This is a genomic window from Companilactobacillus nodensis DSM 19682 = JCM 14932 = NBRC 107160 (assembly GCF_000615905.1).
Taxonomy (GTDB): Bacteria; Bacillota; Bacilli; order Lactobacillales; family Lactobacillaceae; genus Companilactobacillus; species Companilactobacillus nodensis.
Genome location: NZ_BAMN01000001.1, coordinates 230,686 through 288,356, shown reverse-complemented (window position 1 = coordinate 288,356; position 57,671 = coordinate 230,686). Strand labels below are relative to the sequence as shown.

At 37.8% G+C, this 57,671-nt stretch carries 46 protein-coding genes and 5 pseudogenes (2 of these 51 only partly in view); 4 read left to right on the top strand and 47 right to left on the bottom strand.

Translation table 11 applies throughout. The features are described 5' to 3' along the window. Positions 1-954 carry the 5' portion of a hypothetical protein gene (locus tag JCM14932_RS01315; RefSeq protein WP_155832050.1) on the bottom strand. It extends 159 nt beyond the left edge of the window, so 954 of the gene's 1,113 nt are visible here — the first part of the coding sequence; its start codon is at positions 952-954; the stop codon falls past the left edge of the window. Between the two features lie 415 nt (positions 955-1,369). Here JCM14932_RS01315 and JCM14932_RS01310 point away from each other — a divergent pair, with 415 nt between their 5' ends. From JCM14932_RS01310 to JCM14932_RS14145, 3 genes and pseudogenes are all read left to right on the top strand, one after another. Continuing rightward, complete coding sequence (locus tag JCM14932_RS01310; protein WP_034542314.1) at positions 1,370-2,752, top strand: DHA2 family efflux MFS transporter permease subunit; 1,383 nt, start codon at positions 1,370-1,372, stop codon at positions 2,750-2,752. A 478-nt stretch (positions 2,753-3,230) separates the two neighbouring features. Continuing rightward, the gene (locus JCM14932_RS01305; protein WP_025023263.1) at positions 3,231-4,946 is read left to right on the top strand and encodes a putative glycosyltransferase family protein; all 1,716 of its coding nucleotides are present in this window, start codon (positions 3,231-3,233) and stop codon (positions 4,944-4,946) included. A 164-nt stretch (positions 4,947-5,110) separates the two neighbouring features. Continuing rightward, positions 5,111-6,224: pseudogene (locus JCM14932_RS14145) on the top strand (ABC transporter permease). Between the two features lie 180 nt (positions 6,225-6,404). Here JCM14932_RS14145 and whiA read toward each other — a convergent pair. From whiA to JCM14932_RS01145, 32 genes and pseudogenes are all read right to left on the bottom strand, one after another. Beyond that, on the bottom strand, positions 6,405-7,337 hold the full coding sequence (whiA, locus tag JCM14932_RS01295) for a DNA-binding protein WhiA (RefSeq protein ID WP_025023262.1): 933 nt from the start codon (positions 7,335-7,337) through the stop codon (positions 6,405-6,407). Beyond that, entirely contained in the window at positions 7,337-8,371 is a 1,035-nt protein-coding gene (mgfK, locus tag JCM14932_RS01290; RefSeq protein WP_025023261.1) for a gluconeogenesis morphogenetic factor MgfK, read from the bottom strand. The genes whiA and mgfK overlap by 1 nt, the downstream gene beginning before the upstream one ends. After that, positions 8,358-9,272 (bottom strand): RNase adapter RapZ, encoded by a 915-nt coding sequence (gene rapZ, locus JCM14932_RS01285; protein WP_025023260.1) that lies wholly within the window; start codon positions 9,270-9,272, stop codon positions 8,358-8,360. The genes mgfK and rapZ overlap by 14 nt, the downstream gene beginning before the upstream one ends. Before the next feature lie 96 nt (positions 9,273-9,368). After that, a pseudogene (uvrA, locus tag JCM14932_RS14140) lies at positions 9,369-12,255 on the bottom strand (excinuclease ABC subunit UvrA). A gap of 2 nt (positions 12,256-12,257) precedes the next feature. Continuing rightward, the gene (gene uvrB, locus JCM14932_RS01275; protein ID WP_025023259.1) at positions 12,258-14,267 is read right to left on the bottom strand and encodes an excinuclease ABC subunit UvrB; all 2,010 of its coding nucleotides are present in this window, start codon (positions 14,265-14,267) and stop codon (positions 12,258-12,260) included. Between the two features lie 117 nt (positions 14,268-14,384). Continuing rightward, positions 14,385-15,629 (bottom strand): MFS transporter, encoded by a 1,245-nt coding sequence (locus JCM14932_RS01270; protein ID WP_025023258.1) that lies wholly within the window; start codon positions 15,627-15,629, stop codon positions 14,385-14,387. Beyond that, positions 15,626-16,915, bottom strand: a complete 1,290-nt coding sequence (locus tag JCM14932_RS01265; protein ID WP_025023257.1) for an alkaline phosphatase family protein — start codon at positions 16,913-16,915, stop codon at positions 15,626-15,628. The genes JCM14932_RS01270 and JCM14932_RS01265 overlap by 4 nt, the downstream gene beginning before the upstream one ends. 97 nt (positions 16,916-17,012) lie before the next feature. After that, entirely contained in the window at positions 17,013-19,664 is a 2,652-nt protein-coding gene (locus JCM14932_RS16450; RefSeq protein WP_025023256.1) for a SpaA isopeptide-forming pilin-related protein, read from the bottom strand. Between the two features lie 111 nt (positions 19,665-19,775). Further along, on the bottom strand, positions 19,776-21,494 hold the full coding sequence (locus JCM14932_RS01255; RefSeq protein ID WP_025023255.1) for a phospho-sugar mutase: 1,719 nt from the start codon (positions 21,492-21,494) through the stop codon (positions 19,776-19,778). Positions 21,495-21,614: 120 nt separating this feature from the next. After that, positions 21,615-21,866, bottom strand: coding sequence for a helix-turn-helix domain-containing protein (locus JCM14932_RS01250; RefSeq protein ID WP_051528045.1), 252 nt, complete (start codon positions 21,864-21,866; stop codon positions 21,615-21,617). 142 nt (positions 21,867-22,008) lie between these two features. Further along, positions 22,009-22,944 carry a thioredoxin-disulfide reductase gene (trxB, locus tag JCM14932_RS01245; RefSeq protein WP_025023253.1) on the bottom strand — a complete coding sequence of 312 codons (936 nt, stop codon included), beginning with the start codon at positions 22,942-22,944 and terminating at the stop codon, positions 22,009-22,011. A gap of 98 nt (positions 22,945-23,042) precedes the next feature. Beyond that, complete coding sequence (gene lgt, locus JCM14932_RS01240; RefSeq protein WP_025023252.1) at positions 23,043-23,858, bottom strand: prolipoprotein diacylglyceryl transferase; 816 nt, start codon at positions 23,856-23,858, stop codon at positions 23,043-23,045. Further along, entirely contained in the window at positions 23,855-24,805 is a 951-nt protein-coding gene (gene hprK / locus JCM14932_RS01235; protein ID WP_025023251.1) for an HPr(Ser) kinase/phosphatase, read from the bottom strand. Before hprK ends, lgt begins: the two co-directional genes overlap by 4 nt. A 123-nt stretch (positions 24,806-24,928) precedes the next feature. Next, positions 24,929-25,294 carry a phage holin family protein gene (locus JCM14932_RS01230; RefSeq protein ID WP_025023250.1) on the bottom strand — a complete coding sequence of 122 codons (366 nt, stop codon included), beginning with the start codon at positions 25,292-25,294 and terminating at the stop codon, positions 24,929-24,931. Next, positions 25,291-25,548 (bottom strand): PspC domain-containing protein, encoded by a 258-nt coding sequence (locus JCM14932_RS01225; protein ID WP_235700490.1) that lies wholly within the window; start codon positions 25,546-25,548, stop codon positions 25,291-25,293. The genes JCM14932_RS01230 and JCM14932_RS01225 overlap by 4 nt, the downstream gene beginning before the upstream one ends. Before the next feature lie 100 nt (positions 25,549-25,648). Further along, complete coding sequence (gene phoU / locus JCM14932_RS01220) at positions 25,649-26,326, bottom strand: phosphate signaling complex protein PhoU (RefSeq protein WP_025023248.1); 678 nt, start codon at positions 26,324-26,326, stop codon at positions 25,649-25,651. Positions 26,327-26,337: 11 nt separating this feature from the next. After that, positions 26,338-27,096 carry a phosphate ABC transporter ATP-binding protein PstB gene (gene pstB, locus JCM14932_RS01215; RefSeq protein ID WP_025023247.1) on the bottom strand — a complete coding sequence of 253 codons (759 nt, stop codon included), beginning with the start codon at positions 27,094-27,096 and terminating at the stop codon, positions 26,338-26,340. Positions 27,097-27,108: 12 nt separating this feature from the next. Beyond that, a pseudogene (gene pstB, locus JCM14932_RS14135) lies at positions 27,109-27,913 on the bottom strand (phosphate ABC transporter ATP-binding protein PstB). A 4-nt stretch (positions 27,914-27,917) separates the two neighbouring features. Beyond that, positions 27,918-28,804: pseudogene (gene pstA / locus JCM14932_RS14130) on the bottom strand (phosphate ABC transporter permease PstA). After that, entirely contained in the window at positions 28,804-29,724 is a 921-nt protein-coding gene (pstC, locus tag JCM14932_RS01200; RefSeq protein WP_034542312.1) for a phosphate ABC transporter permease subunit PstC, read from the bottom strand. Before pstC ends, pstA begins: the two are co-directional and overlap by 1 nt. A 1-nt stretch (position 29,725) precedes the next feature. Then, on the bottom strand, positions 29,726-30,601 hold the full coding sequence (locus JCM14932_RS01195) for a phosphate ABC transporter substrate-binding protein PstS family protein (RefSeq protein WP_025023245.1): 876 nt from the start codon (positions 30,599-30,601) through the stop codon (positions 29,726-29,728). A 144-nt stretch (positions 30,602-30,745) separates the two neighbouring features. After that, on the bottom strand, positions 30,746-31,720 hold the full coding sequence (locus JCM14932_RS01190) for a glycoside hydrolase family 73 protein (RefSeq protein WP_025023244.1): 975 nt from the start codon (positions 31,718-31,720) through the stop codon (positions 30,746-30,748). A gap of 236 nt (positions 31,721-31,956) precedes the next feature. Next, positions 31,957-32,982: a glycoside hydrolase family 73 protein gene (locus tag JCM14932_RS17535; RefSeq protein ID WP_025023243.1), complete on the bottom strand. Its 1,026-nt coding sequence runs from the start codon at positions 32,980-32,982 to the stop codon at positions 31,957-31,959. A 132-nt stretch (positions 32,983-33,114) separates the two neighbouring features. After that, positions 33,115-34,041: a peptidoglycan recognition protein family protein gene (locus JCM14932_RS01180; protein WP_025023242.1), complete on the bottom strand. Its 927-nt coding sequence runs from the start codon at positions 34,039-34,041 to the stop codon at positions 33,115-33,117. A 135-nt stretch (positions 34,042-34,176) separates the two neighbouring features. Beyond that, complete coding sequence (gene pnpS, locus JCM14932_RS14120) at positions 34,177-35,586, bottom strand: two-component system histidine kinase PnpS (protein ID WP_235700487.1); 1,410 nt, start codon at positions 35,584-35,586, stop codon at positions 34,177-34,179. A gap of 17 nt (positions 35,587-35,603) precedes the next feature. Continuing rightward, positions 35,604-35,825 carry a hypothetical protein gene (locus JCM14932_RS16860; RefSeq protein ID WP_034542310.1) on the bottom strand — a complete coding sequence of 74 codons (222 nt, stop codon included), beginning with the start codon at positions 35,823-35,825 and terminating at the stop codon, positions 35,604-35,606. A 2-nt stretch (positions 35,826-35,827) separates the two neighbouring features. Then, complete coding sequence (locus tag JCM14932_RS01170) at positions 35,828-36,490, bottom strand: response regulator transcription factor (protein ID WP_025023241.1); 663 nt, start codon at positions 36,488-36,490, stop codon at positions 35,828-35,830. Position 36,491: 1 nt separating this feature from the next. Continuing rightward, a protein-coding gene (gene prfB, locus JCM14932_RS01165; protein ID WP_155832049.1) for a peptide chain release factor 2 occupies positions 36,492-37,608 on the bottom strand; the annotation gives its coding sequence in 2 pieces (ribosomal slippage) (positions 36,492-37,556 and positions 37,558-37,608; 1,116 coding nt in all). Positions 37,609-37,651: 43 nt separating this feature from the next. Beyond that, positions 37,652-40,012: a preprotein translocase subunit SecA gene (gene secA / locus JCM14932_RS01160; RefSeq protein WP_025023239.1), complete on the bottom strand. Its 2,361-nt coding sequence runs from the start codon at positions 40,010-40,012 to the stop codon at positions 37,652-37,654. 190 nt (positions 40,013-40,202) lie between these two features. Further along, positions 40,203-40,751, bottom strand: coding sequence for a ribosome hibernation-promoting factor, HPF/YfiA family (hpf, locus tag JCM14932_RS01155; RefSeq protein ID WP_025023238.1), 549 nt, complete (start codon positions 40,749-40,751; stop codon positions 40,203-40,205). A 93-nt stretch (positions 40,752-40,844) separates the two neighbouring features. Further along, entirely contained in the window at positions 40,845-41,525 is a 681-nt protein-coding gene (locus JCM14932_RS01150; RefSeq protein ID WP_025023237.1) for a ComF family protein, read from the bottom strand. After that, a complete protein-coding gene (locus JCM14932_RS01145; protein ID WP_162149782.1) occupies positions 41,522-42,688 on the bottom strand; it encodes a DEAD/DEAH box helicase family protein in 1,167 nt (388 codons plus the stop codon). The genes JCM14932_RS01150 and JCM14932_RS01145 overlap by 4 nt, the downstream gene beginning before the upstream one ends. Before the next feature lie 169 nt (positions 42,689-42,857). On the opposite strand from JCM14932_RS01145, the gene JCM14932_RS01140 reads away from it, so the two are divergent. Further along, positions 42,858-43,487, top strand: coding sequence for a YigZ family protein (locus tag JCM14932_RS01140; RefSeq protein ID WP_025023235.1), 630 nt, complete (start codon positions 42,858-42,860; stop codon positions 43,485-43,487). Between the two features lie 44 nt (positions 43,488-43,531). Here the strand turns inward: JCM14932_RS01140 and JCM14932_RS01135 are convergent, their stop codons facing one another. From JCM14932_RS01135 to JCM14932_RS01075, 14 genes and pseudogenes are all read right to left on the bottom strand, one after another. Then, positions 43,532-44,617, bottom strand: coding sequence for a glycosyltransferase family 4 protein (locus JCM14932_RS01135; RefSeq protein ID WP_025023234.1), 1,086 nt, complete (start codon positions 44,615-44,617; stop codon positions 43,532-43,534). A gap of 253 nt (positions 44,618-44,870) precedes the next feature. Further along, complete coding sequence (gene rny, locus JCM14932_RS01130; protein WP_025023233.1) at positions 44,871-46,436, bottom strand: ribonuclease Y; 1,566 nt, start codon at positions 46,434-46,436, stop codon at positions 44,871-44,873. 127 nt (positions 46,437-46,563) lie between these two features. Continuing rightward, on the bottom strand, positions 46,564-47,694 hold the full coding sequence (gene recA / locus JCM14932_RS01125; protein ID WP_025023232.1) for a recombinase RecA: 1,131 nt from the start codon (positions 47,692-47,694) through the stop codon (positions 46,564-46,566). Between the two features lie 95 nt (positions 47,695-47,789). Further along, positions 47,790-48,344, bottom strand: coding sequence for a nicotinamide-nucleotide amidohydrolase family protein (locus JCM14932_RS01120; protein ID WP_025023231.1), 555 nt, complete (start codon positions 48,342-48,344; stop codon positions 47,790-47,792). Between the two features lie 23 nt (positions 48,345-48,367). After that, on the bottom strand, positions 48,368-48,952 hold the full coding sequence (pgsA, locus tag JCM14932_RS01115; RefSeq protein WP_025023230.1) for a CDP-diacylglycerol--glycerol-3-phosphate 3-phosphatidyltransferase: 585 nt from the start codon (positions 48,950-48,952) through the stop codon (positions 48,368-48,370). 120 nt (positions 48,953-49,072) lie between these two features. Further along, complete coding sequence (locus JCM14932_RS01110) at positions 49,073-49,927, bottom strand: helix-turn-helix domain-containing protein (protein WP_025023229.1); 855 nt, start codon at positions 49,925-49,927, stop codon at positions 49,073-49,075. 65 nt (positions 49,928-49,992) lie between these two features. Beyond that, positions 49,993-50,712, bottom strand: coding sequence for an elongation factor P 5-aminopentanone reductase (ymfI, locus tag JCM14932_RS01105; protein ID WP_025023228.1), 720 nt, complete (start codon positions 50,710-50,712; stop codon positions 49,993-49,995). A gap of 10 nt (positions 50,713-50,722) precedes the next feature. Beyond that, positions 50,723-51,949 (bottom strand): EF-P 5-aminopentanol modification-associated protein YfmH, encoded by a 1,227-nt coding sequence (yfmH, locus tag JCM14932_RS01100; RefSeq protein ID WP_025023227.1) that lies wholly within the window; start codon positions 51,947-51,949, stop codon positions 50,723-50,725. Positions 51,950-51,958: 9 nt separating this feature from the next. Further along, complete coding sequence (locus JCM14932_RS16855) at positions 51,959-52,441, bottom strand: insulinase family protein (RefSeq protein ID WP_034542303.1); 483 nt, start codon at positions 52,439-52,441, stop codon at positions 51,959-51,961. Further along, on the bottom strand, positions 52,438-53,235 hold the full coding sequence (locus tag JCM14932_RS16850; RefSeq protein ID WP_034542301.1) for a peptidase M16 family protein: 798 nt from the start codon (positions 53,233-53,235) through the stop codon (positions 52,438-52,440). Before JCM14932_RS16850 ends, JCM14932_RS16855 begins: the two co-directional genes overlap by 4 nt. Continuing rightward, positions 53,232-55,669, bottom strand: a pseudogene (locus JCM14932_RS14100) (DNA translocase FtsK). Before JCM14932_RS14100 ends, JCM14932_RS16850 begins: the two are co-directional and overlap by 4 nt. Before the next feature lie 111 nt (positions 55,670-55,780). Continuing rightward, entirely contained in the window at positions 55,781-56,227 is a 447-nt protein-coding gene (locus tag JCM14932_RS01085; RefSeq protein ID WP_025023226.1) for a DUF1149 family protein, read from the bottom strand. 74 nt (positions 56,228-56,301) lie between these two features. Continuing rightward, the gene (trmL, locus tag JCM14932_RS01080; protein ID WP_025023225.1) at positions 56,302-56,811 is read right to left on the bottom strand and encodes a tRNA (uridine(34)/cytosine(34)/5-carboxymethylaminomethyluridine(34)-2'-O)-methyltransferase TrmL; all 510 of its coding nucleotides are present in this window, start codon (positions 56,809-56,811) and stop codon (positions 56,302-56,304) included. Positions 56,812-57,003: 192 nt separating this feature from the next. Further along, positions 57,004-57,671 carry the 3' portion of an AI-2E family transporter gene (locus JCM14932_RS01075; protein ID WP_025023224.1) on the bottom strand. 541 nt of this gene lie beyond the right edge of the window, so only the last 668 of its 1,209 coding nucleotides appear in the window; its start codon lies beyond the right edge, outside the window — the gene reads right to left on this strand; it ends in the stop codon at positions 57,004-57,006.

Genomic DNA, 57,671 nt, shown 5'->3' with positions numbered 1-57,671 from the left:
ACTATCTTTTTGAGTAGCTTGTTTTGAATACCATTCAACTGAAATATTGTTATCATCCCAGTAACCATAGAAGTCATCGGTATTACCCTGCAATTTAAAGGTGGCTGTTCCACCGACTTTTGCAGTTTGATTATTCAAACCACCACCAACAGTTACCTGCGAACGGCCAACAACCGTTTTAACATTACTTTCAGTTGAACCAGTATATGTCGCTATAACTGAGGCTTTTCCAACTGAACCTTTTGAGTTGGCAGTTATTTTACCAGTATTCTTGTCGATTGTTATTAGATCTGGATTATCAGTTGACCATTTGATCGTACCAGTTGCGTTAGTTGGATTAACTGTTGCGTGTGCGTAAGTTACATTCATCAATTCATCACTAATGTTGTAGATATAATCACTATCAGTTGACACATTCACAGAATCAGCATCGATGCTTTCAGTCAATGCATTGACTTGTGTGACGTTTGAATAAATGTGCGTCTTAGTCAACCAACCAGTTAAATAATTCCAATACTGTGTATCTAATTGATACCAAGTTGTTCCTTCTTCGGTGGCATTAATTGGCATATTCTTTCTGTGACCATTTTGCCATTCAGGTACCTCAGTCCAAGTCTTACCATCGTCTGATTTGTACCATCTGTAATGCGGTGCATCGAAAACTCCACCGATAACTGACCAAACTGAACGTGCGGCATCTGTATAAATTGTCTTGGTAGCATCGTTAACTTGAATGTTGTAGACAGGATCTGGTTGCAGATCGTAACCATTAGAATTCCAAATATTCAAAAACTTAGATGGTGCTGGCGTTGGGTCATTCAAGTAATATTGCAATTCAGTTCCTAAAGGTGCAGCATTCACCTCAATATTATTTTGAACAACAAATGTACCCAATGCTAAAGTAGAAAATAGCGTGACTAAACCTAGTTTTGCTGCTTTTCCCCTATTCATCATTTAACCTCCAAATATAATATTATTTTTCACAAATAAGTATACAATTTATCATATTATTGAATAAACCGTATTTTATAATAAAACTTTACAATATATGATATTTTATATACTATGTTATTTAGTTTATGAATACATAAAAAAGATAATACCCATTTCTATTGAAAGTGAGTATTATCTTTTTTTAGTTACTTTTTATTTGTTTTTTTGCTTATAAAATTAAAGATAAGTCATTATATTCTAATTTTAGCGATATAAATATATCATGATATCATATGTATTATATCATTTTACTATAATTATAATAATTGCATGATATATATAAATTCATGATATTTAATTATCATCAATAAGCCTACCGGATGTCCATAGACGAAAACTTCAAATAAGTCTATTCTAATCTTTGGAGGTTAAATATATGGACAGTACAATTAATAACGCACTAAAACGTAAATTATTCATCATCACGCTGTTATCAGGAACGTTCACCATGTCGATCAGTCAGTCATCCCTATCAACTGCCTATCCGACATTAATGAAGTTCTTCGGTGTTACAGCTCCAACCATTCAATGGCTAACAACTGGCTTCATGTTGATCATGAGTATCATGATGCCGATCAGTCCTTGGCTCTTAAATAATATTTCATTCAAAAAAATATTCTTAGGAGTTGTTGGGATATTCGCAATCGGGACACTAATCATCATCTTGGCACAAAACTTTGCTATGGCAATGCTTGGTAGAGCCTTGGAAGCAATCGGTGTCGGAATTCTCTTCCCATCATTTCAATCGGTTCTTATGACTATCACTCCTGAAGAAGGTCGTGGAACCACGATGGGCTTCGCTGGTTTAGTCATGGGTTCCGCCCTAGCATCTGGACCTATTATTTCAGGTATCGTATTGAACTTCTTACAATGGCAAGGATTATTCGTTATCTTCTTATTGATAATGATTGTGATCTTCATCACTGGTTTAATCTATATCAAGGACGTTATGCCGCGTCACAAAGTAAAACTCGACAGCTTGTCGATCGTCTACTTACTTGGAATCATCGGCTTATTATATGTAGTCAATCAAGCTGGTAGTCAACACAAACTATCAACCAACCTGATAATTTTGCTAGTAGTCAGCTTGATTCTCTCCGCCTTATTTATTCACCGTCAGTTGACTAAAGATGAACCACTACTAGACTTAAAAGTCATGAAGAACTTCAACTTTGACTTATCGGTCTTACTAACTGGATTCTCATATATTTCATTGATCGTTGTTACAATTATTTATCCACTGTATTATCAAAATATCTTGCATACTTCAGTATTGGTATCAGGATTAGCACTAGTTCCACCTGCTATTCTATTAAGCATCTTGAATCCATTAACTGGTAAACTAGCTGACAAGATAGGTTTCAAGAAAACACTGATCTCTGGTATGTCGATGATCGTTATCGGCTGGGTCCTCTTATTCTTCTTAAATATGAAGCTCGGTATCTGGCCAATGATCTTGATTGCTATGTTAATTGAAGGAGGTAATGCCTTCGTCATGATGCCAGCAACTACACTAGGTGGTAATTCATTACCTGAGAGTTTGATCCCCCATGGTACTGCTATTATCACAACCGTACGTCAGTTATTAGGATCGCTTGGAGTTTCACTGGCAACTTTGATTCTAGTAACTGCTAACCAAAACCACGGATTATCAGCTAACCTGGGATTGATCGGTTATCACTATGTCTTTGGTTTCTTCTGTGCAATGGCAATCATTGGTTTTGTCTTCGCTTTGCTTATTAAGAATCAGAAGGATTAACGCCTACGATAAAAAATGATTGAGCTTGCTGTGGGACCGATGTAAGCCTGAGAAGCGGTCTTAAATCTCGATTTTGAACTTCACATAGTTCGTGAATTTTAAAAGTCGCCCTGTGCTGTTAGCTCAATCAATTTTTATCTCCGGCTGATATTTATTTCGTTACACAATATAAAACTAACTTAAAATAGAACCTGAAAACCTAGTCGGAGATTGCAAGATATTATACTGCAGTGAGGGTAGCGTTAGGACGGTGGCCTTCCCGTTCTTACACTACGGACGAGCTTGGAGATTTGCGAAGCAAAGCTTCAAGTCGAAGTTACAGACCGCCTTACGGCTGGAACTGGTCCCCACGGCAGATATAATATCTTGCAATCGGAGACAAACAACCAAAGCCACACAAAAAACTGCAACCCCCAGGTCGCAGTTTTTTGTATTAGAAGTATAATTAATTTCTGGATTATTAATTATGGGGGACTTTATGAATACTCAAAATCGTATTAACAAGAAGACCATCTCAGTAATTTTGCTATTTTTTATCACACTATTTGGTTGGATGATTTGGCAATTTCACTTCAACTATATGATCTCAGGAAGTGATACTTTCTTCCATACTCAACGTGTCTATGAAATCAGACAGGCATTCTTAAATGGAAACTTGCCTGGTTGGTTGAACTTCGATACTTTCTTCTCAGCCGGACAGGCTGTTAATGGAATGTACCCTGACTTCACACTCTGGCCATTTATCTTCGTGACCGACATGTTGTCACCGATCCATCAGATAATTGCTGTCAAAGTTTTAATTGCAGCATTAACATTTATCGTAACCTTTTTGTCACTGAACAAACGATACAATAGTTTCAACTCAAGTATGGCTGCACTTATCTTCACATATTCTGGTGCAGTCCTACGTGACATAACGACGGAATTTCAACCAGGAACAGCAATTGTTCTGGCATTCATTTTTCCTATTCTGTTCACCTTCAAAGATATTATTGAAGACAACAAATTGAATTACACTTTGGCGATCAAATTAGGTTTGCTGATGACAATCGTTATTAACTCCCACTTACTTAGTGCCATCGCTCTATCAATGATTGCCGGAGTATTCTTGATTGTTAAATCAATCAAAGACAAGAATATCAAACCTTGGATCAACTTGATCATTGCTGGAATCATCACAGTTATTCTCTGCATTCCCATCATCTATCGCATAATAACTATTTCTAAAACTGGCTTGCTGGCACCATTTGGTAAGGGTAATATCATTGCCGATCCAATCACGATGCTGTTTACCAATTCAAAATGGAATGCACGTGTCGCCTTTTCAACATTATCAATGATTATTCTGCTGATTGTGTTTGTTGGATTCGATAAGAAAAAAATCAAAAAACTTATGCCCTACATTTTGATTGAAGCACTACTGCTTGTTCTAAGTACTGACATGACACCCTGGGCGATCTTCAACCATGTTCCCGTTATCAACAACTTTCAAGAATCAAGTTGGCGCTTTGCGCTTTTCCTTAGTGTTATTCCCATAATACTATTGTTAGAGAACTTTAAAGAACACGTTAGCCAGTATATTTTGATACTACTCTCTGTGTTGTCACTCTCGGCAGCCACTCAAGTAACTACCAATTATATTTATAATCACGGCAAAGGCCTGGCAACTGTTACAGCTACCTACGATAAGTCAGTTGGATTAAATGAAGATGTTAAATTAACCTCAAGTGGTATCAACAGTGAAACCATTCAACGGACTTTGATTCCTGACTATGCACCGCAGCAAACTGCAATAGAGCCTAATAGCAATGGGCAGGCATTATCATTCGATATTCAAAATAAGTTAAAGAAACATTGGGCAACACAAGGCAATCATGAAATACCTTTAACAAAGACTGCCGCAACTAACAACAGTGTCAGTTACCGTGGAGAACACCTTGAATCAGGAAATTTGGAGTTACCAATATTTGGTTACTCGTCACTGAATTACAATGTCACGGTAAATGGCAAGAATGTTAAATGGACAACTGACAATAAAGGATTCTTAACTATCAACAACGACCATAACTTGAAGACAGCTAATATCTCTATCATCAGTACTTATCCCCATTTATATCCATATATGATTTGGGTATCATTTGTTTTAGTCATCGCTCTAATTGGATATCTGGGTTATCAAAAATTTCACATTTAAATCACTAAATCAAATTCTCCTTTTGAGGATTTGATTTTTTTGTACACGAAAGATTGACAAAAAATCTGATGATGATATTATTACTTTTAAAAGGTGAGTAACTAATCACTTGACGTAATATTTAAATCAGAAGTTAGATTTTTAAAATTGGAAGGTACATACTAATGCGCTCAATTGCAATTATGAAAAGGGTTATCAAAGAACTTCTAAGAGACAAACGGACATTGGCCCTAATGTTCATCGCACCAGTAATTATCCTACTATTATTGAGTTTCATTTTTAACTCCAACGCTTCAACAAATGTTGACGTTGCGACAGTTGGCTTACCCACTTCACTAAACAGTAATCTCAGTAATACTAAGCACGTCGATGTACACAAATACAGTACAAAAAAAGCTGCTAAGAAGGCTCTAAAGGATGAATTGGTCGATGCTATCATCCAAAAGAAAGGCAGCAATTATGATTTAACTTATGCCAATACTGATTCAACAAAAACAGCCGCTGTTAAGCAAATTTTCGGTGCTTCACTGACAAAGACTAATGTCAGCAACCTGAAAAACCAATTGATCACAACTAGTACAACCCTGGCAAAACTTACTGGTCAAACTCCACCAAGTATCTCTTCAAAAACTTCTACTCCTAAAATACATAATCATTATGTCTATGGTGACAAGGACACAGGTTTCTTCGATAAGATTCTGCCAGTTCTAATGGGATTCTTCGTTTTCTTCTTCGTCTTCTTGATCTCAGGTATGGCACTTCTCAAGGAACGTACCAGTGGAACGCTCGACAGACTACTCGCAACACCCGTCAAACGCTCAGAAATCGTTTATGGTTACATGCTCAGTTACGGTATCTTGGCAATCGTCCAAACAATCATTATCGTTGTAGTAACTGTTTGGTTATTAGGAATTGAGGTCAAAGGTAATATCATCTCAGTCATCTTCATCAATCTAATACTGGCTTTGGTTGCCTTAGCATTTGGTATCCTACTATCGACCTTTGCTAAGTCAGAATTTCAAATGATGCAATTCATTCCAATCGTGGTTATTCCCCAAGTCTTCTTCTCAGGAATCATCCCCTTAGACTCAATGGCACATTGTCAGTGATATCTCCTACATTATCCCTATCAAGTATTCTGGCGATGCTGTCTCAGATATCATCATGCATGGAACGGGAATCTTTTCATTATGGCCTCAAATCTTCGTTCTACTAGGGATACTGATCGTACTGACATTCTTAAATATCGTTGGTTTGAAACGTTATCGTAAAGTTTAAAATAAAAAAATGAGATCTCATATGAGGTCTCATTTTTTGGGTTCTACTTTACTATCTGAAACGCGTTTACAAAGGACAACACCCTCCGCTCACTACGCCTAATAGTTTTACTACTCCGTAGTAAAATCAATTAGACTAGGTGATGCTCAGGTGTTACCGTCCTTTGACACGCTCTCTTCTCTAAACTGCTTCTTCAGCCATTTGATTCAACTTACGTAATCGATGGTTGATACCAGACTTAGAGATAGCACCGCTCGGCACCATATCTCCTAATTCCTTCAAAGAAACTTCAGGATTCTCTAATCTCAATACAGCAATCTCACGTAATTTTACAGGTAATGAATCTAAGCCGATCGTACTTTGCAGATGCTTGATATTCTCAACTTGGCGTTCTGCCGCTGCGACAGTCTTATTGATATTAGCGTTCTCGCAGTTGACCAGACGGTTAACTGAATTACGCATGTCACGGACGATACGAATATCTTCAAACTTCAACATAGCATTGGTTGCTCCAACAACTTGCAAGAAGTCCGCAATTTTCTCAGCTTCCTTCAAATACACAATATAACCGTTACGACGTTGCGTAACCCTAGCATTCAAATTAAAATGGTTCATCATCTGTGCAATACCAGCGTTGTGAGATTCATAGAGTGAATAAATCTCCAAGTGATATCTTGACGTCTCAGGGTTATTAACGCTACCAGTGGCCAAGAATGCTCCACGAAGATATGAACGCATACGTTGATCTTCATCGAGGATATCCTCTGGCACATCAGTATTGATCGATAATCCAGTATCATCTAAGATACCAAGATCCTTTAGGACTTTTTCAGTATCATATTTTAAACGAACAAGATATTGATTGTTCTTTTTTAACTTCATTTTTTTACGGACCAATAGTTCTGATTCCATCCCGTAACGCAACTTAATGAGTGAAAAAATCCTACGAGCAATCGCAGGATTCTCCGTTTGCGCTGTCAAAACAAAATGATGGTTCTGCAAACTCAATGAACCATTCATTCTCAGCAAGGCTGATAATTCAACACGTGCATGTTCGGGATGAACTTCTAAACTAGTGAGTTCCTTCTTTACTTCACTTGCATAAGAAGCCACTAGTGTCTCACCTCATTTTTTCTATTTCCAGATTGAAATGCCAAATTCAAAACTTCACGACCAATTTTTTTGCCATCGTGGAAAGCTCCATTATCGTGCAATGATAAGAAGTCATCTTGAATAACGCGGCATCCCATATCTCTCAATGCTTTAAAATCTGGTTTTACTTGACTGATATATTCGTCATACTTCTTGTGATCCATATATCCTTCAGGAATATTACGAGTATTGACAAGTACTGTGTCGATATAATTGCCACCCAAATGTTCATTCAAAACATTGACGTGATCAGCATCGGTGAAACCTTCTGTTTCACCGATCTGCGTCATGATATTACAAATATAAACAACTTCAGCCGGTGTTTGACGAACTGCTTCGCCAAGGTCACTGATCATCAAGTTAGGTAGGATACTTGTAAATAAACTACCTGGTCCAAGGACTACGACATCAGCCTGCATAATCGATGCGACGACTGGTAATAGTGACTTGGGTGTCTCGTCAGGATTGTCTGAATTAGTCACCCAGACACGCTTAACGTGCTTACCTGAATGAGTTATCTCATGCTCACCTGACAAAGTAGTTCCATCAGTGAATTCTGCGTTCAGTGTCAACTTCGTATTGCTGGCAGGATATACTCGACCATCAACACGCATCATCTTAGATAGTTCTTGAACGGCATCAAAGATATTAGGTGACATTTCTGACAAAGCAGCAATGATCAAATTTCCGATCGCATGACCAGAGAAGAAGTCATCGTCACTGTTGAAACGATATTGGAAAACATCCAAATCAACTTTTGGTAAGTCAGATAACGATGCTAAGACGTTACGAATGTCCCCAGGTGGTACGACGTTGATGTAATCTCTCAATACACCAGACGAACCGCCATCATCGGCAACGGTCACGATAGCTGTGATATCAGCATCCTTGTTTCTCAAACTATTCAATACAACTGGTAATCCAGTTCCCCCACCTATAACAACAACCTTTGGACGGCGTCCCTTTACAACACGAACTATCCTATTTGTTGGCATGTTCAATTACCTTCTTTTGAGATTTTTCCATATCACGATGTGTAATATCGACGTAGTAGTTATCATTAAGGTCCATTCCTAGACGTTGGGCAATTGCGACCGAACGGTGTTGACCACCAGTACAACCAATAGCAATCGTCAGGCTGGTTTTGCCTTCCTTCTCATAACCAGGAATTATACTTTTTAATAAATCAGCTAATTTATTATAAAAACTTTCTGTTACTGGATCATCCATGACATAATCATAGACCGGCTTATCCATACCAGTCTTAGTCTTCAGACTCTCCACATAAAACGGATTCTTCAAGAATCTAACATCCATTACGATGTCAGCATCAATTGGCAAACCATATTTGAAGCCAAATGACATAACTTCAATGTGAAATGTCGGTGTACCTGTGCTCTCTTGAAAATTATCAAATATTTCTTCACGAAGTTGTCTTGGTGTTAAATCAGTTGTGTCGATTTCAACTTGAGCACGACTTCTTATTTCTGAAAGCAATTCACGTTCTTTGTGAATACCATCAAGCAGACGCCCTTCCATGGCTAAAGGATGACTGCGACGAGTCTCTTTATAACGTGATACTAATTCTTCATCAGAAGCGTTCAAGAAGAGAATTCTCATATCAACTTTTTGTTGCTTCTCTTGTTCATCTTCGTCCATTTGCGAAATCATTGAGAATATTTCATCGTAGAACGCACGTGAACGAATATCCACAACAAGTGCAACTTTTTTAATAGTTCCAGATTCATGAACTAATTCCCAGAACTTAGGAAGAAGATTTGGTGGCATATTATCAATACAGAAATAACCCAAATCTTCGAAAGACTGCATTGCTACAGTCTTCCCGGCACCACTCATACCGGTTACTATTACCAAACTTTGCATGTCTTTTGACATAGTGCACCTCGCATTCAGATATTAGCATACCACAACATGCCTGGTGTGTCATTTTTAGGCATTAAAAAACTCGACTATTATTAGCCGAGTTATATATTACTTCTTAGATTTTTTAGTAGTTTTCTTTTCAGCTTTTTCTTCAGCATCAACGGTCCGCTTAGTATCACGTTCCAATATTGGCTTCAGATATTGGCCAGTATAACTTTCTTTTACTTCACAAATTTCTTCAGGTGTTCCCGTAGCGACAACTTGACCGCCACCTTCTCCACCTTCAGGACCAAGGTCGATCACCCAGTCAGATGACTTGATAACATCCAGATTGTGTTCGATAACCAACACTGTATTACCTTCATCAACTAAGCGTTGAAGCACGGCTAACAAGCGTTTGATATCATCGGTGTGCAATCCAGTTGTCGGTTCATCCAAGATATAGAAATTATGACCAGCTGACTTCTTGTACAACTCTGAAGCAAGCTTCATACGTTGAGCTTCACCACCAGATAATTGTGTAGCTGATTGTCCCATTGAAACATAGCCAAGACCAACATCAACGATTGTCTGAAGTTTTCGTCTGATCTTTGGAATATTACTGAAGAATTCAAGCGCATCTTCAACCTTCATATCCAAGACTTCAGCGATATTCTTACCTTTGTAAGTAACTTCAAGTGTCTCTGAGTTATAGCGTGTACCATGACAAACTTCACAAGGTACATAAACATCAGGCAAGAAGTTCATTTCAATCTTGATAATTCCATCACCATGCAGTTCTCACAGCGTCCACCCTTGACGTTGAATGAGAATCTGCCCTTTTTATATCCACGAAGTTTGGCTTCATTAGTTTGAGCAAACAAGTCACGAATATCATCGAAGACACCCGTATATGTGGCAGGATTACTTCTTGGTGTACGTCCAATTGGACTCTGGTCAATGGCAATCATCTTTTCAAGTTTGTCATAACCAGTTATCTTCTTGTACTTACCAGGCTTGTGCGAGTTACGATTCATCTTCTGTGCCAAAGCACGTTTAAGAATTGTATTAACTAGAGTCGACTTACCAGAGCCTGATACACCAGTAACTGAAATGAACTTACCAAGTGGGAACTTAACATTGATCTTCTTCAAGTTGTTCTCTTCAGCACCGAATACTTCAACAAAATCACCACTACCAGCTTTGCGCTCAAGTGGAACTTTGATGAACTTCTTACCTGACAAATATTGACCAGTCAGTGACTTGGCACTACGCATTACTTGCTTAGGAGTTCCGGCAGCCACAATCTGACCACCCTTTTCACCAGCACCAGGACCAACATCGATCAAATATCAGCAGCAAGCATCGTATCCTCATCATGCTCGACAACAATCAAAGTATTACCAAGATCACGCATCTTCTTAAGTGAACTGATCAAACGATTATTATCACGTTGATGCAATCCAATTGAAGGTTCATCAAGAATATACATAACACCTGACAAGTTAGAACCAATTTGTGTAGCCAAACGAATACGTTGAGCTTCACCACCAGATAGTGTTCCGGCCGAACGTGACAAAGTTAAATAATCCAATCCAACGTTGATCAAAAATGATAGACGGTCTTTAACTTCCTTCAAAATTGGCTTAGCAATTACGGTATTTTGTTCTCCCAAAGTAATTCCAGTGAAAAATGGAAGTTCCTTTTTAATTGAAAGATTTGATACTTCGGCAATATCTTGGCCACCGACTTTGACAGCCAAAGCCTGACGATTCAATCTCTTACCATGACAAACAGGACATGTAAGTTCAGTCATGTACTTACGCATAACTTCACGTGTGAAGTCACTGTTTGTTTCATGATATCGACGATTGATATTAGGAATCACACCTTCAAAAGGCACATCAACATCACGTACATTACCAAAATCATTCTCATAGTGGAAATGGAAATTTTTGCCATCTGAACCATTGAGAACAATGTTCTTATCACTATCGGATAACTTCTCGAATGGTGTATTCATATCAATCTTAAATTCTTTACATGCTTGTTCAAGCATTTGTGGATAATATTGTGAACTAATTGGATTCCAAGGAAGAATTGCTCCCTCAGCCAAAGTCTTGGATTGGTCAGGAACAACCAAGTCAATATCAACTTCAAGTTTGATTCCCAAACCATCACAATTAGCACAAGCTCCAAACGGTGCATTAAATGAGAATAGACGTGGTTCAAGTTCACCCACGGTAAATCCACACAATGGACAAGCGTTCTTTTCTGAGAAGACCATTTTGTCTTTGCCAATGACATCAATATTCATATAGCCATCTGAAAGACGCAATGCGGCTTCAACAGAATCAAATAGACGTGACTTGATATGATCATTGATAACAATTCTATCGACAACAACATCAATATCATGTTTCTTATTCTTGTCTAACTCTATATCTTCACTGATATCGTGCATCTCACCGTCAACCAGAATTCTGACATAGCCTTGTTTTTGAATCTGAGCTAGAGCTTTTTTATGTTGACCTTTTTTAGCACGAATAACTGGTGAAAGAACTTGCAATTTGGTTTTTTCACCTAGCTTCAATACAGCATCAACCATTTGTTGTGCCGATTGACTAGTGATCACTGTGCCATCATTAGGACAAATTGGCGTACCGACACGAGCCCACAACAGACGCAAGTAATCATTGATTTCAGTAACAGTACCAACGGTCGAACGAGGATTCTTTGAGGTCGTCTTCTGATCGATCGAAATAGCTGGACTTAATCCATCAATTGAATCAACATCAGGCTTATCCATCTGTCCTAAGAATTGACGTGCATACGAAGACAAACTCTCAACATAGCGACGTTGTCCTTCAGCATACAAAGTATCAAATGCCAGTGAACTCTTACCAGAACCTGACAATCCTGTCATTACTACTAACTTATCACGGGGAATCGTGACATCCACATTCTTTAAATTGTGGGCACGTGCTCCATGAATTACGATTTTATCATTTAACATAGTTACTTCATTTCCGCCTTCAAATCTAGAATTGTATCACGTAAATTGGCAGCAGCCTCAAAGTCTAGTTTCTTAGCGGCGGCCTCCATTTGTTCTTGTAAGTTACCAAGTAACTCGTTTTGTTCTTTCTTCGACATATCTTCGAACTTGAGATCATCATCGATTTTTTCAGATTCGGAAGCAGTGTTGTCGACCTTCTGGAACATTGAAATAGCATCACGAATCGGCTTAACGATGGTCTTAGGTGTAATGCCATGTTCTTCATTGAACTTCTCCTGTAACTCACGACGATGCTTTGTTTTAGAGATAGCACCTTCCATTGATTCGGTTACAGAATCAGCGTACATGATAACTTTACCATGTTCATTACGAGATGCACGTCCAATAATCTGAATCAGTGAACGTTCAGCACGTAAGAATCCTTCCTTGTCGGCATCCAAAATAGCGATCAATGAAACTTCAGGCACATCAATCCCTTCACGAAGTAAGTTGATACCAATCAAAACATCGAACTTGCCTAATCGTAAATCACGAATGATCTTAGTACGTTCCAATGTCTTGATATCACTGTGCAAGTACCTAACTTTGATTCCCAAATCTTTGAAGTAATCGGTTAAATCCTCTGCCATCTTCTTAGTCAAGGTCGTGACAAAGACACGCTCATGTTTCTCAACACGATCATTGATCTCACCAACCAGATCATCTATCTGACCCATAATTGGACGTACTTCGATTTTAGGATCAAGCAACCCTGTCGGACGAATAATCTGCGTTGCTAAGTGATCAGTGCGATCCAATTCATATGGACCGGGAGTAGCAGACACGTACAGAATACGATTGACGTGTTTCTCGAATTCTTCTAGCTTCAAGGGACGGTTATCCAATGCACTAGGCAGACGGAATCCATAATTAACCAGCATTTGCTTTCTGGCACGATCACCATTATACATACCACGAACTTGCGGCATAGTAACGTGAGACTCATCAACCATAATATTGAAGTCCTTAGGGAAGAAGTCCAAAAGTGTGAATGGTGGCTCACCTTCGGCACGACCTTCCATGTGACGTGAATAGTTCTCGATACCAGACGTATAGCCCATCTCACGCATCATTTCAATATCATATTCAGTACGTTGTTTGATACGTTGAGCCTCTAAGAGCTTACCCTCTTTGGTAAATGTCGCAACTTGTGTGTCCATTTCTTTTTGGATACGATCAAGCGCATCTTCCATCTTCGAATCACTGATCATAAAGTGAGTTGCTGGGAAAATACCGATATGATCCATTTGACCTTTGATCTCACCAGTCAACGCATCCATTTCGATAATTCGATCGATCTCATCACCAAAAAATTCCACACGAATAGCGTTATCGTCACGTGAAGCTGGAAAAATATCCACAACATCCCCACGCACACGAAAACGTCCACGTTGGAAATCAATATCATTACGTTCAAATTGATTATCAACTAACTTCTCAAGTAAGGCATCACGACCTAATTCTTGACCAACACGTAACGAAATAATACTGTCGGCGTATTCCTTAGGATCACCCAAACCAAAGATACAAGAAACTGACGCCACAACGATAACGTCATTACGTTCCAATAATGAACTAGTTGCTGAGTGACGTAACTTATCGATCTCATCATTGATACTTGAATCCTTCTCAATATAAGTATCACTTGATGGCACATACGCTTCAGGTTGATAGTAATCATAATAACTGACAAAGTATTCAACCGCATTATTAGGAAAGAACTCTTTGAATTCACCATATAACTGACCAGCCAAAGTCTTATTATGTGAAAGAATCAAAGTTGGCTTATTCAAATTCTTAATAACATTTGCCATTGTAAAAGTCTTACCAGTACCAGTTGCTCCCTCAAGTATGACTTCCTTATCGCCAGCCTTGAAATCATTAGTGATCTTATCGATTGCTTGTTGCTGATCCCCCGCTGGTGAATATTTCGAAACCAAATCAAACTTATTATCGTCTACTCTATCTATCAAAAATTCATCCTCCATAAAGCTAAAAAATACACCTAACTCTGTGAATTAGATGTAATTTGCGTTAGGCACAAATATGTGTCTTTATATTAACATATCGAACATACTTTCGCTATGTTTTTACTCATTAGAAGATAGTTTTGGTAAGTATGCAAATATAACCAAACCTATCAAGAAAAGGGTACTCAATGATGCAGCACCGATAGTTGATTTACCAGTCATCTGCGTAACTACACCGACTAATACTGGGCCCATTACAGCTGAGAACTTACCGAGAATATTGTAGAACCCGAAGAACTCACTTCCTGAATTCTTCGGTATCAAACGTCCAAAGTACGAACGGCTCAAAGCTTGAATACCACCCTGACTAGTTCCGACCAAAACCGCCAAGATCCAAAAGTCGATTGTGGAATTTAATTTCAAAGCATACAAACAAATTCCCAAATACAAAATAATACCGATAAAAATTCCGGTTCTGGTTGAAGTCTTGTTAGCTAACCAACCATACAAAATTGAAAACGGAAAGGCCACTAGTTGAACGACTAATAAGACGATCATCAATGTTGTTGTGGTTATCCCCATATCCATGCCGATCGATGTCGCCATCGTAAAGATAGTATCAACACCATCAATATAGAAGAAATAAGCTACCAAAAACCAAGCAACTTTTTTATATTTCTTAATATGTTTCAAAGTTTCCCAAACACGTTTAAAACTAGAAATGATTGGGTGTGCATCAGCTTTGACTGAATACACCTGTTTAACATTTTTGATTAATGGAATATAAAAAATTATCCACCAAATTGCGGCCAAAATAAAACTCCATCTGGCTACTCCAAAACTTGATAGCATTCCAAAGCCACTGGTCAATTGCAATACCAAGAACAGAATAAATGCTAGTACTCCACCCAGATACCCGAAACCATATCCATATGAAGACACCTTATCCATTTCCTTGTTATCAGCCACATCGGTCAAAAAACTATCATAAAAAAGATTCCCACCAGAGTATCCAATTATCGACAGGATATAAACTCCTAAGAGCCACGCCCATTGACTTGTTGGTACCACACTGAGTCCAAATGTCATCAAGACACCGACCAGCGCAAAAATATTTAGCATCCGCTTCTTGTAACCGGGATAATCTGCTAAAGCACCAAGTACTGGCGCCAAAATGGAGACTAGTAACGTTCCAAAACTATTGGCATATCCCCAATAAGCGGTCGAATTAGCGGCGCTAACACCACTATCTTGAGCCACCGCCTTGAAATAAACCGGAAGAACGGCTGTTGTCACGATTATCCCATAACCAGAGTTGGCCCAATCATAGAAGATCCAACTCCACTGCTGTTTATTAAATCTCATTTGATAACTCCTTTAATACATTTACCAGCGAGATCATCTTTGAACTCAAGACCTAATAAACGTGCAAATGTCGGTGCTTCATCGACCAAATCGGCATGTTCAACGGTTTGTCCTACGTTAACCGCGGGACCATTGAAGACGATAGTTGTTTGATAATCAGGCTTATCAGGATCATAACCATGAACACCATGATAACGATCAGGTTGTCCTAATGTATCTGGATCAACTTTTTCCACAACTTCAGGACGACTGCTTTCATCGGTGAAATAATAACCTTCCTTGGCTTCAACCATAAAGGTACAAGCTGGATCAACACCACGCTCAATGGCACGATAACGTGGATAAACTGTCTCAACTCCTTCAATACTGTTGATAAGTTCTGCTAATTCATCTTTGTCATCAAAATTCTGTGTATAAATATAAGTCGAACCGTCACAAGTCTTAGCCATGACACGCCAATCCTTCTCATAAGTCTGATCAGGCTTAGGTGTTAGCCAACCCTTTTGGGCAAACAATGTATTCAAGTGAATCATTGTGTCCACGTTGATCTGATAGTGATCACCAAGAATGACAAAGTTGGTATCATAAAATGTTCCAGCCTTCTTAGTTGCTTCAATAACTTGTTCAACGTGCGCATCTAGTCGATGCAAAGCCTGCATTGCCTCATCTGAACGGACCCCATAACGATGGCGCATACTATCCATGTCAACTAAGTGCAATAGTGTCAAATTAGGTTTCTTATTCTCGATCGTATCGACTGCACACGCCGTAATGAAATCATCCAATTGTGGCTGCTTGATACCATTACGCAGCTTGCCATACTTGTGATTCATCTCTAATAAGAATAACGGTGAACTTGCTTTGAGCGAAACCAAAACTTGATTAGTCCAGATTCGATTAGGAAAAATCTCAGCCAAGTTGTAATTGATCTTGCTTCCGGCTGTGACAGGCCACAAGAAGGCTGCCGTCTTCATCCCTTTTTCACGTGCTAAATCATATAGCGTAGTTGATTTGACGTCCTTCTGATACCAATACCAATCCGGTGAACGTCGTTCGGGTTGAATCTTAGTATTATTGACGATGCCATGGACATTGGGATATTGTCCCGTGATTATCGTTGTGTGTGATGGATAAGTCAGTGTTGGATAAATACCAGTGACTGACTTGACCCAGGTACCGCCATTGACCAATTTATTTAATGTTGGTAACTCTTGTTGATGTTCGCGAATGTCTCTAAATCCTAGTGAATCTAAGGAAATTACGACCATGTGTTGATTTGTTGACAAATTAATCCCCTCGCTCTCATATTCGATATTATAACGCAAGTAAGTGATTGCTTACCAATGTAAATAAAAAATAGACGAATTGCTTCGTCTATTTTGATTACTTCTTAATTTCAATATATTCGTATGCCATACCTGACATAGCAAGTACTAAAACAAAGATTCCTAAGTATAATTCAAGATTACTTCCGGCAACCCCTGTTTGTGGTAATTTGCCTGAATCATTAGTTTGATCAGATGTATCACTTTCCTTTGAAGGAACCGAAGTATCAGTTCCAACACCTGTTCCAGGAACAGCAGGGATCAATGGTTGATCTGGATTAAACGAATTACTTGGGGTACCAAGTGTACTTGGATTATCTGGATTTGCCGGTTGTTCTGGATTCCAAGGTTCTGCTGGAACTCCTGGATTTCCAGGAATAATTGGTGTCTCTGGATTCTCTGGCTCCGTTGGCGTTTCTGGATTTGTTGGAGTAGTTGGTTTATTCGATGTGCCTGGATTCTCTGGGTTCGATGGATTTACGGGTTTTGTTGGTGCTTTAGTATCTGTCATTGAAACCTTAGCAGTTTCACCTGCAACAATTGGAAACTCAACAGATTTCGTATTCAACTCGTATCCTTCAGGTGCCTTTGTTTCGACAAAACTATATTTACCCGGTTTTAATCCAGCAACATTCAATTGCCCATTTACGTCTGTAATATAGTTGCCGGTTACTTCATTACCCTTGCTGTCTAATAGCTTGAACTCTGCACCTTGTAACACTTTATTAGTGGAAGCATCACTTTTGGTCAAAGTTACACTACCAGTTGAATCTGTTGGTGTGGTTGTCCCACCACCACTGCCAGATGTTATTTTATAATCAATCATTTTAACTGTTCGAGTAGGAGTATCTTTATCGATTGTAAAGGTAATCGGTGTTGCATCTTTCTTATAATTATCCGGTGCTTTAGTTTCAACAAACTGATAATCTCCAAACTTAAGATTATTAATTGTGATTTGTCCATTAGAATCAGTTACTTTTGGATCACCGACTTTAGTTCCATCTTCTTTTTCAAGTTGGAAAGTTGCTCCGGAAAGTAATGCCTTAGTATCTGAATCTGTTTTGGTCAAGGTTACACTACCTGATGTTATCTCTTGATCGGACATTGAAACATTTGCATCAGTACTACTATCACTTATTTTGAAAGATACTGGCTTAATACTCTTCTCATAACCCGCAGGAGCACTGGTTTCAACAAACTGATAGTTGCCATATTCTAGGTTATCTATTTTGATTTGCCCATTAGCGTCAGTCGATTGTGGGTCACCAATAGTATTCATATATCCGTTGTCACCTATTTTTTCCAATTGGAACGATGCACCAGAAAGTGGTGTTTTAGTATCTGGTCCCGTTTTAGTTAAAGTCACCCTACCTAGATCCGCCCGCTTTGTATCTTCCATACCAATACTTTGAGGTTCAGATTGATTCTTTTCAACGGTAAAAGTCCGTTCTGTATTGTTTAAACTGTACCCACTAGGAGCAGTAATCTCTTTCAAAGAATAATTTCCCGGCTTTAGATATTTTAATGAAATTTGACCATTTTCATTAGTTGTTAAATGGTTATTTAAAATATTTCCATTTTCATCTAATAATTCAAAAACTGCCCCAGATAGAACTTTATTATTATCTTCAGAATCAACCTTTGTTAAGGTTACAGTTCCATTATTGCCAGTTACTATAAAGCTACCACCGTGTAACACAGGGGAATTAGCCTGAACATCTCCAACCGCATATGACATTACCTTACCTTGAGAATTTACAACATTATCATTATGACTAACAGAGTAATTGTACCAAACATAGTCCCCGTCGGCCAAAAGACTATCTTGATTAGTAAACTCTGTTCTGTATAAAAGTGATATTTTTTTACTAATTGTTGAATCAAATGTCATTTTGAATTCTGTATCGTCATCATTATATTCAATTTTATATGGAACCTGTTCTTTGCCATCATCTGATGTAACACTCATACTATTTTCAATAAACTTTTGATTGTCAGCAACATGATCCGTTAGCGTTTCATTGGTAACAGTATAATTATGTACATTTAAACCAATATTCCAATACAATTCATGTGGAACCTTGTTAGCATCGGTTGCAGCTTCATTAATCCAACCATGTTTAGATGAAAAAATTCCATCGTCACTATCGTCTCCTGTGCCTGTCCCAGAACCTGAGCCAGAACCTGAATCCCCTCCTGATCCGGAACTACTACCAGAATTATCTACACCGGTTGCATCAAAAGTTAAAAGGCCACTTATTCCAGTATTATACTTAGATATATTATCATTAAAGGTTATTGTACCTTCATGTGAATTATATGGAATGACAGCTTCACCTACCGTAAGTCCAGTAGTAGTACCATCATACATCTTAGCAGGAATAACATACGGATTACCTTCCCCACTATTAAACTGTGCATTAACATTCTGTGGTATTGTAAAATTAATGGTGTCCCCAGGTTTTACCACTGTCCCATCAGGAATACTCCAATCATATTTAACTTTTAAAGATAAATAATTTGAAAGGTTTTGCTTATTTGTTACATCATTCGTACCATCCCATATTTGAGCTTTATCAGCCGGCAATGTCTGAAGTACATCTGCATAACTAATAGTACTAGTAGCAAAAAAGTTTGCCACCAAAGACAAACCAAAAACAAATAGCAATAAAATTGCTGATAATTTCTTATGTTTTGTAATCCGATCCATAATAATTCCCCCTGATAATCATAACTATAATTATATCGCATTATATACATAAAAAATAAAAAGTAGGATTCATCTTAATGATGATTCCTACTTTTTTAATTTTTCTTAATATTATTCCCAGCTCTCGATAACTTTGGCGAAACCGTCTAATTTGGCAGCAGCGTGGTCATCGCTATCGCTAGTGATTCCAATATAGAATTTCATCTTTGGTTCGGTACCTGATGGACGAATTGCCACCCATGTGCCATCTTCCAAGATAAACTTCAATGCATCAGCTGTTGGTAAGCCTGTTTCTTTAGTACTTTCAGCAGTCTTATCTGTTTGATTCAAGTAATCAAGTGATTCAACGACCTTCACATCGTTGATCTCTTTTATACCTTCTTCACGGAATTGTTTCATGATAGCTTTCATTCTATCTTTGCCAGAGATTCCCTCGAATGTCTTCGAAATAGTCTTCTCACGATAATATCCGTATTCAGCATATAAGTCTTCCAAGGCATCATAGATAGTCTTACCCTTGAACTCGTAGTAAGCAGCAGCTTCAGCTAACAAAATAGTTGATTGCATAGCATCCTTATCACGAACAAATGGTTTAACCAAATATCCATAACTCTCTTCGAATCCGAATAAGAATTCATGGCTACCAGTATCTTCAAAGTTTTGAATCTTTTCAGCAATATACTTGAATCCAGTTAGGACATCGTACATTTTAACGCCATATTTATTAGCAATGGCCGTAGCTAATTCTGATGAAACAATTGATTTAACAACCGCACCATTAGCTGGCAATGTTCCGAGTTCTTTCTTAGCATTCAACAAATAGTTAAGCAGAACAGATGCAATTTGATTACCTGTCATCAACTTGTATGAACCATCTGGTTGACGAACGGCAGCACCTAATCTGTCAGCATCTGGATCAGTTGCAATCAAGATATTAGCACCGATCTTCTTACCCTTTTCGATTGCCAAATCAAATGTTTGAGCAAATTCAGGATTAGGGAATGGTGTTGTTTCGAATTCAGGGTCAAGGATGGCTTGTTCAGTTACCATTGAGAAGTTTTCGAAACCAAGTTTTTGGAAGATTCTTGGAGCAATCATCTTACCTGTACCATGAAGTGGTGTGTAGACGAAGTTCATCTTATTACCAACATTCTTGATTAGATCATGATTTACAACAACTGTATCTAGCTTATCCAAGTAGTTCAGATCAATATCTTCACCAATCAATGTCAATAACTTGTCAGCACGTAATTCTTGAACTGATTTTGTCTTGATTGCAAACAAGTCACTAGCTTTGCGTGCAAAACTAGTAATGTTATCTGATTCAGCAGGTGGCATTTGTCCACCATCGGGACCATAAATTTTGAATCCATTATATTGCTTAGGATTATGACTTGCGGTAATCATAATTCCGGCATATGTAGGAATACTTCTAACTGCAAAAGATAGTTCTGGAGTTGGACGCAAACTATCAAAGACATAACTGTGAATCCCATGAGCTCCAAGAACCTTAGCTGATTCATAAGCAAAGTCTTGTGAGTGATAACGCGAATCATAACTGATTGCAACACCTCGTGACTTCTTATCATCATCAAGTGTATCCATGAATGAGGCCAATCCTTCAGCAGCCTGACGAACAGTATAAATGTTCATACGGTTGATTCCAGGTCCGATCAATCCACGCATTCCTGCTGTACCAAATTCCATTGGCGCATAGAATGCTTCTTCACATGCATCAGAATCTTTTTGTAATTCAACTAATTGAGACTTTAATTCAGGATCTAGTTCCTTATAATCTAGCCATTTTTGTACTGTTTCTTGCCAAGACATTAAACTGTCCTCCTACTAATTTGTAAGTACTTACACATTTTTATTATAACAATAAAAGTTAAACAGAACTTAAAATCCACACAAAAATAACCCGCTACTGTGATAACGAGTTACTTTTTTTTAAATTGCTTCACAACTTATTATGCAGTTGACTGTTGTTCCATAGTAATCTGCTAATCTTATTAAGGTTTCGATATCAGGTACTCGAATCCCAGTTTCGTAATGAGAGAGTGTTGTCACATCAATATGTAAAACTTCGGCAACTTGTTTTTGAGTTACTCCATATTTTTGACGGAGTAATTTTAAATTAGTGTGAATATTCAATTCAGAATCTTGATATACCTGATTACTCTCGTTTATAAATTCGCGCATATAAAACACTCCAATCCTTATCTTTAATTCATAACATATTATATGTTTAAACATGTTAAAAGTGAAGTCAATTTAAGCAAAAATATTTTAATAATTCTGGGTATAAAAAAAGAGTGGAACATGTCCACTCTAATTAACACTATTAAGCTGTAACTTTGTCACCTAATGTTTGGATATAGTTGAATGCTTCTTGCCCAGCAATTCCACCTTCTCCAACGGCTGTAGCGATTTGGCGTAAGTCTTTCTTACGTACATCCCCAATAGCATAAACACCAGGTACTTTTGTCTCCATGTGAGTAGTTGTATCGATCCAACCATTTTCGTCAAGAATACCTAAGCTCTTGAATGGTTCTGTCATTGGTTCAATACCAACATAGATGAAGGCTCCACTGGCAGGAACAACATGTTCGTCACCAGTTTTCTTATCGATATAACGAACGCCGCCAACTTTACCATCTTTTTCAACGATTTCTTTGACATCAGCGTTCCATACAAACTTGATCTTATCATTCTTAAAAGCACGATCTTGAAGAATCTTCTGTGCGCGTAATTGATCACGACGGTGAATAATTGTAACTGAGCTAGCTAATTGAGTTAAGTAAACTCCCTCTTCAACAGCTGAATCTCCACCACCAACAACAGCAACATCCTTGCCTTTGAAGAAAGCACCATCACATACGGCACAGTATGAAACTCCGCGACCTGAGAGTTCTTCCTCACCAGGTACACCGATCTTCTTATATTGTGAGCCAGTGGCAATGATTACGACTTTTGCTTCATAATCACCGTCATCAGTATGAACGATCTTAGTCGTTCCTTTATCCTCTACTGATTCAACAGCACCATAACCGAAGTCTGCACCAAAACGAGTTGAAGAATTATACATCTTCTCACTCAAGTCTGGTCCCAAGATAGAATCAAATCCAGGATAGTTTTCGATTTCAGCAGTGTTGTTCATTTGACCACCATAAATCCCGCGGTCAAGGATCATTACTGACAAATTAGCTCTTGATGCGTATAGAGCGGCAGTTAAACCACCAGGTCCAGCACCAATGACTACTACGTCATATGTTTTCATTAATAGTACCTCCTCTTGCGTAATTCCGCAGATAAGCAAACATACGTACTTATCTGTATCAACTTTTAAAATCTTACCATTTTAAAAATAAATATCCATTATTTTGCCTCAACATACCATGGCAACTTAAAAACATTTCGTCTTCGATAGATGAGAATACTTATCGCAGCAACGAATAAAACGACTGACAAGACCTGTGAAACTCGAATGCCAGGCATAATATAAAGGCTATCAGTTCTCATTCCTTCAACAAAGAATCTAACTGCCGGATACCAAATCAAGTATGAAAGGAAAACCTCACCCTGTTTTAACAATTGTTTACGATGACGAATAGCCAGAATAATTATCAAACCGATCAAATTGAAAAATGATTCGTACAAAAATGTTGGTTGACGATAAGCCCCATTAATATACATCTGTTCGATAACAAAATGTGGTAAGTGTATTGATTGCAAAAAACTTAAGCTAGTTTTGGCACCGAAGGCCTCTTGATTCATAAAATTGCCCCAACGACCGACAATCTGACCAAGCAACACTGATGGTGCAGCGATGTCTAACATTAACCAGACTGAAATTCCACGCTTCTTGCACAATACATAGAGCACAATAGCAGCGGCAATAAGTCCACCATAGATGGCAATTCCACCGTGCCAAATCTTGATGATCTCACCTGGATTGGCCAGATAGAATGGTAATTCAAAAACTACATAATACAAACGTGCACCGACAAGTCCGATGGGAACGCCCCACAAGACTAGATCCAAGATATTATCAGGATCGATACCACGCTTCTTGGCTTCAGACATTGCCATTATAACTCCGACCAAAGCACCCATGGCAATGATTATTCCATACCAATGAATCTCTAATCCACCTAGATTAAAGGCGATGGGATTTAATGCTAATAAACTCATTTGTTACCCTCTTCATTTTGAGTATTTTCCTTAATAAGTGAACCAAGGTTTTCTTCGAACTTCTTAGTTGCATCGTAACCCATATTCTTGGCACGGAAGTTCATGGCTGCGACTTCAATAATAATAGAAATATTACGACCAACTTTAACGGGAACCGTTATTTGTGGAACTTGAACATCAAAGATCGGACGATTATCTTCCATCGAACCGAGACGATCATAGTTCTTATCTGGTGACCAATCTTCTAGATTAATGATAAGTGAAATCTTACTTTCTGAACGTACGGCACCAGCACCGAATAAGTTCATAACATCGATGATCCCGATACCACGTATTTCAAGTAAATGATTCAAGATCTTAGGTGCTTCACCAACGATAGTCTTTTCATCTTGTTGATACACGTCAACACGATCGTCCGCAATCAAACGGTGACCTCTCTTAACTAGTTCCAAAGCAGTTTCACTCTTACCAATACCAGAATGACCAGTTAACAGAATTCCGATACCGTAGACATCAACAAGTACACCGTGGATCGATTCTCTGGGTGCTAATCGTTGATCAAGATATTCCGTGACCATACTTGAAAGTCTAGTTGTTGGTAATTCTGAACCAATAACTGGTACTTTGTGTTCTTTAGCAGCACGCAATAATTCCGCACTAGGCTTGATATCACGTGATATCAACAATGCTGGTGTATCTTCACGACATATCTCCAACATGACCTTATAACGATTATTAGCCGTCATAGAATGTGAATAAGCCGACTCAGTTTGTCCAAATAATTGCACACGTTCACTTGGATAATAATCAAAATACCCAGTCAATTCGATACCAGGACGTGAAATATCGCTGGTAGTCACTCGCTTAGTGTCCAAAAGTTCTTTGCCACCATAAACCTTCAGATCATTTTCTTTAACTAATTCAGATACCGTAACAAAACTTGTCATATAGCAACCCTCACTAATTTTTATTCTTAACTTTAATTCTATCATTTTAAGGTTGATAAAAGAATTGAGCTGAATCAAGAAAACAAAAAAGGCACGTCTTTTTTAGACATGCCAAAGTAACTGTTAAACTCTCTTATTAAAATTATCTGACGCATAGTTACTGATAATCGAATTACAAATCGCCAAAATGATAGCCACAACAATGGCTGCACCGAAACTACTGAAGTAGAAAGTCGATGGTCCCATCAATGTTGATGTTATCTCCAAAGTAATAGCACTGATCACAAATGAAAATAATCCAAAGGTAATAAACGTGATCGGTAAGGAAATAATATGCAAGATCGGCTTGACCGTCCAATTCAAGATTATTAAAACAAAACTGGCTAGCACGGCAGTTCCTAGACTATTTACATAGAACATCCCTGGTAACAATTTTGCGATTGCTAAAAATAGTACAGTGTAAATCGCCATTTTGATTAAAAGTCTCATTTGTTTTTATCACTCCGCCCCTTCGTATTATTTATCTTACGAATTCTATTGTTGATTCGACTATATGGATTATATGATTTATCAAAATCAGTTCGTTGGATATTGCGCTTCTCAGGCATTAGATAAACAGCGATTATATACGCTGGAATTGTTAAAAAGTATGTGAATGGAGTAAGAAAAATCAACCCCAATCTTATCCAAGTTGAGTCAACTCTAAAGTATTCACCTAACCCGCCGCAAACTCCGGCAAGCATTCTATTGGTACTAGATCTCGTTAAACTTTTTTTCAAGAAATCTCACCTCAACTTTGTCTCAAAAATATACAACATAGTCGTGGGAATTTCAACTAACTGTCTAATCCTCGTCCGCCATATGCTTACGATTCAATTCTATAACGTGACCACTGTTTAAGTAAACCACCCATTCACAGATATTAGTAGCATAGTCACCAACACGTTCAAGATAACTGGCAACTAACATATATGAAGAACCGCTCAAAACATTGTCGGCTGTCTTTTGCATATCCTTGATACACAATTCATTGATCATCTTACTCTTACCATCGATCTCGATGTCGCGTTTAGCAACTTCTTCAGCCATTGCGCCATCTTTCTTAAGGTAAGCTTCCAATGAATCCTCAACGATACTTGTACTCATATCGCCCATTTCACTAATTAGTTTTTCAATTTCAGGAATACGTGTTTTTCCTTTAACTCTGATTGTCTCTTGAGCGATACTAACCGCATGATCGCCCATACGTTCAAGGTCAGAACTGGCCTTCAACACTGTCACGATCATACGTAAGTCTGATGTAACTGGTTGCTGCAATGCAATCATTTCAAACGAATCTTTTTCCAGATCCATTTCACGTCTATTAATATAGACATCCTTTTCAATAACTTCTTTAGCTAGTGCTTTATCGTGATTGATATAAGCTTTAACTGATTTCATGATAGCCTCGCTGGCCATCATTCCCATTTCTGAGAATCGTAAGTGCAAATCATTAAGTTGCTCTTCAAAAGTACTACGCATATCTTTGCCCCCTATCCGAATTTTCCTGAGATATAATCTTCAGTTTGTTTTTCCTTTGGATTTAAGAAAATATTTTTAGTTTTATCAGCTTCGATCAATTCTCCATTCAAGAAGAACGCTGTACGATCAGAGATTCTCGAAGCTTGTTGCATATTATGTGTAACGGTAATGATAGTATAATCCTCACGCAAGTTGAGCATTGTATCTTCAACCTTAGCCGATGAAATTGGATCAAGCGCTGAAGTTGGTTCGTCTAGAAGAATTATATCTGGCTTAACAGCCAAAACTCTGGCAATACATACTCTTTGTTGTTGTCCACCAGATAATGACAAAGCACTTTGATGCAACTTGTCTTTAACATCATCCCAAACAGCAGCGTTCTGTAAGCTTGTCTCTACTGCCTCATCCAAAACGGCCTTGTCCTTAACCCCTGCTAAACGTAATCCGTAAATCACATTATCGTATACAGAGAATGGAAAAGGATTAGGTTGTTGGAACACCATTCCAACTTGCTTTCTTAATTCTACCGTATCGATGTTAGGTGCGTAAATATTTTTTCCATCTAGTGAAATAGTTCCAGTGATCGTTACATTAGGTATTAAATCATTCATTCGGTTTAAGCAACGTAGATAGGTTGATTTACCGCATCCTGAAGGTCCGATCAAAGCAGTTATCTCATTCTTATTGAAGTCTAGATTGATTCCCTTCAACGCTTCTTTTTTACCGTAAAACAAATGTACATCCGAAGATGTTAAAATTTTTTCTGCCAAAAGTGGAGCCTCCTACCCAAAATGTCCTGAAACATAATCTTCAGTCGTCTTAATTTTTGGACGAGTGAAGATTTTTCTAGTTTCGTTAAATTCCACCACGTGTCCCATATGGAAGAACGCTGTGTAATCACTAATTCTAGCGGCTTGTTGCATATTGTGTGTAACAATGATGATCGTAAATTGGTCTTTAAGATTGAGCATCGTTTCTTCAATATTTGAAGTCGAAATCGGATCCAGAGCACTAGCAGGTTCATCCATCAATAGTATGTCTGGCTTCATGGCAATTGCTCGGGCAATACATAAACGTTGTTGCTGACCACCTGACAATGCCATCGCGCTCTTTTTGAGATCATCTTTTACTTGGTCCCAAAGTGAAGCCTGCTTCAAAGTTGTTTCAACGATTTCATCCAATTTCTTCTTATCATGTAAACCGTGACGCTTAAGAGCAAAAGTTATATTGTCATAAATTGATTTTGCAAAAGGATTGGGACGTTGGAATACCATCAATGTGCTTTCTTGTTTCATAAATATCTACATCATCCTTGTTAATATCAAGACCACGATACATGATCTGACCCTTAACAGTTGCTCCAGGTACATTATCGTTCATTCGATTCAATGACCGCAAGAAAGTTGATTTACCAGAACCAGAAGCACCGATCAAGGATGTGATCTTATATCGTTCAAACTGCAGGCTAGCTTTGTGCATAGCTTCTTTTTCACCATAGAACACCTGCAAGTCTTTGGTAGACATGGCAATTTCATGGTCTTTTTCATCTAAATGATGGATAAATTGTTCTTCATTTTGTATGTCCATAAAATTACTCTCCTGTCATTTTCTTATAAACTAAGTTACCAATATATCTTGATAGTAAGTTGAATAGTAGAACGGCGATGATCAAACAGCTGAGGCACCCGCTGATACTCGCACGGCATCAGGGATAAGGCCTTCAGAGTTGACCTTCCAAATGTGTACTGCCAATGTTTCAGCAGGACGCATCAAATTCAACGGACTAGTGATACTGAAAATATTAAAATTAGTGAAATCTAGTGGTGGGGCACTCTGACCAGCTGTATAAATCAAGGCAGCAGCTTCACCGAAAACTCTACCAGCACCAATGATCATTCCGGTAATAATACCAGGCAGACCATCAGGGATAATAACATGAATAACTGTTTCCCATTTTGACAATCCCAATGCTAATCCAGCTTCACGCTGTGACTGTGAGACTGATCTTAAAGAATCTTCAACATTACGAGTCAAAATTGGTAAATTGAACACCGTTAATGTCAAAGCACCTGACAAAATAGAAAATCCAAACTTAAAACTGATAACAAAGATCAAGAATCCGAATAAACCAACAACGATCGAAGGTAACGAACTCAAAACCTCAATTGAAACTCTGATGACTTCAACCAATTTGTTTTTGCCAGCATACTCTGATAAATAAATACCAGCAGAAATCGAAATTGGAATCGAGATCAACATCGAAAGTATCAATAAGAAGAAGGAATTAAATAATTGAATTCCGACACCACTACCAGCTTGAAATGCTTTTGAACCTGAGGTCAAAAAGTGCCAATTAACATAACGCAAACCACTACCGAGAATGTAAAGTAATAGTCCAGCTAAAATCAAGACGATAATGCCTGACATTGCATAGATAACACCAGTAGCAATTTTGTCTTTTACTTTTTCATTGAACATTACATCTTACCTCTCTTTGCGATTATTCTAATTACGAAGTTAAATAGCAATGACATAAGAAGCAATAGTAATGCTAGAGACCACAAGGCATTATTAGGCGTTGAACCCATAATTGTATTACCCATATTCATTGTCAAGACACTAGTCAATGTTGATGATGGTGACACTAAGTTATTTGGTAATAGCATCGCATTACCGATAACCATTTGAACAGCTAACGCTTCACCAAAAGCACGTGACATACCAAAAACAACGGCTGTCAAAATGCCTGGCGTAGCTGCACGTAAAATAACCTTGTGAATTGTCTGCCAGCGAGTTGCTCCCAAAGCAAGTGAAGCTTCACGATAATATCTTGGAACTGCTCGCAAAGCATCGACAGACATTGAAGTGATTGTTGGCAAGATCATAACGAAAAGCACAAAGGAACCGGCTAAAATACCAAATCCACTACCTCCGGCAATTTTTCGTACAAATGGCACAACGATCGTTAAACCGATAAACCCATAAACAACTGAAGGAATACCAACTAGCAATTCAATTACCGGTTGTAAAACCTTACGACCCCATTTAGGTGAAATCTCTGTCATGAATAAAGCAGCGGCGATGGCAAACGGTGTACCGATCAAAGCCGCAATTAAGGTAACTGCAAATGATCCGATGATCATTGGTGCAGCACCAACGATTGGATGCCCTGCACTATCTAACTTACTTGGTGCCCAAACTGAATGTGTCAAAAAGTTAATGGGATTAACTCCGTCTTTTACGAAGATGATCAACCCACGGGAAGCAACGAATCCAATAATCGTTACAACTAAAAGCACGATAATTGCCGTAAAACTGAATGAAATTATTTTTCCTCGTGTCTCACGCTTAGCTGAAACAGATTTTTTAGTCAAACTCTCTCTAATTGGATCTTTCATATTACTTTGCCCCCTTTGAAACAGGTGTCACATTACCCTTGTAGTCTTTTTGATACTGCATATTTTTAATCGGAACATATTGTAACTTCTTAACAACTTGGTTTTGAATCTTATCAGTCATCATGTAATTCAAAAACTCTTTAGTCATATCAGTAGCTTGCCCTTTAGTATACAAATGCTCATATGACCAAATTTTCCAAGTGTTATTTTCAATATTTTTAATTGTTGGTTTAACATTGTTAACTTGTAAAGTTTTAACAGTGTCATTTAAGTAAGGCATTGCCAAATAACTAATGGCACCGTCGGTATTGTAGACAATTTGACGTACCATACCACTTGAATCTTGCTCTTGAGAACTGGCAAATTGTGAATCACCCATAACATCATCCTCAAAGGCTGATCTAGTACCACTTCCGTCGGCACGATTAATAATCGTGATCTTCAAATCCTGACCACCTACTTGTTTCCAATTAGTTACTTGACCAGAAAAGATTTGTCGTAATTGTTTGATCGTCAAAGAATCTACCTTCACGCTTTTGTTAACGATTGGTACCATCCCTACAGCCGCAATACGATGATCGACCAATTTACTAGCATCGATGTTATCTTTTTGCTCAGCATAAAGATCAGAGTTACCAATATTAACGGCACCCTGTTGGATCTGGCTCAAACCAGTACCTGTTCCTCCACCCTGAACATTGACGTACTCGTTAGGATTGTCCTTTGAGAATTCTTCACCTGCAAGTTCAACCAATGGCTGTGCTGCTGAAGATCCAACAGCTGTGATAGTCTTCTGATTGCTACTCCCAGAACAACCAGATAACACAAAAATTGCAGATAGCATTATAGCAAATAATGCAACAAGTCTTTTTTTCAATATCCTCACCTCTATCCATTCAATAGTAATATACCAATGTATATTTTTTGTATAAAAATGGCTGAAATTACAAAAAAAATCATAAAAAAAAGCTACCGAATTAATCGATAGCTCATTGAAAATTTTATAAATTATTTTATATGGCTATAGAACTGAGATATCATTTGCACTAACCCATTCAGTTGTAGCAACGTGATACCAAACAGTACCATTTGAGTCAGTCTTAGTTCTATTATAATACCAGTCAGTATTTGTCATCAAAGCACGGTTTGTAACAACCTTACCTTCATTGTTATAAATTCTTGTATATGGTGATGTCTTCGCACGAACTGTACCAGTTGTAGCGTCGTTATCAGCACCACTGTTTGTTTCAGCAGTTCCATCGTATTGAGTCAAGTTGTATGTAGCAATCAAACTGTTCAATGATGAAGCATAGTTAGGAGCAGTTGCATATCTACCTTGTAGCCATGCAGTGGCATCCTTATATGAAGCGGCGTTTTCTTTCCATGTACCTGAGTAGTAACTTGAGTTCCATGAAACACCATTACGTAACTTATTACCATTGTCTAAGAATGATTCATAGTAACTTGGGTATTGTCTGAAATTAGCATAAATTGTATACCAACCTTGTGATGCACTCCATTCTGAAGTAGGCATTGAAACGTATGCACCGTTATAGTCACCCTTAATACCAAATAAGTTATGACCTTGAGTAGCTAGAGTTGATGTACCCCAGGCACTTTCAAGGATAGCTTGAGCCAACATTACAGAAGTATAAACGTTATACTTTGCAGCAGCTTGTTGAGCCATTGGAACAGCCTCAGCTAAGAATGCTTGTTGTTGAGCATATGTAACACCACTACTTGTAGCTTGAACAACAGCCTTTGTTGAAGGTTGTGTTTGAACTGCAGCAGAATGGGCAACAGTTGTGTCGACCTTTGAAACATCTGATCCGGCGATTACATTAGTATCTTTATTATCTTGAGTTGTGTTACTTACTTGTTCTGTAGAATCCGGAACACTAGTAGTGTCCGTGGCAGCGGAAGCAACCGTTGGTGCAGCAACGGCAGCTAGTGTGTTGAGAACGGCAACGCTTGTTAACAGCACTTTTTTATTCATTGAAGGTATCCCCCTATATAATATCTAACTATTAGATTACTATCTTGAAAACGCATTTTCAATGAATCCTCCGTTCTGTAACAGAAACTAAATATTGTGTAATATTTCTGCAACATTCTGAGTAAATGAGTACGTTTTTTAAGAATTTATTAAGGTTTTATTGCCTTTCTCTTAAAAACTAAAAAAAATCACTTTCATTTTCAGAAAGTGATTTCTCAAATTATTTCAAAATAATATTACTTTTGAACAACGTCATTGGCATTGACCCATTCATTTGTGGCCACGTGATACCAAACTGAACCATCAGCATGTGTTGATTTCTTATTGAAGTACCAATCAGTACTTGTCATCAAAGCACGATTACCGATAGCTTTTCCATTGTTATCACTGATTCTAGCATACGGTGTTGACTTAACTGTGACTGTTCCAGTCGTTGAATCATCGTTAGAACTACCATTTGTTTCAGCATTTGTATCTGAATTAACAGTATTATCGACATCTGTACTATTATCAGGCGTTGAAGTTTGACCGTTATCATATTGTGTCAAATTATAAATTTGAATCATATTGTTCAAAATAGATGCATAAGTTGGTTCAGTTGCATATCTACCCTGTAACCAAGCAGTAGCATCTTGATATGACGAGGTGTTTTCTTTCCAAGCACCGCTATAATATTTGGCATCCCAATCAACACCGTTACGAATCTTATCACCATTATCAGCGAATGATTCATATAAGCTTGGATACTTTCTGAAGGCAGCATTAATATAGTAATATCCTTGTGAAGCACTCCATTCAGAAGTTGGCAAACTAATTGATGAACCGTTATAGTCACCTTTCATCCCGAACAAGTTATTACCCATGGTTGCTAGATCTGAAGTACCCCAGGCACTTTCGATGATAGCTTGAGCAAGCATAACTGATGCATAAACATTATACTTAGCTGCAGCTTGTTGAGCCATTGGTACGGCTTGAGCTAAGAATGCTTGTTGTTGAGCTGGTGAGACATAATTATTTGATGACTCTACAATAGTTGGTTGAATTGGATCAGTTGAGCTGGCTTGAACGACTGCTGAATGAGCAATAGTAGGATCAGCCTTCTTCACATCGGGACCAGCAATCACATTTGTATCGCTGTCCTTACCAGAAGTCTGTTGTATTGTAGATTGAGTAGTACTTGCAGCTGATGCGACTGTTGGAGATGCGACTGCCGCGACAGTATTCAAGACTGCAACACTAGTTAACAGTACTTTTTTATTCATATATATCCCCCTAAATAACGTTATCTATTTCACAGATTACTATTCGAAAAATATACATTCAATGAATTACGGATTTTATAAATAAAAATTAAACAATTGCAAACAAAAAGCCGAGATTTCTCTCGACTTATACTAAATAACGTATGTAGTATCGACCCATTCGTTTGTAGCAACACGACGATATGTGACTCCATTTGATTCTTTAGTCTTATCTGTTTGCCAATCAGTGTTATTCATCAAGGCACGATTTGTAACTCTGGCAAAAGTTCCATCATTCTTCAAAGCCATAATGGGAACATAGTTACCATTTGAATTATTAACACGAAGGACGTTAGCACTTGGTGTTGAACCATTGTTATTTGAACCGGCATTAGTATTACCACCTTCAGCATAAACGTTACCGTAATTCTTAAGGTTGTTATAGTAATAAGAAATCATACTGTTCATTTCATCCATACTGTAACCTTGAGCAGCAAAGTAAGTATCCGGATCAACGTGGGTCGTTTCATGATACTTCAAACTAATTTGATGATGTGATAGAACTGTTTGACCAGGAATATCAGGCAAATTGTATTGAATTAATTTAGATGCAACATAAAAAGCATCATTGGCGATCGAATGTGCAAATGCATCATAACCATTTACACGGCAAAGTTCGATCTGAATATATCTGTAGTTGGCTGCTGGACCAGCACCCCAAACCCCATAATCAGCACTGTGAATGTTGATTGTTTCTTTGTCATCTGTAAAGGCATGAACATAGGTTTGTTGAGTCTTCCAATTATTATTAAAGCTCGTTACAAACTGTTCTGCGTTAACACCAGGAGTAGCTGTCTCATGGACAACGACACCTTCTGGCTTACCAACACCATTTTCGTAACCAAACCACTCACTAAAAGTACCTTCACGATATTGAATTTTAGCTGGTTGAATCTTATTTGAAATTATATAATCATTGATTCCTGACGCCTTAACTTCTGTATTACCACTAACAAGCAGTAATGCCCCGAAGAAGATAGACAAAATACTCAAGAACCAAACTTTTCTCCCCTTAGACATACAAGCCTCCTGTATTAATTTAATACTTACCTAATCACTATAACGTAGAAAAACATGCTTGCGAACCTTTTTCGTATTACGTTTTGATTACAAAAAGAGCTGAATTCTCTGATGAATTCAGCTCTTTTATTTTAATTATAATGGAATATCAACTGTAAACTTAGTTCCTAGTCCCTTATGTGATTCGACTTCGATCGTACCATTTAAGGTATCAACAGTTTCCTTGACGATGGCAAGTCCTAGACCTGTACCGCCTGTCTCCAAACTTCTCGACTTATCAACACGATAGAATCTTTCAAAGACACGTTCCTGATCATCTTCCGCAATACCAATACCAGTATCTTGAATGACAAATCTTATACGGTTTTCGATTTCGTCATGGTGGAATTCAATTGCAATATCACCATTTTCTTTGTTATAAGAAATAGCATTCTTAATTAAATTACCCATAATTAAATTCATTTTTTCTTTATTGATAGTTATTGTCGAATTTCCAAAGAATTGCTTTTTAACTTGGATGCCATGTTTATCCAATGAAATTGCCATGCTATTCACAATCTTATCGATATCATCTTTCATATTGACCGCTTGTGCCTTAGCAGTATCCTTCTTAACTTTAGACAATGACAGAATGTCTTGAATCAATTCAGACAATCTAACACTTTCATCATTGATAATGTGTAAGAAATGATCGAGTTTTTCAGGATCATCTTTGGCCCCACTCAACAAGGTTTCTGAGAATCCTTCGATTGAAGTTATCGGAGTTTTCAACTCATGACTAACATTATTGACGAAATCAACTTGCATTTGTTCGAAACGACGACTTTCAGTCAGGTCATACAGGATAACTAATACTTGTTGATCAAAGTCTTCACGTGAATGAACCAAACGAATAACATTCGCATCAACATATTTTTGAGAATTACCGACCAATTGAATCTCTCGATGGTGATTCTTATTCTTACGAAGTGTATGTTCGATCATTCTACTCAAGCTATAGGTTTTGACATCTTCAATAAATGGGTGAATCTCGTTGGAAATATTTTCATCCAACAATCCAGCCATTGCTTGATTATGCATCAAAACTTCACCTTGAGAATTAAGCAACATAACACCGATCGGCAGATGTCCGATCAAACCTTTAAAACGACGTTCCCGCAAACGGGCGTTATCACGTAATTCATTGATATCCATACTAATATCATTAGTCTGTTCAACCAACTCATACAACTCATCATCAGGTGATAAGATCAACGATGCCATATCCTTATTCTTGCGAACACGTTTCAAATTGTCAGTAACGCTTTGAATATCATTACTCAATATCTGACGTTTACGATAGAAGAACAGGATCATTGAATCGGTCACAATGAAATAAATAAAAGCAACCATGACGAATGAGAACGTATCCTGATTCCAAAGACGCTTATACTTCTTAGCTACAACATAATGGTTAGAACCATGCATGTAATACATCGTTCTAGTACCAAAAGTATTATTAGTTACAAAGTTCTGTCCTGGTGTCAAACGACCACGATGGATCAAATCATAAGCACCCTTTTCTAAACTAGTATCACGTTTGGTCGTATCGACATACGATAGATGGAATATCTAGCCGCTTGATCTTGCGTATGGTTCTTCTTTAATTCACGATAAGATACGGTTTCTTCTTCAAACATATCTGTTTGAGAATGTCCCAGAATATTATCGGCAAATACTGACAGTACGATAAAAACTATTACAGAAATAGCGATTGCAATTGTTGGACCTATTTTTTTCCTCATCATCACACCTCTAAGACGTAACCGAATCCGTGTACGGTTTTGATTATTTGCGGATCTTTTGTATCTTTTTCAATTTTATCACGAAGATGACTAATTTGAATATCAACCATCCTCAATTGAGAATTAGAATTTAATCCCCAAACATTATCAAAAATTTGATCACGTGATACAACTATTCCTTTATTATCCAATAAGAATTCTAATAATTGGTATTCCTTACGGGTCAAAGGTATTTCAGTTCCATTGATCATCAAACTTTTAGCTGCCTTGTTAAGAGCAAAATGTGTTTTGTCAGAATCAGAAGTTCTTCTCAGAACGACCTCAATTCTTGCTAACAATTCCTTAACGCTGAACGGCTTAGTAATATAGTCATCTGCTCCACTTATCAAGCCTTCAATCTTATTCTCTTCAGCATCCACTGCCGTCAAAAATATAACTGGTGTTGAATTACCTTCGGCACGAACCTTTTTAAGAATTTCAATTCCGCTTAACTTAGGTAACATTTGATCCAACAAGACTAAATCAAACTTCTCCATCAGTATTCTGTTCAAGGCATCTTCTCCATTTGTGGAACTGTCTACATCATAACCTTTCGCAGTCAAATTATACTCGATCAATTCCAAGATCGATGCTTCATCATCTACAACTAAAATTCTTTTTGGCATATTAATCTGGATTCTCCCCTTGAAGTTTCCATTGCAGATATGCGTAGATAAATGGATCTAGGTCCCCGTCCATCACCGCTTGGCCATTACCAGATTCATAATTAGAACGATGATCTTTTACCATAGTGTAAGGATGGAAGACATACGAACGGATCTGTGAACCCCATCCGATATCCATTTGTTCACCTTTTATTTCTGCATTCTTCTTTGCTTGTTCTTCTTGTTCACGTTGATACAACTTAGCTTTCAACATATTCATCGCTGTTTGTCTATTTTGTAATTGTGATCTCTGAGCCTGTGAGCTTACTACAATACCGGTTGGTAAATGAGTAATTCTTACAGCTGACGAGGTCTTATTGATATGCTGACCACCAGCACCTGATGAACGGAAAACATCGACACGCAAGTCATCATCATTGATCTCAACATTGATAGAATCATCTAGTTCCGGCATCACATCAACTGAAGCAAACGATGTGTGACGACGACCAGCTGAATCAAATGGTGAAATTCTCACTAATCGATGGACGCCACGCTCTGATCTCAAGAGACCATAGGCATTCTTACCTTTGATCATCATTGAGACACTCTTGATACCTGCTTCATCCCCTGGTTGATAATCTTCGATCTCAACAGAGAATCCATGTTGATCAGACCATCTTTGATACATCCGCAGCAACATTGAACCCCAATCTTGAGATTCTGTACCACCAGCACCAGGATGAATTTCAAGGATTGCGTTATGAGAATCGTAAGGTTCAGACAGTAACATTGTCAATTCATACGACTGCATTTTGGTCTCTAAAGACGCAGTGTCTTCTTCCAACTGTGTTAGCAAGTCATCTTCTGGATCATCTTGATAAAGTTCCTCTAATACTTGCAGATTTTCGAGATCCTCATCGAGATTTTTAAAATTATCATACTTATCTTTTAAATCATTATTCTCATCAATGACTTTCTGTGCCGCATCGTGGTCATCCCAAAAACCATTTTCAGTCATCTTCGCTTCATTCTCAGCAATGGCTTCCTCTAGACTATCTAAGTCAAAGAGACCCCCTGAATTGACTGATTTTGTTTTCAATATTGCTTATTTTAGTTTTTATTTCTCCAAATTCCATAGTTACACCCTTATAAAAAAAGCAGGCCAAGCGGCCTGCCGATTTATCTTTCCATGTTTTGTCTAATTTCGGCCTTCATGAATAATCTGGTTACATCGTATTCGATATCTGAAACCATTTCTTCGAACATACGATATCCTTCTTCTTGATACTCAACAAGTGGATTCAATTGTCCATAACCACGCAAACCAATTGATTGACGCAATTGATCCATTGCATCGATATGATCAGTCCAGTGTTCATCAACAACTCTAAGAATTACAACCTTTTCGAATTCAAGCATTTGTGCTGGATCACCGAGTTGTTCCTTCTTAGCTTCGTAGTTCTTGTTAACAAAGTCCATTAAGTACTTAACGATTTCGTCAGCTGACTTCAATTGAAGATCAACTACACTGAAATCTTTGTCGTTTACTAAGGCTGACTTAGCAAAATCAGCGATGGCATCAAGATCCCAATCCTCTGTCTTACCTTGAGTATGTACATCAACTTGAGCTTTGATTGTACGTTCGATCATAGGTAGAAGAACACGGTCAAGGTCTTTGTCCTCAGTAATGACTTCCATTCTTTCTTTATAGATGACTTCACGTTGTTCACGCATAACATCATCATATTGCAAAGTATTCTTACGTGTATCGTAGTTGTTACCTTCAACACGTTTTTGAGCAGATTCAACTTGGCGAGTCATCATCTTACTTTGGATAACAGCATCGTCATCTTCAATCTTCAATGCCTTAAGAACACGTTTGATTCTATCTGAACCAAAACGCTTCATCAAGTCATCTTCAAGTGACATGTAGAATTGTGTAACACCGGGATCACCTTGACGACCAGATCTACCACGAAGCTGGTTATCAATACGACGTGACTCATGACGTTCTGTACCTAGAACACACAATCCACCGACTTCTTTAACGCCAGGTCCAAGTTTGATATCAGTACCACGACCAGCCATATTGGTAGCAATAGTTACGGCGCCACGTTGTCCAGCGTTCATAACGATCTCAGCTTCCTTAGCATGGTTCTTGGCATTCAAGACAGCATGTGGAATACCTTCGTTATCAAGTAATTTAGATAGATATTCTGAAGATTCAACCGCAACAGTACCAACTAGTAGTGGTTGGCCTTTTTCGTGGCGAGCCTTGATATCTTTAACAACTGCAGCAAACTTACTCTTCAATGTTGGATAAAGAACATCTTCCTTATCGTCACGAATAACAGGTTTGTTAGTAGGAATTGAAATAACTTCCATGTTGTAGATTTCTCTGAATTCTTCAGCTTCAGTCTTAGCAGTACCAGTCATACCTGACAACTTGTCATACATACGGAAGAAGTTTTGATAAGTGATGTTAGCCATTGTCTTAGTTTCATCCTGGATCTCAACACCTTCTTTGGCTTCAATAGCCTGGTGTAATCCATCTGAATAACGACGACCATCCATAACACGACCAGTAAATTGATCAACAATCTTAACTTCACCCTCTTGAACAACATAATCAATATCAAGAGTCATGATGTAATTAGCACGCAGAGCTTGATCCAAATGGTGGTTCAAGACAGTGTTATCAATGTCATATAAGTTATCTAGTCCGAAGTAATCTTCGGCTTTTCTAATTCCTGTTTCAGTTAAACTGATTGACTTTGTAGGCCAATCGATCTTGTAATCGTCTTTTTCAAGAGTCTTAGAGAATCTATCAGCACGAACATACATAGCTGTGGACTTCTCAGCAGCACCAGAAATGATCAATGGTGTTCTAGCCTCATCAATTAAAATTGAATCGACCTCATCAACGATAGCGTAATGTAATGGGCGTTGTACCATTTGTTCCTTGTAAACGACCATGTTGTCACGCAAGTAATCAAAACCTAACTCACTGTTAGTTGAGTAGGTAATGTCACAGTTATAAGCAGCACGTTTCTCTTCTGAGTCCATACTGTTGACGTTAAGACCTACAGTTAGTCCTAACCAGTTGTACAACTCACCCATCTCTTTAGCATCACGAGATGATAAGTACTCATTAACTGTAACAACGTGAACACCTTTTCCTGCTAGAGCATTCAAATAAACTGGTAATGTGGCAGTCAAAGTCTTACCTTCACCAGTTTTCATTTCAGCGATGTTACCTTCATGAAGCGTAATACCACCAATGATCTGAACTCTAAATGGATAGAGTCCAAGAACTCTCTTAGCACCTTCACGAGCTGTAGCAAAGGCTTCAGGCAAAATGTCATCCAATGTTTCGCCTTGTGCTAATCTTTCTTTAAATTCAGGAGTCTTAGCTTTAAGTTCATCGTCAGAAAGCTTGCTCATTGCATCCGCAAAGCTCTCAACTTTATCGGCAATTTTGCCCATACGTTTGACTTCTCTTTTGTCGCTTTCGACCCATTTTCTTAATGGATTTGCCATATGTAATAATCTCTCCTAAATACTAAACATACTTTTAATAGTAGCATTTTTTTTAGATGTTTTAAACTCAGATTTATATAGAGTCTTCCAGAGTTTATATATTACACCATATTTGTATATTTTTGGTGTATTTTGCACAAACTTTACAATAAAAAAAGCTAGAGCATTTCTGCCCTAGCAATCAAATTTCCTATTCGTTTGTTTCGATCAAACCATACTTACCGTCATTACGTTTGTAAACAATGCTTGCGCCATTGGTTTCAGCATCTTCGAAAATAAAGAATTCATGTCCAAGCATTTCCATTTGTAGAACTGCTTCTTCAGCATCCATTGGTTTTAGAGATAGACGCTTTGTTCTAACGATTTGTGACTCGTCTTCTTTTGCATCTTCAGCAGAAACATCATCTAAAGGAATATCCTTGATGCTGCCTGATTCACGTCCCTTACGATTTACACGTGTCTTAAACTTCTTAACTTGTCTTTCAAGTTTATCAACAACAAGGTCAACACCTGCATACATATCATCATTGATCTCTTCAGCTCTTAGAGTCATGTATGAAAGTGGGATAGTTACTTCAACCTTTGTCCCTTTTGATGGATAAGTCTTCAAATTAACGTGAGCAATTGGATTGCTGTCGTCACTGAAATATTTTTCCATTTTTGATAGTCTTTTTTCAACATAGTCGCGAATTGATTGTGTTACCTCGATATTTTCACCACGAACATTAATTGTTAACATAAGAATCTCTCCTTCCGACGATAGGAAATTAAAGAGTGTATCTACTCTTCAATACAATTATATAGTTCTTACGGGAATGTGACAACGGTTTCACTACCTAGATAATGAAAAAGTACAAATATTATTAAATCCGGCTATTTCAAGAGCCTGTCGCGCGTGCATCATAGTGCGTCCTGTAGTATAAATATCATCCAAAATTAGAACCTTACTATTTCTTGATATATCAAGGTTACTTGGCTGAAAATAAAAGGTTTGCGGCGTTTGAAGTCTTTCATAGCGGTTCTTTTGAGCCTGAGGTTTATCAGCATCAAGCTTGACTAACATTGGCGTTAAGTCAAATATTTGGTGGTACATTTTCCATACCGGATCGAAACCTCGTTCCTGTAAATGCCCATTACTTGCAGGAATATACGTAATTATATCGAATCTATTACACTTGGACCAATTATATAAATCTTTAGAAAACAACTCTGCTAATAAGATATCGCCATACCTTTTATAGTTTTTAAAATAACTATGTATGAACTGATTATACTCAAACAAAGACTGATGGCAATTGATAATTTGATATTTTTCTTCCCAAAATCGACAATCTTGGCAAATGCTTTCATTATTTCTTTTGTAACACCTTATACATCCCTCATTAGGATTTAATAATTCCAATTGATTGCGACATAACTGACAAATATTATCTCGAACGATTTTTTCAAAACCAAATAATTCTTTCAACTTCCATTCATTAACGATTAAGTTGCCACAGAACAAGCATTTCATCTCTTAACCTGCCGATTCAAATAATGTATTTCCGAACAAGCTTGCTTGATCTGACGATTATAACTTTGGTAATAAAAATGAACTTCATCATCAAAATACTCTTGATCACGACCCGCTCGACCAGCTATTTGTATCAACGCTGTCTTAGAAAACTCTGCTGCATCAGCGTCGATCACTATCACTATTATATGCTTGAAAGTAACACCACGTTCTAGAATGGTCGTCGTTAATATTGCCTGCGCATCACCATTTCTAAATTGATCAACCTTATCCAAACGTGCATCATCCTTAGAACTCACATCGACGAACTTCAAATTTGGAAATAGCAGTCTCAAATTACTAGAGAATTGCAACATCTGGGGAATCCTGGGAAAGAACAGCATAAATCGCTCCCCATTTTTGAGTAGTTGATTTATTTTCCACTTTAATCTGATATTTATTTTTTTATGATCACTCGGTCTGAATAACATATGGCACTCAGGTTCTGGTAAAGGATGTGTATGAAATCTCTGATATAATTTAGAAATAGTAATATTTTTAGTTTCAACTTGTTTAACGAGGTATTTGGGTGGTGTCGCTGATAAATAAACCGTATTACCGGAATTCTTTTGAGCTTTTTGAATCGCTGCATTCAACATTTCATTACCTGCCAAAGGATACGAATCTACTTCATCGATTACTAACACATCAAAGGCTTGTTCAAATTTTACCAACTGATGCACTGTTGCTAACACAATCTGAGTTAATGAATACTGTGCTTCACTTCGTCCATGAAATAACCCAATGCTAACCTCTGGAAAAGCTGCTTGAATCCGCGGATACAACTCAATACAAACATCGATTCTTGGTGAACATATAGCGATTCTCTTACCTTGGGCGACAACTTTTTCGATCAACGGAAAAATCATTTCTGTCTTACCGGCTCCCGTTACCGCCCAGACCAAATGATCGGTATGATTATCAAAGGCTACTATTAGCTCCTCAGCCGCTTTTTGCTGCATAGTTGTTAATCTACCATTCCACTGCATTGCATCAGTTAAACATGGCAATACAGCCTCTGAAGGAGAAATAATCAGTCTATCTCCCTTAGTTATTTTTCCAAAATTAATACAACTTCGACAATAATCAATTTTTGCTTTAATATTTTCAGTATCAATTGTCATTAAACATCGTTGGCATTTGTGATCTATTATTGCAGGTTTACTTTTGCTACCTATACTTATTAAAAAATCGATCTCTTCATGAGATAATTCTGCCGAATTAAATATTCGGCCACCTAAATACATATTTAAATTTTCCATATACTAAATTACGAGAGGAAGTTAAATTTCTTTGCAAAATTACAAAACAATTGCTGAAACTGGCAGCTTCGAAAAAGATATTAAAAAATCTCGCTTCATCGCTCATATTGCTCAGACATTCTCCGAAGATGAAGCTAATCAGTTCATTCAACAAATCCGAGATCAGGAATCCAGTGCAACCCACAACTGTACGGCTTTTATCGTTCTAGAAAATGTTGAGATCGAACGCATGTCAGATGATGGCGAACCCAGTGGAACTGCTGGTTCACCTATTCTAAATGTTCTACAACAAAATAACTTAAAAAATGTCACTGCTGTTGTTACCAGATATTTTGGCGGTATCAAACTCGGTGCCGGAGGACTGATTCGGGCATACTCTTCAACTACTGCTGATGCAATCAAAGAAATTGGCTTGGTTGAAAATCGTCTCCAACAAGGATACGGCTTGACGATCCCATACCATTTGTATGACAAATTTGAAAACTATGCTAAGAACGAAAAGATCCAATTAGATAACAAAGCCTTCTCAACTGATGTCACATGTGAAATATTCTTAGATCTAGATAACCACGAAAAAATTATTCAAGACATAACTAATCAATTCCAGAATCAAATCAAGTTTGAAGAAACCAATCAAGTCTATAAGCAAGTTGCTATTTAGACAGCTAAAAAGGGAATGCCATTAAAACGGCATTCCCTTATTTTTTAATCTTTCTTTTCTAATCTCTTAACAAACTTTTGGATAGCTCGCAATAACGGCTGTCGATTGTCACCGATCAGACCAATTGATTCCACGAACAGCTCCAGTCCTATAAGTACCCCAATTGTCAGCAACACGCTACCCCACAAACTTGATAGTGGATATAGCAATGAGATAAAGGCAAAGACTAGTGATAATCCATAGATAACCAAGACAGTCTGTCTATGCGATAACCCTAATTGCATCAGTCTGTGATGCAAGTGGTGCTTATCTGCTTGCGTGATCGGCTTCTTATTCAAGAATCTTCTCAACATTGCATAAACTGTATCTGTAATCGGTACACCTAAGATAACGACTGGAATCAGCATTGTAATGAAGGTTACATTCTTCAATCCCTTAAGCGAGAACACGGCCATCATGAAGCCTATGAACAGCGCTCCGGTATCTCCTAAGAAGATACTAGCCGGATGGAAATTATGCGGTAGGAAGCCTAATAACGATGCTACCAAGGCAAAGATCCAAATTGATACATATACATTAGTTGTATTCAAGAAGAAGTACCCAACGATTCCCATCGTGAATAGTGCAATTATGGAAACGCCAGTCGCCAAACCATCTAACCCATCGATCAAATTGACCGCATTAGTGATAGCGAGAATCCAAATGATCGTGATTGGGAAACTCCACCAACCTAAGTTAAATGCTCCGAAAATCGGTAAAACAACTTCGTTCATTTTGATGCCAGCAAGGAAATAAATCACACATGCAGCGGCAAAGATACCTGCCATTTTTGCCTTTGGAGATAACTCTCTAATATCATCGATAATACCCGTCAAAATAATTATGCACTCAGCCAAGAAAACACTGAACAGTTCATGACTAGGAAATTGATTTCTCAACAATACAAACGTCGAAAACGTGAAAGCAATAAAAATAGCCATTCCACCCATCGTAGGCATTGGCTTCTTGTTCACACGTCGTGCATTAGGATTATCAACAGCACCCAAAATGTAAGCAAGTTTAATTACAAAGGGAGTTATTACCGCTGACAATATCATTGTCAAAAACAAATATACAATTACATTAAACATACATGGATTACCCCCGAAACTCACTTTCTCATAATATTTCAATTATACAATAACTAAGTTCAATACTAAAACTTAATTAAAAAAAAGACCGCAACTCTTTCAAGTTACGACCCCCCTCTAATTTGCTTTGTATTTTGGAAACGAGTTGCACAAAACAACTTCCTGCGCTTACTACAGATACCAAATGCGTCGCTACGCGCCACCTTCGTTATCTTAGGTAATGCTCAGAAGTTACCGTTTTGCTCCACTCTCTTTACTTAGCTAATTCAACTTTTCTAACCTCACGTACAACTGTAACTTTAATATGTCCAGGATACTCAAGGTTTTCTTCAATTTCATTCTTAATATCACGTGAAAGAATTGCTGCTTGATCATCAGAAATTTGTTCTGGCTTAACCATAACACGAATCTCATGACCGGCTTGAATAGCATAACAATGATCAACACCCTCATGCTTATTAGCAATTTCTTCAAGTTTTTCTAGACGGTGAATATAATTCTCCATCGACTCTGATCTTGCACCAGGTCTTGCGGCTGAAATAGCATCAGCAGCGGCGACGATAGTAGCAATTAGAGACGTTGGTTCAACATCCCCATGGTGCGAAGCAATTGTGTTAACAACTGTTTCTGGTTCTTTATACTTAGTTGCGATATCCACACCTATTTCTACGTGTGAACCGTCAACCTCACGATCTATAGCTTTACCTATATCGTGTAATAAACCTGCTCGTTTTGCCATCATAACATCTTCACCCAGCTCCGCTACCATTACGGCGGATAATTTAGCAACTTCGATTGAGTGACTCAAAACATTTTGACCATAACTTGTACGATATTGCATGCGACCAATAATCTTGATCAAGTCCGGATTAATAGAACTGATGCCCAAACTATAAATAGTTTGTTCACCGATCTCACGAATATGATCGTCCATTTCTTTTCTAGCCTTATCAACCATTTCTTCGATACGAGCTGGATGAATTCGTCCATCTTCAATCAATTTTTCCAAAGCCATACGAGCAATTTCTCTTCTAATTGGATCATATCCACTAAGAGCAACTGCTTCAGGAGTATCATCAATAATCAAATCAATTCCTGTTAGGGCTTCAATCGTACGGATATTTCTACCTTCACGACCAATAATTCTACCCTTCATGTCTTCGTTTGGTAATGAAACGGTTGTAACGGTTGATTCAGATACGGTATCGGCAGCACTTCTTTGAATAGCAGCAACAATTAATGCCTTGGCTTCTTTGCCGGCATATTGTTTTGCTTGTTCATTACTGTCATTAATCATCGTAGCGCGTTCATGTGTTAACTCTTTGTTCAAATCTCCTAGAATAATCTTTCTCGCTTGATCACGAGTCAAATTACTTACTCTAGTCAATTCCGCCTTTTGTTCTTCAAGAGTTGCAGTCAATTGTTTGTCTTTTTCATCAAGCTTATGTTGACTAGCAGCAACATGATTTTCGTTCTTTTCGATATTTTCCTCACGCTTTTCGAGCGATTGGTCTTTTCGATCCAAAATATCTTGACGTTCAAGGGCACGATTCTCTTGTTTCTGAACATCTTTACGACGTTCCTTCAAATCATTCTCTTGCTCTTCACGATACTTATGAATTTCATCTTTTGCTTCAAGCAACGTTTCTTTTTTCAAAGACTTGGCTGCTTTCTTAGCGTTATCAACGATATCATCAGCTGTTTGTTTAGCTTGTGAAAGTTTTTTTTCATAGGCATCCTTACAGAATGCATATCCGAAGAAGATACCCACGATTAATGTTATTAACGCGAAAGAGAAGGTTACGATAGCATGATACATGCCATCACCTCCAAATCGGTAATTATTTATTTGTTTGTAAAAGCAATTATTACAGAATTTTTACATACAACGTTTATATTATAGAATAAATATCCCCTGTCAACCAAATAAAAAGCAAAAAAGAGACCTATTTGGTCTCTTTTTCTTTTGAAGTGCCCAAATCTAGTTCTGTACTAGCGTTTTTGGAACTGTCTTCTTTGTCAGTTTTAGAGTCTTTTTCTTTGGAATCTTTATCTTCGAGTTCTTTTTTCTCTTCTTCAGCTTTACCGTCCATATTGTAGGCGTCACGAACTAGCTTACGAATCTCAGCCATCTTCTCAGGATTCTCTGCCAAGTATGTCTTCGCATTCTCACGACCCTGTCCGATACGTTCATCGTTATATGAATACCATGAACCAGCTTTGTTGATAATATCCTTCTCAACAGCCATATCAACTAATTCACCAGTTTGCGAGATACCTTTACCGTACATGATATCAACTAGAGCAACTTTAAATGGTGGAGCAACCTTGTTCTTAACAACCTTGATCTTAGTTCTGTTACCGATAACGTCAGATCCATCTTTGATCTGTTCGGCACGACGAACTTCAAGTCTAATAGTTGAATAGAACTTCAATGCACGACCACCAGGAGTTGTTTCTGGATTACCAAACATAATACCGACTTTTTCACGAATCTGATTAATGAATAAAGCAATTGTCTTAGTCTTATTGATTGAACCAGATAGCTTACGTAAAGCTTGTGACATTAGTCGAGCTTGCAAACCAACGTGAGCATCACCCATGTCACCTTCGATTTCGGCACGTGGTACCAAGGCAGCAACTGAATCGACAACAACGATATCGACAGCACCACTGGATACCAAGGCATCAGCAATCTCTAGTCCTTGTTCACCAGTATCTGGTTGAGATAGTAGCAAGTCATCAATGTTAACACCTAAGGCTGTGGCGTATGCAGGATCCATCGCATTTTCAGCATCGATATAGGCAGCAGTACCGCCTTCCTTTTGTACTTGGGCAACGGCGTGAAGAGCTACTGTAGTCTTACCAGAACTTTCAGGTCCATAGATCTCAACGATTCTACCACGCGGAAATCCACCTACACCCAAAGCATTATCTAATGCCAAAGAACCAGTTGATACAGTAGATATCTGGGTGTTCAAATCGTCACCCATTCGCATGATGGCACCCTTACCAAAATCTTTTTCAATTTTTTTTAGGGCAACATCCAATGCTTTTTGTCGTTCATCTTTAGCCAAATTGTTTTCCTCCTAATGCATTCATCATTAGTATCTTATTAGTAATTATTCAAAAAAGCAAGAAAAAAGCGAACAAATGTTTGTAATAAAAATTATTATTGATGAATGAGTCTTTGTACGAGGACAAATGCTGTAATAACGGATTTTAAGCGTACCGCCTGTCTTGATCCTTCAAAATGAAACTCTCTAGCTACACCAGAATCTTCAGTCTTATCGTACACCCCAATAAAGACAGTCCCGACGGGACTACCCTCAAGCGGATCAGGTCCGGCTACACCCGTTAGACCGACTCCAATATCTGCACCCACTAGCTTAGAAGTATTCTCAGCCATGGCCTGCGCAACCGTAGGACTAACAACAGTGTACTTCTCAATAATATCAGCACCAATATGCAGTAGCTGCGACTTGGCTTCATCAGAATAAGTCACAAAACCACCTTCAAGTATCTTTGAAGCACCGGGAATATCAGCAATAGCTGATTGAAACATCCCTGCAGTCAAGCTCTCAGCAGCTGAAATACTTAAATTAAGTTCTTGAAGCTTCTTAACTGTATCTTCTGGTATTTGTTTATAATAATCTGAAATACCAGACTCAAAGTCAGCAGCTTCGATCATTTCACGAAATTGAGCAAAAGTTTTTACGTTTTTCATTGTCCTCACTTCTAAATTACGTTTTATTTTTTGAAAAGGTCCTTAGATTGAATAAAATAATCTGCTCCAGAGTACAAAGTAAAGAATAAGCAGATGTACAAGAAGATCTCACCGATAGGAATATTGATTGCTGAGAAGAAAATATTGTGTAATAGCAAGAAGATAATAGCAAACATTTGTGTTGTCGTCTTGATTTTACCAGGCATTTGAGCGGCCATAACGGTACCACCTTGTTCTAAGACAAGCATTCTCAAACCTGTAACAGCCAACTCACGACATACGATAATTGCAACTACCCAAGCTGGAGCCATTTTTAATGCAACCAAGAATACAAAAGCCGTCATAACTAACATCTTGTCAGCCAATGGATCAGCAAACTTACCGAAATTAGTAACTAGGTGATTGGCACGAGCAATTTTACCATCCGCCAAATCAGTTAATGATGCCACAATAAATACAATAGTTGCCAAGACATGGTTGACTGGAATCAAGTCATTAGCGACATACAAGTCACCCATTCCTGACCAGTTGAACGCCAATAAAATAATAAAGATAGGGATCAAGATAATACGGAACATAGTAAGTTTATTTGGTAAATTCCATTCCATTTTTAGATTTCCTCCGATTTTTTACAAAATAAAATGAGGCTGGACTCAAAGTCACAACCTCATCATTTTAACAGGCTGGGACAAATTGTTTAAGCCTCTTTATTTTTTCTTAACTAATTATTACTCGACATTGAATGTCAATGTTTGAACGATCGAACTGCCATCACTAACGCTGCTCAAATCAACTGACTTACCATCGATCGATACTTCAGTATTGTTGATGTTACCTGTTTGAACTGAGAATGTTGAAGTACTGTCTGTAATCTTAGTAGTCTTCTTATCACCAGAGCTCAATGCTTGTTGCCAAGTTGTATCTGAACCTTCTTGGAATTGAATCCAGGCTTGACCATTCTTAGCTGTTACAACCACGTTAGTACCGTCTGAAGGCAAGTTCTTAACTGTATAAGTGCCTGGAGTGCTTGATTCCTTAACAGATAATGCAGTTGAACTCTTCTTAGCAGTCGACTTAGTAGCAGACTTCTTAGTTGAAGAAGATTTCTTAGTATCTGAACTCTTCTTCTTAGAAGTTTGCTCAGTACTATCCTTAGGAATAGTTACTGATGAAGCACTTTGGTTCTTGTGAATCATACCAAATGCGATTACACCAATAATTACAATGACAATAATTCCCACGATGATCTGTGGAATATAGTTACCTAAGTTAGAGAAGAATGAACTTGATTCTTCTTTGATAGATCTAGTATTGTTTTCTTCGTTTTGAACTGGTTCTTTTGGTTGAGAATCAGGAATTTCTGACTTGTACTCTTCCAAAAGATCATCGCTTGAAATACCTACAGCATCCGAGTATTGCTTGATAAATGCGCGTACATAAAAGTCACCGGGCAAATGATCGAACTGTCCTTCTTCTATCGCAATCAAATATCTCTTTTGAATCTTTGTGACTTGTTGTAAGTCATCAATTGTATATCCTTTTTTTATACGTGCATTTCTTAATTTTTGGCCAATTTCGTCCATTATTTACCACCGATTAACTAATTTTTCTAAGTATAACATATATTATTACTGAACTACTAGCGACGTTATAACAACCATCCGCCAGCAAAATAAATCGTTTGTCCCGTCAAATAATTGGACTTGATATTAACTAAATAACTGACCAAGTCAGCTATCTCGTCAGGGTTTGCCAATCTATCTGCCGGAATCTCTTCTTTGATACTTTCTAAGTCCTCTGATGAGAACTCGGCGTTCATTTTGGTGTTTACAGCACCAGGGGCGACCACGTTGACCGAAATACCAAGTGAAGCCACTTCCTTAGCGTATGCGTCCGCAAATGAGGTCATAGCACCTTTGACGGTACTATAGACCACTTCCATAGCTGAACCGACCTTACCGTAAATAGAACCTATGAATACGACTCTACCATGATGTGTAAGGGCCAGCTTATCTTGTAACGCCTTGAGAATCAAAATTGGCAACTTGATATGGATCTTCCATAGCGCATCGATCTCTGATTCCTCAATATCTACTAATAACTTATAGAAGGTATTCCCTTGAGCAAACACAATAGCATCTAAGCCAAAGATCTGCTTAGTCAAAGTCTCTACTTTATCTTTTTCCATATCAAACTGAACTGGAATGAAATCTTGATGTGGGTATTTCTCAGCTAACACTGATTGCAGATCAGCGATTCGCTCACGATTCTTATTGTAATGAAGATACAGCGACCAGCCCTTTTCAGCCAGTGCTTTGGCTGTACTCGTACCAATATCACCGGAGCTTCCCATAACTAATGCATACATAAAATACTTCCTATTTTGGCAAAATATTGTAGTAGGTACAATTATCATCTGTGATAAATTGTTCAGCTACTTGTAAAACATCATTATAACTAATTGAATCAATCAGCGAAACTAATTGCAAATAATCAACATCGTAGAAATACAATTCAGCCATTTGATTGGCAATTGCGTCTGGAGAGTTTTGTGCGAACAAGTATGAGCCAATGGCATCACGTTTGATACGTTCGAATCTCTTTTCGTCTAGAACATCTTTTAGTTCATTGAATGACAAGTGTTTTTGTAAGTATTCTTGAAATTTTTCAGGATAATTTGTTGACCCACTTACAATGATAAAGCAATAGTTGTTTTCTGCAACAACATTATAAGAAAAACTATCATCAATTATGTTCAAATTACTCATTTTTTCATAATTGTCTGAAGCCTCGCCAATCAAAGTCTCCATGATCATATTCAATTCAAATTGTAATTTAACCAAGCCTGGCATTGATACATCAGCATTTATTCTAATTCCATAGGCCGAGCGTCCTTGAGTGATCTCCATTGACTCATGGCCGCCAACACCGATCGGTGCAAACACCTGCTTAGGAATTGGTTTGAGTTCTGGAATCTCATGAAAATCAGAATCTTCAACAATGTTTTCAATTTTTTCAAAATCAACATCACCGACAATCACCAAGTCCATATTGTCAGGACGATAATTCTGTTGATAAGTTTCCAACAAATTATCTTTGTTGATTTTTTGTAATGATTCACTTGTACCAGCGATGTCTTGAGAAATGGGATCGTTAGGATACAACTGACCTAAGATGCGCTGCTCCAAGACCCACTCTGGCATATCCAAGTACATTTGAATTTCTTGATCGATAATACCACGCTCTGAAGACACATTCTCTTCAGTGAAATGTGGATTTTGAATCAAGTCTAATAACACTTTCAAGTTATCATATGGATTCTCTAAGGTTTGGAACAAGTAAGCTGTCTTAGTATAACTCGTATAAGCATTGGAATTAGCACCGTACTCAGCGAACTTCTCAGATACATCATAGCCTGGCTTAGCGAACAACTTATGTTCAATAAAATGTGCGATACCTGCTGGTAATTCGCCATTTCTAGTATTAACAGAACCAAAATCTGTCATCGCTAACCCATAAACCTGATTGTAGCCTGGCAATGGAACAACTTCTATCTCATAACCATTCTTTAATTTTTTAGAATATTTTTGTAATTTGTCGGCCATTCTACTCTCCTAATCTCCAATAAGTCGATACTGTGCAATGGCACTCATATCTTGTGCGACCGCAACGATGTGCTTGCGATCCATTTTATTTAATTCACCTTTGAATTGATCATCTGTCAACAATGATTTGGAATAAACTGTCTCCCAAATACTGCGCATAATATAATGCTGAATTGAATCAGATGAAATCTCACGACGTGTATCAAGAACTTTTTTAGCATGAACGATCTGATCATCGCTGAATTTGTCATTCTTAATAAAATCAATTTGCTTATTGATCAAATCAAGTGCTTGTTCAATCGTCTTAGCATCCAAACCGGCTTGAATCGTAACCAGATGATTGATTGGTTGATAAGAACTTGAAACAGAATAGGCTAAACTGTTCTTCTCACGAACTTGTAAGAACAATTGTGACTGATCATCCCCACCAAGAATCAGATTCATAGCTTGAGGAGCTAGACGGCTGACATCTTGATCGATTTTTTTAGTCAAATAGCTAGAGCCAAGCGACTCTGGTTCAAATGCTTATGTTTTTCCTTTTTAGCTGGAGATTCAACCAATTCGTCGAATTTATCAAAATGAATTTTTAAGTCATGTCTACTGCCATCAATATTATCAGCGAACATACTATTCATAAATATTTTTTCGAATTCGGCTTCATCCACGTCACCAACGACATTGACCACGATAGCATCGTTATTGATAACATCTATGTAATGTTTGTATAACTCAGCATTAGTCAATTTATCTAGTTGATCGATATCTCCAAAAATTGGAATTTGACGGTCAGGATTATTTTGATACAACAAGCTCGTTAAACCTAAAATACTAACTAAATCCTGATTGTCACCCACTGCTGCCAAATTAGACATCAAATTACGTTTTTCAGTATCGAACGAGGTATCGTCAAACTCACCTTGGTTTTTTAGGTTTGGTTGGAAGACTATTTCGCCTAATAAGTTCAAGTTTTCCTTTACTTGATTGATATCACGTATCAAGAACTTAGGATCAGCAAATTCAATGCTGAACGCTAAGTCATTAAAGTTCAATAGATTACGTGTATACACATTGATCTCTGAACCGTACAATTCCATTTCACGATCATTCAAAGCTTTGAATGTTGGATAATGCTTAGTTGAATTGGACAAAACATTTGCCAACAAACGACGCTTAGTAGTCTCTTCCCTAGACAAAGGTCGTAGGAAATCGATTTGAATCTTAATGGTACGAAACTTCTTAATATGATTTACGTTTAATACGACATTATTTGCGATTGACTTTCTCAATTTTTCACCTGTTTTTCTTTAATTGCATCTAATTGTTCTTGAGTTAATAAAACTTTACGTGGTTTGCTACCTTCAGATGGTCCCACGATGCCCTTTTCTTCCATCTCATCGACCATGCGTGCGGCTCGATTGTAACCGATTTGGAAGCGACGTTGCAACATTGATACACTGGCTGACTGCTGTTGTATGATCATACTGACAGCGTCATCCCAATATTCATCATTTGGTTTATCGTCCTTTGAATTCTTTTCTTCGATATCAGTTGGAATCATATCTTCATCGTATTCAGCTTGTTGTTGCTCACTAACGAACTTCACAACATTTTCAACTTCGTTCTCAGAAATAAATGCTCCCTGCAAACGAACTGGCTTACTCTTACCGATCGGTTGAAACAGCATATCACCTCGTCCAAGCAACTTCTCTGCCCCGACTGAATCTAGGATCGTTCTTGAATCGACACCACTTGAAACAGCGAATGCCATTCTTGATGGAATATTAGCCTTGATCAAACCGGTAATAACATCAACTGACGGGCGCTGTGTTGCAATGATGATATGTAATCCAGCAGCACGTGCCATCTGAGCCAATCGAACAATAGCTGCTTCAACTTCATGACCGGCAACCATCATCAAATCTGATAACTCATCAACGATAACGACGATAAATGGTAATCGTTCCATTTTCTCATCGTCTTTGGCTGTCTTATTGAATTCATCAACATCAGCGTTGTATTCGCCAATGTTACGATGATTCGTCGAAGCAAACAACTTGTAACGACGTTCCATCTCAGTAACGGCCTTCTGCAAGGCCCCTGCGGCACGTCTAGCATCGGTTACAACTGGAATAAGTAGATGCGGGATACCGTTATAGACATTCAACTCAACCATCTTCGGATCGATCAAGATCAACTTAACTTCACTGGGCTTAGCTTCATCAAGATACCAGTAATAATAGTATTAATAGCAACAGACTTACCACTACCAGTCGAACCAGCAATAAGCAAATGAGGCATCTTAGTGATATTGACTTCGATAATGTTACCAGAAACATCCTTGCCTAGTGGAACGATCAACGGATGAGTCTTATCTTTTTGATTCTCAGTTATATCCTTGAATGAAACTGTTGAAATGGTCTTATTAGGAACCTCAATACCGACGAATGACTTACCAGGGATCGGTGCTTCAATACGAATATCTTTGGCAGCCAAGGCCAAGGCTAAATCATCGGCTAGATTGACAATTTTACTTACCTTGACACCAACAGCCGGCTGAACTTCATACTTAGTGATCGTAGGCCCAAGACTAGCTTTTTTAACTTCAACATTGACGCCAAAACTCTTGAAGGTTTGCTTCAACTTATCCTTATTCTCATCGATCAATTGGACTTCTCCACTTTGATCAACTTGCGGTACTTGCTTCAACAAATCTGGAGATGGTAATTTGTAGTCATCATCGTCGACACTTCTTGCACTGACAGGGGTTGGTAAGTCCTTCTTATCAGTATTGTCGATTCCATATGGCTTAGACATGATCTGAGCTGAACCGACCTTCTCAGGTTCAGTATGCACTGATTCTGCAGTTGGTGCCGGTGTTGGCATATCAATCTGAAAATCTGACTCTTCTTTTTTGGATTCAGGACTGTCCTTAGCAAAACTGTTAACATCCTTGAACCGTTCATCGTTGCGCTCAGCTTTTTTCACCGATTCACTAGTTGGCTTAGTTTCATCCTTAGCAGCTTTTTTGCTATGGCGTTCATCAACATAATTACTATAGTGACCTGACAAAGCATCTTTAGTAGCAACAAATCCATGTTTAACACGGACCAGAATATTAGTAGTTACCACTGCGACTTGTTTCATCGTTACATTAAACAACATCAATATTCCGACAAAGATCATCAATGCTGTAATAAAATAAGTTCCCCAAGTTGAGAATAATGGCATAAATATACTATACAGATAGGAACCGATCATCCCTCCACCAACTGACTTATCGACAGTAAAGTTTGCCATATCAGCTGACAAGGTATTCCAAGTTATCAGGTTGTAATTGTGATATAACTCAATTTTTGAAAACATTATTATATGCAGTATTACAAGTGTTCCCAAATATGTGAATAAGAATCCAAAGTTACGTTTAGGCGTCATAACGGGTAATCTACCGGTCGCAATCAAAAATGCTCCGGCAAATATACTGATGATCAGCAGAACTGGATAACTATCTCCAACCAAAATTCGATAAATATTGTCAAAAAAGTTACCGATGATTCCAAACTTAAATAGACCTAAGACTGACAATACGATCAGCAATAAGCCCAAGACGGATCTAATTAATCTACTATCATTATTTTTCTTTTTAGTAGTTTTTCTAGTACTTTTAGTGGTACTTTTTCTAGTTCTTTTTGTAGGCGTTGATTTTGCCTTAGTATTTGCCATATAAACCTCACACAATTCTTGTTAATCATAGAAAATTATACATTTAGAAGTTAGGTAGTACAAACTTCTAGTGAAACTTTTGCCAAAATAAAAACAGCCTTTCGGCTGCTATTATTTTTTATTCTTTTTTTCCTGTGCTGCTTTCATTGCTTCATTGGGTTCTACCTTACTATGAGCAGTGAAGTTCAATGAAACTCCGCGGTTAATGGCTACAGCAGTTACTTGATATGTCAAGGTTTCGATGTATTCAACAACTGGACGTGAGATTTGTTCTACTTGCTTAGGTTCAAGTTCCTCTTGAGTGCCTTCGAAACCAACGAGTTGAACAACTTGTCCGATCAAACCAGAAACTTTGAATGGTACATTTTCGGGATGAATTTCAAATGGAATGATTACTTGGAAAATCTTACCTTCAGATTCATCCAAATTATTGCCCTTTTCGTCTTTAAAATCAGGATGTTCGATTTGAATTTGTAGATCTGACTTAACGTCAGCAGCTGGTGATTCTACATCATAATGAAAAGATTGAACCGTAACGGCTCCCTTATGTGTCTTCATAATACATATCCCCTTTTATAATAATCTAAAACGAGTTGCGAAGAGACAACTTCCTGTATCTTCCACTCTCTACATTAGTCTAGTTTATCATGTTCATAGTGGTGAGATAACTCAAGTCCGGCAAAATTTTGTTGTCTAACGGCTTCATAAATTACTAAAGCACAACTATTAGAAAGGTTCAATGCTCGAATATTATCACTCATTGGAATTCTGAGGCATTTCTCTGGATTATCACGCATGAAATCTTCAGGCAATCCCGTTGTTTCTTTACCAAATAAGAAATAATGCTCTTTTGAAGTATCAGAATAATCTTGATCACTATACACTTTGTCTGAAAACTTAGTGATCAAATACAAATATTGATCATCAGGAATTGATTCTAAGAAGGCATCTAAATTATCGTGATAAGTAATATCGACCTTATCCCAGTAATCAAGACCAGCACGTTTCATATGTGCATCATCAGTGCTAAAACCTAGCGGTCTAATTAAATGTAATTTTGTATTTGTTCCAGCACAAGTACGGGCAATATTACCTGTATTAGCTGGCATAAGTGGTTCGTACAAAGCTATATGATTAGTCATTTCAAGTTCTCCTCTACCTACAATTAAATTAAAAAAACGCATACCCTCGGTGATCGCCACAGCAAGGACATGCGTTAGTTAAGCTTTTACCTTTACTTGCTTTTGTCAAAAAAAATTCTGAGAAAAACAAGTAACCGCAAAGTTTATAAACATTATACACAAAAAGAATTTTAACTACAATATAAATTTGAATTATTTGTGAATTTTATCTGAATCATCTGTGCCTTCTATAACCTCATCAACTACTTTGTCCTCAGCTTCATTGTCTTCATACCAATGAGAGTTACGTTTGATCCATCTAAATATTCTAGTACAGATAATCTTCAGGATAGCAAAAATCGGAATCCCGGCGATCATCCCTATCAGTCCAAATAGTCCAGCCGATACCAACAATACTAGAATTGTCGTTACGGGATGCATCTCCATCTTATTACCAACAATAATCGGTGAGATCACACGAGTTTCAATCGTCTGTTCAACTGCGAAGACGATCAGAATCTTAACGACCATTGATGGTGCGATAAACGCACCGATGATCAGTGATGGAATCAGCGCCAAAGTTGAACCAACATATGGAATCAAATTCAAAATACCAGCACTGATACCGAGGATCAATGCGTAGCGCTGACCAATGATCAAGTACCCAACGAAGAACATCACTGCGACCCAAAAGGCAACCGTCAACTGACCAGTAATATAAGAACTAAGTGATTGACTCATTTCTGTGAGCATTTCGCCGGTCGACTTCTTTAATCTAGTGGGAACCAACGAAACAACTGATTCTTTGAACTTATTCTTATCCTTCAACATGAAGAACAAGATAAATGGTGCCGTTAAGACAATTACAACAATATTTGTGA

Coding starts and splice junctions, on each gene's coding strand:
- JCM14932_RS01310 (WP_034542314.1), top strand. CDS start 1,370: ATGGACAGTACAATTAATAACGCACTAAAACGTAAATTATTCATCATC.
- JCM14932_RS01305 (WP_025023263.1), top strand. CDS start 3,231: ATGAATACTCAAAATCGTATTAACAAGAAGACCATCTCAGTAATTTTG.
- mgfK (WP_025023261.1), bottom strand. CDS start 8,371: ATGCCAACAAATAGGATAGTTCGTGTTGTAAAGGGACGCCGTCCAAAG.
- rapZ (WP_025023260.1), bottom strand. CDS start 9,272: ATGTCAAAAGACATGCAAAGTTTGGTAATAGTAACCGGTATGAGTGGT.
- JCM14932_RS01270 (WP_025023258.1), bottom strand. CDS start 15,629: ATGAGATTTAATAAACAGCAGTGGAGTTGGATCTTCTATGATTGGGCC.
- JCM14932_RS16450 (WP_025023256.1), bottom strand. CDS start 19,664: ATGGATCGGATTACAAAACATAAGAAATTATCAGCAATTTTATTGCTA.
- JCM14932_RS01255 (WP_025023255.1), bottom strand. CDS start 21,494: ATGTCTTGGCAAGAAACAGTACAAAAATGGCTAGATTATAAGGAACTA.
- JCM14932_RS01250 (WP_051528045.1), bottom strand. CDS start 21,866: ATGCGCGAATTTATAAACGAGAGTAATCAGGTATATCAAGATTCTGAA.
- trxB (WP_025023253.1), bottom strand. CDS start 22,944: ATGAAAACATATGACGTAGTAGTCATTGGTGCTGGACCTGGTGGTTTA.
- lgt (WP_025023252.1), bottom strand. CDS start 23,858: ATGAGTTTATTAGCATTAAATCCCATCGCCTTTAATCTAGGTGGATTA.
- hprK (WP_025023251.1), bottom strand. CDS start 24,805: ATGACAAGTTTTGTTACGGTATCTGAATTAGTTAAAGAAAATGATCTG.
- JCM14932_RS01230 (WP_025023250.1), bottom strand. CDS start 25,294: ATGAGACTTTTAATCAAAATGGCGATTTACACTGTACTATTTTTAGCA.
- JCM14932_RS01225 (WP_235700490.1), bottom strand. CDS start 25,548: ATGCTTGCCGGAGTTTGCGGCGGGTTAGGTGAATACTTTAGAGTTGAC.
- phoU (WP_025023248.1), bottom strand. CDS start 26,326: ATGCGTAGTACTTTTGAAGAGCAACTTAATGATTTGCACTTACGATTC.
- pstC (WP_034542312.1), bottom strand. CDS start 29,724: ATGAAAGATCCAATTAGAGAGAGTTTGACTAAAAAATCTGTTTCAGCT.
- JCM14932_RS01190 (WP_025023244.1), bottom strand. CDS start 31,720: ATGAATAAAAAAGTGCTGTTAACAAGCGTTGCCGTTCTCAACACACTA.
- JCM14932_RS17535 (WP_025023243.1), bottom strand. CDS start 32,982: ATGAATAAAAAAGTACTGTTAACTAGTGTTGCAGTCTTGAATACTGTC.
- JCM14932_RS01180 (WP_025023242.1), bottom strand. CDS start 34,041: ATGTCTAAGGGGAGAAAAGTTTGGTTCTTGAGTATTTTGTCTATCTTC.
- JCM14932_RS16860 (WP_034542310.1), bottom strand. CDS start 35,825: ATGAGGAAAAAAATAGGTCCAACAATTGCAATCGCTATTTCTGTAATA.
- JCM14932_RS01170 (WP_025023241.1), bottom strand. CDS start 36,490: ATGCCAAAAAGAATTTTAGTTGTAGATGATGAAGCATCGATCTTGGAA.
- secA (WP_025023239.1), bottom strand. CDS start 40,012: ATGGCAAATCCATTAAGAAAATGGGTCGAAAGCGACAAAAGAGAAGTC.
- hpf (WP_025023238.1), bottom strand. CDS start 40,751: ATGTTAACAATTAATGTTCGTGGTGAAAATATCGAGGTAACACAATCA.
- JCM14932_RS01150 (WP_025023237.1), bottom strand. CDS start 41,525: ATGAAATGCTTGTTCTGTGGCAACTTAATCGTTAATGAATGGAAGTTG.
- JCM14932_RS01145 (WP_162149782.1), bottom strand. CDS start 42,688: ATGACAATTGATACTGAAAATATTAAAGCAAAAATTGATTATTGTCGA.
- JCM14932_RS01135 (WP_025023234.1), bottom strand. CDS start 44,617: ATGTTTAATGTAATTGTATATTTGTTTTTGACAATGATATTGTCAGCG.
- rny (WP_025023233.1), bottom strand. CDS start 46,436: ATGTATCATGCTATCGTAACCTTCTCTTTCGCGTTAATAACATTAATC.
- JCM14932_RS01120 (WP_025023231.1), bottom strand. CDS start 48,344: ATGAAAAACGTAAAAACTTTTGCTCAATTTCGTGAAATGATCGAAGCT.
- pgsA (WP_025023230.1), bottom strand. CDS start 48,952: ATGGAATGGAATTTACCAAATAAACTTACTATGTTCCGTATTATCTTG.
- JCM14932_RS01110 (WP_025023229.1), bottom strand. CDS start 49,927: ATGGACGAAATTGGCCAAAAATTAAGAAATGCACGTATAAAAAAAGGA.
- ymfI (WP_025023228.1), bottom strand. CDS start 50,712: ATGTATGCATTAGTTATGGGAAGCTCCGGTGATATTGGTACGAGTACA.
- yfmH (WP_025023227.1), bottom strand. CDS start 51,949: ATGGCCGACAAATTACAAAAATATTCTAAAAAATTAAAGAATGGTTAT.
- JCM14932_RS01085 (WP_025023226.1), bottom strand. CDS start 56,227: ATGAAGACACATAAGGGAGCCGTTACGGTTCAATCTTTTCATTATGAT.
- trmL (WP_025023225.1), bottom strand. CDS start 56,811: ATGACTAATCATATAGCTTTGTACGAACCACTTATGCCAGCTAATACA.